Raw genomic sequence first — 57,671 nt, forward strand, 5'->3', positions numbered from 1 at the left:
TATTACTGCCTGCCCGAGCGGTGTTGCAAATAGCATCCTTGCGGCAGGGTTACTAGAACAAGCAGCCGCAAAATTAACCTGGAATGCAAAAATCGAATGTCAATCAAATGTGGTTGAACCTACACTGCTGACGGAAGCTGACGTTGAACAAGCAGAAGTCATTATCATTGCGGCAAATACTAGCGTGGATACTTCTCGTTTCGTAGGGAAAAAGGTTTACCAAGCGGAAATCAGCGAAGTAACAAAAGACGCAACTGCGTTTCTTCAGCAAGCGGTTGAAAACGCCACTTTACTTGAAAAAACAACCACACTTGCAGCCCCTATCACTCCTGAAGCAACATCAGCAGCGAAGAAAATTGTCGCAATCACCGCTTGTCCTACTGGCGTTGCGCATACCTTTATGGCAGCAGAAGCGTTAGAAGAAGAAGGCAAACGCCGTGGACACCAAATCAAGGTGGAAACTCGTGGTTCAGTTGGTGCGAAAAACCAACTGACTGACCAAGACATCGCAGACGCTGATCTAGTGATCATTGCTGCAGATATAGAAGTTCCACTTGACCGCTTCAACGGCAAAAAGATGTACCGCACGAAAACAGGCCCAGCTCTGAAGAAAACAGCCGAAGAGATGGACAAAGCATTCGAGCAAGCCACGATTTACCAACATTCAGGTTCTGCAAATTCTGCTTCGGCAGCAGACGAGAAGAAAGGCGCTTACAAACACTTGATGACAGGGGTATCGCACATGCTGCCTGTGGTTGTCGCTGGTGGTTTGATCATCGCCCTATCGTTCGTGTTCGGTATTGAAGCATTTAAAGAAGAAGGCACGCTAGCAGCAGCCTTGATGAACATTGGTGGTGGCTCTGCATTCGCATTGATGATTCCTGTGCTTGCGGGTTACATCGCGTTCTCGATTGCTGACCGTCCGGGTCTGGCTCCTGGTCTTGTTGGCGGTATGCTGGCAAGCTCAACGGGTGCTGGTTTCCTAGGTGGTATCGCAGCTGGCTTCATTGCCGGTTATGCAGCGAAGCTCCTTGCGGACAAAGTAAAACTCCCACAATCGATGGAAGCGCTTAAACCAATTCTGATCATTCCATTTGTAGCAACACTGTTCACTGGCCTTGTGATGATATACATCGTAGGTGGCCCAGTTTCAGGCATCATGAACGGCCTGACTGACTTCCTAAACAACATGGGATCTGACAGTGCAGTTCTGCTAGGTATTATCCTTGGTGCGATGATGTGTTTCGACCTAGGTGGCCCGGTCAACAAAGCCGCTTACGCATTTGGCGTCGGTCTATTGGCTTCGCAAACTTACGCGCCAATGGCAGCAATCATGGCTGCTGGTATGGTTCCTGCGCTAGGTATGGGTTTAGCGACCTTCATTGCGAAGAACAAATTTGAACAAAATGAACGTGAGGCTGGTAAAGCATCATTTGTATTGGGCCTGTGTTTCATCTCTGAAGGTGCTATTCCATTTGCCGCGAAAGATCCAATGCGTGTGATTCCATCTTGTATGGCAGGTGGCGCGCTTACTGGTGCCCTATCAATGCTGTTCGGTGCAAAATTAATGGCACCACACGGCGGTCTGTTCGTACTGTTAATCCCTAACGCCATTTCACCAGTGTTAATGTACTTAGTGGCTATCGCAGCTGGTACAGCAGTAACTGGCTTTACTTACGCTTTCTTAAAAAGCAAAGCAGAAGCCAAACAAGAAGTCGCGGCATAAACAGAATTACACCGCTTAACAATGCCACCCTCGAATTTGGCATTCAGCACCTCCCTTTAATTCCGGTTAAGGGAGGTGTTTTTTATTCCGCAGCCGGAACGGCAACAATGTCTACTTCCCCACTGTTCATATCCACGGTAGCTTTATAAGTACTATGCGGATCACCGTAATGTTTAAAGGTGAAGTGGTATACATTGGCCGGCGTCCACAAAGTTTTCGAATCAGCGGGCATAATGTCATAGCCATCTTGCTGATAAAGCTCTGTCGCCATTACATTCGCAATTGCCGCCTGCTGGTTTGAGTCACGATCCACCTTTGGCTCCAAAGAAGGGTTACTCGGGTAAGATTCACCGTTGTAACTCATGAGTCGATATGAGCCATTACTCCAAACGATGAAATCTTGCCAGCCATTGCTGTAACTATCTGCAAGTACAATAGGCGTGCGAGTGACAGACATTCGATTGATAACGTTCCCCTCGTTATCAAACATATAAGCTGCACAACCACCGCTGCCACAGAAATAACGGTCCTGTAGCAATACAATGTGTTCTGCATTGCCATCGCTGTTTAAGTCGGCGCTACCCGATATATAACGTAGATTGTCTTGTTCGAGTGAAAGCCCTTCAGGCGCTAAAACCTTGCTATCAATCCAGTTGGAGATGACTTCAGTGCTAACGCTGTTGATTTTAGGAACGGCTTGCTTAGCCTCTTCTGTAGTCATACTGTCTGTCGTAGTACAGCCGACCAAGGTGAAAGAACCGACGAAGAAGAGTCCGTGTAATACGCGCTTGTTCATGTTATCTCGCTCTTTGATGTATCGTTCCATCAGTATACGCATGATTTGCATTGCATTCGTAAGAAAATCATTAGAATCATGTAAATGAATGGGTTGGTGTACATTGGTAAGATCAAAAAAGCCCTGAAGAAGACCTTCAGGGCTAGGCAGGAAGCTGGCAAACAGCCAGGAGTCCCTATGCAGTGGTCGGTTTTACCCTAAACAGAATCGCAAACATTACTGGCACTACAATCAGTGTCAGTACTGTAGCAAAACCAAGACCTGCCATAATCGTTATTGCCATCGATCCAAAGAAGGCATCGAAGACGAGTGGAATCATCCCCAAGATGGTCGTCAGAGCAGCCATACTTACCGGACGAACACGACTGATCGCACTATCGACAATCGCGAGGTAAGGCTCTTTCCCTGACTCCAACTCAAGGTTAATTTGATCAAGCAACACAATACCGTTTTTCAAAATCATGCCACTTAGGCTCAGCAAACCAAGGAATGCTGTAAAGCTGAACGGCATATTCGTGGTAAGCAAACCAAAAGCAACACCAATGATCGCCAACGGCACGGTGAACCAAATGACCAACGGCTTTTTAATTGAGTTAAACAGCAAAATAGTAATGATGAACATCAACAAGTAACCCATCGGCAACGAACCAAACAGACCTTCTTGCGCATCTTTCGATGATTCATACTCACCACCCCATGTGATTTCGTAACCTTCTGGAATATGCAGTGCCATCACTTTAGGCTGCACACGCGCAAACAAGCTTGCCGCCGTGTCGTCGCTCAACACATCGTGGTCAGCGAGCACAGTTAACGTGCGCTTGCGGTCACGACGCTGAATTAGCGGCTCGCTCCAATCCAATTTAACGCCATCAATCACTTGGTCGACCGGAATATACGTTTGCAGTGATGGGCTCCAAATGGTCACGTTTTGTAGTGATTCAAAGTCCACGCGTTCTTCTTCAGGAAGGCGCGTCATAATTGGCAAAGTGTGTGTACCATCGCGTAAGTAACCCAACGTGCTACCACCAAACGCCATTTGTAGTGTGCTTGAAAGATCTTCTTTCGAAATGCCTAAGCGGCGAGCTTTAGACTCATTGAAAACAGGCACCAGCTCCTTAGTACGCTCTCGCCAATCGTGACGAATGTTTCGGGCACCAGGGTCGGTATGAAGGATGTCTTCAACTTGCACCGCTAAATCACGTAAAACTTGCGGATCGGGGCCAGTAATACGCGCTTCGATCTTAGACGCTGGTGAAGGGCCAAATTCCATCAATTTAAATTGAAATGTCGGTGCATCAAACGTCTTCGCAAGGTTAGCGTCTAACTTGTGCAACAAACCGAACATGCTCTCACGATCAGTGGCGCGAACTTGGAACTGGGCGTACGCTTCGTAGCTTTTCTCTGGCTGGTAAGTCAGAGCGAAACGCTGCAAACCCTGCCCAATTGAAGCAGAAACAAAGTCAATATCATCTTGCTGACGAATGTAGCTTTCTACCTCTTCAGCTTTTTTGATCGTTTCGCGGATGTCCGTACCTTCTGGCATCCACATATCAACGTAAAACATCGGCGTGTTCGATGGTGGGAAGAACTGCTGTTTTACATTACCAAATGCCACGACAGCACCCACTAATAGCGCGACCATGCCAGCAACCGTGAGCCAACGGAATCGCAGTGCGAATTTCAGCGATGCGCCAAATACAACAAACAGCCAACCTTTATAGGGATCTTCTTCGTTGGTATCTTGGCCCTTGTCCTCTTCTTTCAACAATAGATCTGCGAGGAATGGCGTCAGCGTAATAGCGGTAATCCAGCTCAAAAATAGTGAGAAACACAGCACCCAGAATAGAGAGCCCATGAACTCACCCGTTGCATCTTGCGACAAACCGATAGGTGCAAAAGCCGTAATCGCAATGATGGTTGCGCCAAGCAAAGGCCACTGTGTTTGCTTTACAATATCGACGGCCGCTTGAACTTTAGTGCGCCCTTTTTTTAGGCCAACCAAGATGCCTTCCACGACCACAATCGCGTTATCAACCAGCATACCCAGAGCAATAATTAACGCGCCAAGAGAAATACGGTGCAGCTCGATATTGTTGTAGTTCATCAAGATGAAGGTACCGAACACCGTCAATAACAGCACGACGCCAATGATGACACCACTGCGTAATCCCATCGTAAACAGCAGAACGATGATAACGATCGCCACAGCCTCTGCTAGGCTAATCACAAACGCTTTAACGGACTCATCCACTTCATTGGCTTGGTTGTAAAAGTAGTTCATATCGATGCCAGCAGGCTTGATAGACTCAAGGCTCGCAAGCTCCGCATCCAAACGTTCGCCAACCTCAACCACGTTCACACCTGACGCAAACGAGATACCGATATTAATTGCTTTTTGACCGTTAAAGAGTACGACGTTGCTTGGCTTCTCTTGGATACCACGAGAAATCGTTGCTACATCTTTTAGACGAATTAGGTTCCCAGTGTCACGACCATGAATGATCAAGTTTTCTAGCGCTTCTACGGTGTTTAAGGTACCACTTGGACGAATGACAAGGCTTTCGCCATTGACCATCACTTCCCCTGCTGAAACCACATTATTTTGTTGGTTCAACAAGCTCGCAACCACGTTCATGTCTAAGTTCAATGCCGCAAGGCGGTCAAGAGAGATCTCAACAAACAGCATTTCTTGTTGATCGCCCGTGATATCCACCTTTCCTACGCCATCAACCAGCTCGATTTCACGAGTCAGGTAATCAGCATAGCGTTTTAGCTCGACATAATCGTAGTCATCGCCAGTGAGCATCAGCATCACGCCATAAACGTCACCGAAATCATCAATGATCTGCAAAGATTGTACGCCCTGAGGCAAAGTTGGTCGCAAGTCATTAATTTTACGGCGCATTTCATCCCAAATTTGCGGCAGTTCATCAGGACCATAGTCCATTTCCATACTGACCGTGATTTGAGACATACCATCAGAAGACGTAGAGGTAATTTTGTCTATGTAAGGGAGTTTTCGAATCTCTTTTTCTAAAGGATACGTCAGCTCTTCTTCAACCTCTTTCGACGTCGCGCCAGGGTATGTTGAAATGATCATGGCATCTTTAATCGTAAATGCCGGGTCTTCTAGTCGTCCAAGCTCCAAAAACGACGTTAGACCACCAACAGCAAGGATAATAATGAACAACCAGCTGATGACTTTATTTTTTATTGAGTACTCAGCAATGTTCATTATTGTTTATTCTCCACAACATCCACATGTTTACCTTCACGTAATTTACGTAGGTTTGAATTAATCAGAACGTCGCCTTGCTTAACTCCTGACGACACAATGGCTCCGTTGCCATTCACTTGAGAAATCATCACAGGCACCCGAGTGACAACGTCACCCTCTTTTTTCCATACAAAGAACTCATTCTCTTCGCTGCCCGCTTGAAGCGCCGTTACTGGAATACTGTAACCATCGATGGAGGTAATCCCCGCCTTAACCATATCGACCAGAACACTGACGCTGGTTCCCGGTAGAATCTCTGCTTTTGGCTGTGGCATCGTCAAATACATTTCGTAAGTTTGAGTTTCGGAGTTAGGCTCACTTGTGTGCTCTAAATAGTCCAAAGCAAATGTGTCACTAATGCCGGAGAAGGTTGCTCTAGGCTTGTAACGCATGTTGTCTGAATTTGGGTCCACCATAGCGAGAACATTGTCGGAAAGCTCAATACGCACGTACACCAAATCGTTTTGGTATAGGTTCAACACTGGCTCTCCAACTGCCACACGTTCAAAACGCTCTTTGAAAACGTCAGACACTTTACCGGCGAACGGGGCAAATAAACGGGTGTAGTTCAATTGATTGGTGGCGTTATAGAAATTAGCCTCTGCCAACTCTTTATTAGCCGTTAGCTCATCAAGCTCGGCCTTTGAGATCATCTGACGTGCGTGTAGGTCTTCGCCGCGTTTGAGCTGACGTATCGCCAGTGTATATTGCGCTTCTGCGTCATTTACGGCTTGCTTTTCTTTACTGTCATCCAGCTTTGCGATCATTTGGCCTTGCTTAACAACGTCGCCCGCTTTCACCAACACGTGTTGAATTTCTCCCGCGCGGCGGAATGCCATAGGTGTTTGCTCTGCTGGTACAACTATTCCTTTAAAAGCTCGATATTGGCTTTGTACCGGCGCATCCACAGAAATAGTCGACACAAAAAGCGGCTGCTCGACGACAGCTTGGTTTTCATTTTTGCAACCCGTTAAAACTGCAAGCGCAATTGCAGAGATCGTAAATAGAGATCGTTTCATTAAATGCCTCCTTCACGAACCCAAGCTTTCACGACTTGTCCTTCGACCAGTAGCTCAACGCCAGCAACAACAACGTAATCATTGTTATCAAGCCCTGCTTTCACACCTCCAGAGGCATCAAGAGACACAGTGACTTTATTAACTTGCTGTGTGTTTCTGTCCATTACCCACACTTCGCCTTGCGTCTCTTTTTTGTTTACCCAAGCGGATTGAGGCAACGTCATCGCGTCCGATAGATGTTGTTTAGCTATGTGTACCTGCCCCGTCATACCTGTTAGCAAATTGCGATCTTCTGGTCGAGTTATAGTTACGATCGCCTCATAACTGTTGGTATCGACATTTGGCTGAGTCGAAATTTCTTTAAATTTTCCAGGGATACGTTTTCCTGGCTCGCTATCCATCGTCACCCACATATCGGAGTTTTGCAGTGACTCAAGTGATACGGATTCCGCATAACTGACTGGCAGTGTGAACGACACATCTAAGGTCGTGTTATCGATAAGATTCAGGATCTCTTGCTTCTCTGCGACCACTTGAAACGGGTTGACATAGGTGTATGACACGATGCCATCAAAAGGTGCGTGAATCTTGGTATAACTCAAATCTGTTTTGGCTTGTTCGTAGTTTGCCAATGCCGCTTTATATTGAGTTTCTTTCTGGTCGTACTCATCTGTACTAATCAGCTTTTTTCCATAAAGGTTTTTCGCGCGCTCCCATTGCGTTTTTGCTAACGCAAACTGAGCTTGAGAGGCGTCTAACGCAAGCTGAAGATCTTTAGGGTCTAACGTTGCAAGCACTTCACCTTTTTTTACCTCTTGGCCCATGCGAACAAGTAATTCATCGACCTCACCACCCACCTGAAAAGAAAGCTGTGCGCGATGTGTCGCATCAATACGCGCTAAAAAGGCATGCGAGTCTTCAACTTCTAGATCTTTCACCGCCAGTAATTTTACAGGTTTGATTAAAGGTTCAGACGGCTCGGAAATGGCTTTGTTACACCCAGTTAGCATGCCAGAGAGACTTAATGTCACCACAGCACCAACTAAAGTGCGCTTTAAATATTGTTTTCGCACCCGCTTTCTCCGTAGGTTTTATATATTACACAGTCGTGCAGTATATGCAGAATTTGAAATTGATCAAGATATTTTCCAGGTGGAAAGCAAATTAATTAGTCAAAGCGTCCGGTTTCTGGTAAAAGTAAGCGCGTTGATTAATATTCGGGAAAATTCGAACTATGAATGAAAGAAAGCAGGGGCGTAGAAGTGCTGAAGCCGCAGAACAAACTAAGTGTCTGATCCTTAAGGTGGCAGCAGATATGTTTTGTGAACTTGGTTACGAGCGTGTCTCGCTGCGCAATATCAGTGAAAAGGCTGGTGTTTCACATAGTTTGATCCGTCACCACTTCGGCAGCAAAGAGAAGATTTGGCAAGCGGTTAGTGACGCGATGGATGAATTCATGCAGTGCTATATGGCTGAATTAATCAATGAGATGCCTGAGAACACACCTTCGAATAGAAAAATTTATCTGTTCATGGTTCGCATGCTGGCATTTGCGCTCGTTAATCCTCACCCAGTACAGATGATCGCTGATGCTATTCGCCAAGGCGATGATGGTGCCCTGCTGCAGTATTTCTTAAAGTCAAAAGATGAGTTTGCTGCGATATTTACCGGAATTTTTGAGCAGTACAACAGTGAAAACCCTAACGCCCAATTTGATCAGTGGGAATCAAAGTGGCAGATGTTGATTTTTGCACATGGTGCAATCAGTCTTACTCCGATGATGCAAGAGACATGGCCTGACATCGCTGATAATCGCGAAAAAATGCTGATCAAACATTGGGAGCTGTTCAATACGATCATGGCGTCTCAGTTTGGGATTGCAAAAGAAGACATGATTCATCCGGAAAAACTTGAAGATATCGTTATCGACATGTGTTGTACAATCGACAAAGCGGTCGGATAAGGCTGCAGAAACTACGATAACTTCCAAGCGTATATATAAAGCCGATATACATAAAAATGCCGAGCTAGAAAGCTCGGCATTTTTGCTTGTTTCTTACCTCGCGAATACGCGAAGAATGACAATAATGAGTAACCTAACCGCGGTAATAACGTTGCGGTACAAACGGCATTTTCTCAACCGTCATTGGTAGCATTTTTCCGCGTACTTCAGCGAACAATTCGGTACCAATCGCAGCAAGATCAGCACGCACATAACCCATTGAGACAGGCTTACCTGCATTTGGACCCGCAGTGCCGCTGGTTACAACGCCAATTTTAACGCCATCAGCATCAAACAATTCCGCGCCTTCACGTACTGGTGCTTTAGTTTGGCCAACTAAACCGACACGCTTGCGCGCCACATCTTTGGTCTCGATCTGCTTAAGAATAATATCCGCACCTGGGAAACCACCTTCACGTTCACCGCCGATACGGCGAACCTTTTGGATGCCCCATAACAAGCTTGCTTCTACAGGTGTAGTTGTTGTGTCTAGGTCATGACCGTATAGGCAAAGACCACACTCGAGACGAAGTGAATCACGAGCACCAAGGCCAATCCATTCAACTTCCTCTTCCGCGGTCAGTTTACGTGCGAGATCTTCTGCCTTGTCAGCAGGAACCGAGATCTCGTAACCATCTTCGCCAGTGTAGCCACTACGAGAAACAATGCATTCGGCGCCTAAAATATCGACTTTACGAATATCCATGAACAGCATGTCAGAAACTTCTGGTGCAAAACGCGCCAATACAGCCGCCGCTTTAGGGCCTTGGATTGCAAGTAGAGCTCGGTCTTCGATAATTTCTAGCTCAACACCAGATGGCAAATGCGCTTGTAGGTGTGCAATATCTTGTTCTTTGCATGCCGCGTTCACAACCACAAAAAGATGATCGCCTAGATTAGCTACCATCAAGTCATCCATGATGCCGCCCTCTTCATTAGTGAAGAACGCATAACGCTGTTTACCAGACTCAAGATCCACAATATCTACTGGCACTAATGTTTCTAGGAACGCAGTTGCACCGTCACCAAGTAGGCGAAGTTGTCCCATATGAGAAACATCAAACAGACCTGCCGCATCACGAGTGTGTAAGTGTTCCTTTTTTACGCCTAGAGGATACTGAACAGGCATATCGTAACCCGCGAACGGGACCATTTTGGCACCAACTTCAACGTGAAGTGCGTGTAGTGGTGTTTTCAGTAGTTCTTGAGTCATTTTCGTCTCCATTTAGATAGACCCGAGAATGCTATCGGCATTCGATGTGTTTCCAATAATAAACACGGCTCATTCTATTTTGCACGAACAAGACGTAGATCGACTTGCAAAAGTGTGACTCTTAACATTTTAATCACAACAAATCGTACAAAAAAAGCGCTTTAATGAGTGTGTTCTCATCAAAAAAGCGCCTTTTCATCATAACGACCACCGACAGCAATCGTTTGCTTTCACTATAGGAAATTTACAATTATTTATCACTATTTGGCTGTCACCCACAAAATGTGCGCATCTTCCTCGCTAACACTGGTCAACATATGTCCCATGTTCGCATCGTAATAGACGCTGTCGCCCTCGCTTAGAACGACAGGTTCGTAGAACTCAGAATAGAACATGACCTCACCAGATAGGATAAGCAAAAATACTTCGCCATCATGACGAACCCAGTCTTTGTATTCATCAAAACTACGAGCACGAATTTGGCTCTTAAACGGCATCATTTTCTTATTGGAAAGTTGAGTAGCGAGCAGCTCATGTTCATAAGTTTGCGTTGGGTGTGGTTTGCCTTCATTCTTCTTGGTAACATCCCTACGCCCTGTCGCAACCTTTTTTCTAGGTGGCTCAAAGAGTTGCGGCATATCAATTTGTAAGCCAAGCGCCAATTTTTGCATTGCTTGAAATGTCGGAGAAATCTGCTCATTTTCTATTTTACTCAGCGTAGAACGAGCAAGCCCTGTTCGCTGACTGGCTTCTTCTAGTGTAATACCAAGTTTTGAGCGGATATCCTTGATACGCTGACCCAGCTTTAATGGCTCGATATTTTGATCATTTTGCTCTTTCGCTAACGTCATCGATGGGTATTCATCGTAAATACTTTCTGCCATAAATCCCTCTATAGATATCCTTATTTTTGTCCTACTAGCATTGTGCATGAAGCACATAGTGGATAAAAGTCCACCAAGTGAATTAAACCGTGCTCTTGTTAACAATTTTTGAAATCTTGTTTCCTATAGGAAATTTTTGGTTGATTGTTCCCGCCGCAGGCGCTATGTTACCAACTTGTTAGATGTAGAGATGCATATTTCCGTAAGAGATTGGTAAAAGAAACACGCAATCCGACGGAGTTTTTGCCCACATTTAGGGCCGGATGTTCACTCTGTTCTGCTATGCAGTTCAGCTGTTTTGAGGACAAATGAACCACAACCGCAAATCATAATTCATCTATTGCGGGTTCATTTTAAGATTTGGAAGGTCAACTACCATGAATAAGAGTTACCCTAACCACAGCTTGGAAAACTTTTTCTCTACCAACCTCTCTGCGAAAGATGATGCTGTCTTTGCTGGAATTCAGGCGGAATCCGCTCGCCAAAACGAACAAATCGAACTTATCGCTTCTGAGAACATTGTTTCTAAAGCGGTAATGCAAGCTCAAGGCACATGCCTAACTAACAAATACGCTGAAGGTTATCCAGGTCGTCGTTACTACGGTGGTTGTGAGCACGTAGATACAGTGGAAGCCATTGCTATCGAACGCGCGAAAAAACTTTTTAGTTGCGAATACGCAAACGTTCAACCTCACTCAGGCGCTCAAGCAAATGGTGCGGTGAAGCTGGCTCTTCTTCAACCAGGTGACACCATTCTTGGCATGTCTTTGGACGCTGGTGGCCACCTAACACACGGTGCACGCCCAGCACTTTCTGGTAAATGGTTTAACGCAGTTCAATACGGCGTTGATCGCGAAACACTGGAAATCAACTACGACGACGTTCGTGCACTTGCAGTAGAACACAAACCAAAGATGATCATCGCGGGTGGCAGTGCTATTCCACGCGTTATCGATTTTGCTAAGTTCCGTGAAATCGCTGACGAAGTTGGCGCAATTCTTATGGTCGATATGGCGCACATTGCTGGCCTTATCGCAACAGGTGCACACCCTAGCCCATTGCCACATGCGCATGTTGTGACAACCACAACACACAAAACATTGCGTGGCCCTCGCGGCGGTATGATCCTGACTAACCACGAAGACATCATTAAGAAAATCAACTCCGCCGTATTCCCTGGCCTACAAGGCGGCCCACTGATGCACGTTATCGCAGCAAAAGCGGTTGCATTTGGAGAAGCACTTGGCCCTGAATTTAAAACTTATATTGATTCGGTGATCAATAACGCAAAAGTCCTAACGGAAGTATTGCAAACTCGCGGTTGCGACATCGTAACTGGTGGCACAGACACGCACCTAATGCTGGTTGACCTTCGCCCTAAAGGCTTGAAAGGCAACAAAGCAGAAGAAGCTCTAGAACGTGCTGGGATCACATGTAATAAAAATGGCATCCCATTCGATACAGAGAAGCCTATGATTACATCGGGCATCCGTTTAGGAACGCCTGCGGGTACAAGCCGCGGCTTTGGCGCTGAAGAATTCAAACTCATCGGTAATTGGATTGGTGACGTACTGGATGGTTTGGTGAACAACCCAGAAGGTGACGCAGACGTTGAAAAACGCGTTCGCAAAGAAGTAAAAGAACTTTGCAGTCGCTTCCCTCTTTACTAATAAACGATTTTTTAAAAATCACAATAATTCCTGACAAGTTATTTGGAGATTAAGCAATGGACAAAACACTGAAGTTTACAGATAGCCACGAGTGGGTACGTGACAACGGTGACGGCACAGTAACACTTGGTATTTCTGAGCATGCGCAAGAAATGTTGGGTGACGTAGTATTCGTTGACCTACCAGACGTAGAAGACGAAGTAGAAGCAGGAGAAAGCTTCTCTTTGGTTGAGTCTGTAAAAGCAGCATCAGATATCTACTCTCCTGTTACCGGTGAAATCGTAGAAATCAACGAAGAACTAGAAGACAGCCCAGAGCTAATCAACGAAGAACCGTACGAAGGTGGTTGGATTGTGAAAGTGAAGCTTTCAAACCCATCTGAGTTGGATGACTTAAAAGACGCGGAAGAATACCTAAACTCTATCGAAGAAGAGTAATTAGGATGTGACGAAAGCTGTTCCCTAGCCTGTTTAGAGAGCAGCTTTTTTTCTAGGTTCGGACGTATAATTAAATGTGTCACTAACGACCATTTCCGTTACCCGAGCCAAGGAGTAGGTAAAGGACAATGACTGAATTACTTCAAAGCCTCAGCACACAAAATGAGTTCGTTGGACGCCACAACGGACCAAGCAAATCAGACCAACAAAAAATGTTGGATGCCATCAACGCGGTAAGCCTTGACGCCCTCATCGAAGAAACTGTGCCTGCACAAATTCGCCTAGAGCAACCAATGACGTTGGCAGAAGCGAAAAGCGAAGCAGACATGCTAGTGACGATGAAGCAGTTTGCTAAACAAAACCAAATTAAACGTACATTCATTGGCCAGGGCTACTACAACACGTTTACTCCAAACGTCATTCTACGTAACGTGCTAGAAAACCCTGGCTGGTATACCGCTTACACACCTTACCAACCTGAAATTTCTCAAGGTCGCTTGGAAGCCCTTTTAAACTTCCAACAAATGATCATCGACCTAACTGGTATGGAAATCGCGAACGCCTCATTGCTAGACGAAGCAACAGCGGCAGCAGAAGCAATGACTCTGTGTAAGCGCGCAGGTAAGAGCAAGAGTAACGTATTCTTTGTGGCTGACGATGTTCACCCACAAACGCTAGAAGTAGTAAAAACTCGTGCAAAATTCATCGGCTTTGAAGTTCTGGTTGGTTCGCTAGAATCCCTACCAGAGCAAGACGTGTTCGGCGCTTTAGTTCAATACCCAAGCACAACAGGTGAAGTTCGTGACCTAACGGACATTATCGCAAAAGCGCAAGCAAACAAAACGCTTGTCACTGTTGCGACTGACCTGCTTGCTTCTACCTTATTGAAGCCTGCTGGTGAAATGGGCGCAGACGTAGCAATCGGTTCTGCACAACGTTTTGGCGTTCCTATGGGTTACGGCGGTCCACACGCAGCATTCATGGCAACGCGTGACAAACACAAGCGTACCATGCCAGGTCGTGTTATCGGTGTTTCTATCGATACCAACGGTAACCAAGCACTGCGCATGGCAATGCAAACTCGTGAGCAGCATATCCGCCGCGAAAAAGCGACATCGAACATCTGTACCGCTCAAGCATTGCTAGCGAACATGGCGTCTTTCTACGCGGTTTACCACGGCGCAGAAGGTCTACGCACTATTGCTCGCCGTACACACCATATGACTGCGATTATCGCCGCTGGCCTAACCAAAGGCGGCTTTGAACTTGCTCATAACAGCTTCTTCGATACCATCACCATCAACACAGGTTCAAAAACAGAAGAGCTTTACGCAAAAGCACTTTCAGCAGACATCAACCTACGTCTACTACCTGGCAAGCTAGGTATTAGCTGTGACGAAACAACCACGGTCGCTGATGTAGAAGCACTATTTGCAGTCTTTGGTGTAAAAGAAGACGTAGCAGCACTATCGACGGAAATCGCAGGCAACGAGTTTGCGGCAATTCCAGAAGCGCTACGCCGCACAACAGAATACCTGACTCACCCTGTATTCAATACGCATCACAGCGAAACGCAAATGATGCGTTACCTGAAACAGTTAGAGAACAAAGACTTCTCGCTAACGCACGGCATGATCCCACTAGGCAGCTGTACGATGAAGCTGAATGCCGCGGCAGAGATGATTCCAATCACTTGGCCAGAGTTTGGTTCTATCCACCCATTCGCGCCAGCAGAACAAGCGGCGGGCTATGCAGCACTAGCGAAAGATCTAAAAGAGAAGCTTTGTGAGATCACAGGCTACGACGCATTCTCACTTCAGCCAAACTCTGGTGCATCTGGTGAGTATGCAGGTCTTATCGCGATTCAACGCTACCACGAAAGCCGTGGCGAAGGTCACCGCAACGTATGTTTAATCCCAAGCTCTGCGCACGGTACTAACCCTGCGACAGCATCTATGGTGTCAATGAAAGTTGTCGTGGTTAAGTGTGATGAAGAAGGCAACATCGACATCGACGACCTAGCAGCGAAAATCGAGAAGCACAAAGACAACCTATCAAGCATTATGATCACTTACCCTTCTACGCACGGCGTTTACGAAGAGAAAGTGAAAGAAGTGTGTGAAATGGTTCATGCCGCTGGCGGTCAGGTTTACCTAGACGGCGCTAATATGAACGCGCAGGTTGGTCTAACATCACCAGGCTTTATTGGTTCAGACGTTTCTCACCTAAACCTACACAAAACCTTCTGTATCCCACATGGTGGTGGCGGTCCGGGTATGGGTCCTATTGGTGTGAAATCTCACCTAGCGCCTTTCCTACCAGGCCATATTGAAGACGGCGTAGAAGGCGAAGATTTTGCAGTATCAGCAGCAGATATGGGTAGCGCTTCTATCCTACCTATCTCTTGGGCTTACATCGCAATGATGGGCGAAGCAGGCCTAACAGATGCAACAAAAGTAGCAATTCTGAACGCAAACTACGTGATGGAAACACTTCGCCAACACTACCCTGTTCTTTACCGTGGCAAAAATGGTCGTGTAGCGCACGAATGTATTATCGACATTCGTCCACTGAAAGAAGAAACAGGCATCAGCGAAGAAGACATTGCGAAGCGTCTAATGGACTACGGTTTCCATGCACCAACTATGTCGTTCCCTGTGGCGGGCACGCTAATGGTTGAGCCAACGGAATCGGAGGATCTAGAAGAGCTAGACCGCTTCTGTGATGCGATGATCGCTATCCGCGAAGAAATGGAAAAAGTGAAAAACGGTGAATGGCCACTAGAGAACAACCCTCTCGTTAATGCGCCACACACGCAAGTTGACCTTTCTGCTGAAGAGTGGGACCGTCCTTACTCTCGCGAGCTTGGCTGCTTCCCTTCTAAAGCGACCAAGTCTTGGAAGTACTGGCCAACAGTAAACCGCGTAGATAACGTATACGGCGACCGTAACCTAATCTGCTCGTGCCCAAGCATCGATAACTACGAAGACTAATTTTTGTAGAATCTAAATAGACAAAGGCGAACCGTTTGGTTCGCCTTTTTGTTATTTAATCTCACAGAAACCGTCCTCACAGTTAACCACATTAATACCCACCCCATTACAAGAAACAAAATACGCTCATTTACCTTTAAATATCAACACGCAAAACAATAACACAACCAAAATTAAAGCAAATCGCTTATTCCCATTAGATTTTATTAATCAACACTGTGTAATCTGAAGCTATAATTTGTTTTCAAATACAAGTTTTTAGGTAAAATATACTCATCACAACAAATAGCATGCAAGTGGATAAAAATGTCTGGAGAAGACTCCAAATCATCAGGTGAAACTGGCGAGAATATTGTCAGTAAATTTTTCAAAAAAGTCGGATGGCCGAACTCTAACCCAAACATTAGTTTTCCGTGCCATTTTGGAACAACGCATCCATCTGATGCTGATGGACCAAGAACCAAGCATGGTGTAGATGAACACTTTTCTTACTTATCTAGCTTAGAAACTGAGACACTTGTACATATACTTGCTTCGGTAAAACACACAACTGGTGATTACCCAAAAAGCTTTACTAACAAGATAAAAGGTTATGTAGACGATATTATTTATTCAAGTGTTTGTTTTCGAGTATCAGATCATAATGCAGACACAAACGCAATCTTCTCTGGGAATACGATAAAAAACATAAAATACGTACCTGTACTTTTCTATTTGTCTAGTAAGGAAGATAAACATAAAGATTACTTCGCTAATATTTCAAACACCCAGTACTTCAAAAAGTTTGAGAATGAAGGAATCGAGGAATTTTATGTTGTCGATAACAGCAAATTTACCTTTATGCTTAACGCTATTGACCATGTTACTAATCACTATTCAGACTACGAAATCTTCTTTGGTCACACTAGCACAAGTTTAAATCGAATGTCGTTCAATCAACGTTCATATAGTTCGGTTATGCCCGTAGAGTACTTGACCCTTCCATATCTCACTTTTGTTTTGAGAAAGAACATCGAGAATGAGGAAGTGTTTAAGTGTGTAGTTGTTGCCAACGAGCCTTTCTCACAAGATAGTTTATCAAGACACACATATAGTGCTCTCCAACATTCAGATAGAATTAGTTCAGTATCAATCTGTTTTCCAGACTTCTTTTTAGATGAGCACAAGGGTGATGTTAGTAAAGTTATGCAAGCCCATAATATTACAGAGCAAAAACTACGTGTCGAAAACTACATACCAAACTTTAGGAACTTAACAAATGAATAGTGACGCTTTCATTCCTGTTGGTGATGTTTTACGTCAGTTTCTTGCAAACCCAATGATAAAAGCTAGTGACTTAAAACAAATCTTACAGAGTAGAGGCTGCTTTAGTAGCTCAAACGACAAAAAAGTGTTGGGACCATTACTAATTAAAACAGGTTTAGCTCCTTACGAGTTCGAACAACTCAAAGAAGCTGTAAAGGAAAAGGAAGACAATCCAAAAATTCAAACTAAGCAGTTACAGTGGGATGCAACCCAAGGGAAAACATTAGTTCAAGCTTTGGGTTTTAATTTTGATTTCAATAATTTAATTAACGACCCATTTGATGTCTTAACGATAGAAAACAGTCCACAATTTCGAGCTGCTGGAAACGCAAAAGATCCGAATCATGTTATCGCTGAAATCAAACTAAAACGCCGAGATAAAACAAAAAACTTTGGTGATGATGAAAGCTACTTTGAATGCCAAGTCGAACTGAAAGTTGATGCATCAAACAAGCTTGATTTGAACATAACGACTAAACATACTGCTAAAGAATCTTTGTACGTAGCAAACGAGGTTGTAAGGCGAGCTACTAAAGCTTTAAAAGATGCCAGCTTAATCAAATCAGATAATATTAAGAGAATACTTTTCACCGACTTCACCAATATAGGTAGAATTAACTTCTTAAAAGCACTGATACAATCTACAAAGGTAGAGGTATACCCTTCTAAAAAACATACGCGAAGAATACACATTCAACCCGATGACACAGTGACTAAAACTAGACCTAAGGAAATAGATTTTCTTGAAAAGAAAATCAATGACTTAACCTTAAAAGGCTCTAATCTGGATAGTAGTGTTTTTTTGAGTAAAAACGAATTAAAAGAGCACTTGAAACTATATAGTGTACAAGGTTCGTATGAGATAAAAACAACTAAGCATGAAGGGACATGTGACCTGGTTTTTGAGTTCCCAATCTATGACTCAATGAATACCAGTGAACTACAGATCTATATTGCCAATTTTAATGTACGTGGGAAGCTTTCTCAAAAAAACAAAAAGGAATTAAAAACTTTTGTACTAAAAACATTTGAAGAGAAGAAGTTTTCATTATTTTCTCAGCATAAAATTTAGCATTTAAGTGTAAGATCAAAAAAGGCGAACCCGTTGGCTCGCCTCTTCTGTTAATAGAGATTTGTTAGCTCGCTTTTGATGCCGCGTGCTGCTCTACCATAAACGCGATCACTTCTTGGTTTAAGCAAGATTTGCTGATGTATTGGCGTTGTTTACCAAGGTGAAGGATAAAGCCCAAATCAGTTTGTTCCAGTTGGTCGATTTCATTCCATGCGAGGCTGCGGTCAACTTTACCGCTTTTGTAGCGCACACCATCTGCGTTAACTTGAAATACTACTTTGCTGCCACGGCTTGAGCTTATGGTTTGACGCCAAAGCCACCAAGTTCTTTTGAAGTAAACGCTACACGCTTCAATCACACTCAATACGATAAAGAACCAACCGACATAACCGTTAGGTAGCAGTTCAAACTCTAATAAGACCACACCAAAGATAAGAAACAGTATCCCTTTTAAGTACGCTTGTGGGAACTTCGTTGGCCGGCTAGTTTGATCATAACACTCGGCAAAGAAAGGTTTGTCGAGTATGTATTCTGTAGTGAATTCGAAATCTTTAGACATGTATGGTTACTTCAAGGCTTCTGTAAATGAGTATTCTTGGTTGCACTCTCGCAACGCGTGCATTGTAGCGCTTCTTGGGACTTATCTTTAGTCCTTTTGATGCTGTTTTGTAAATCAATGATACCGAAACTCGAGGAGATCTTTTTGCACTCGCCAAGATCAAACAAGGCGAACCATTTGGCTCGCCTTGTTAATTAATGGCCTGTGTTAAGTAATGACCTATGTGACTTCTTGAGTTTTCTACTTTAGAGGGTCGTTGTCTGGCAATGCACTGTGTATCCAGACTGCCAGTCGGTGTTTGATGCTTGCGCCGTCTAGCTTGCTTTCCGGTAGTGGCGTGATCTGTTTGGCATCGACCAAGAATAGGTAAATCGCTTTTACTCTCAGAGGTTGCGGTGACTGAGGAAGGTCAAAACCTTGTAGCTTCGCCATCTTCCCACCAATCTCTAGTGCCTTCTTAACCAGTTTGTCTTCATTGTGAAGCTTGGAGCTTTTTGACATTGATAAATCCTCTTCTTCGCTTCGGCTAAGAATACATGAAGTGTCACGTATGGCGTGTTAGTAAGCTCGCATATTGATAAGTTTATGCCTTACTACCGAGTGGTCGATTAAAAAACAACCTTTTCGCGGCATGTTTTCTGTGTATGCTTCCGTGCAGAACATCCGAATGGGCTTGGGCGCAGACTCCGAATGATTTATTTAGAACAAAGATCATGCTCACCGTAAACAAGCCATTTCGGTAAATATGCAGTTTCTGGAATTGTCCAGCCATACTTATCGTAGGCCAATGCAGCAAGACCAATCAGTTTCAAAGAAACATTCCCTTTTGGCGAATAACGAACATCTTCATTCATGTAGAACTGGTAATGCGTCTCTAACGCATCTCTCAGTGCTTCTTGATAATGTGCCTCATCGCCATCGATAATGGCAACAAACACATTCACAAATGGAATAAACAAAGAGTGTACATATGGCACCCTGGTTGATTCTAAATATTGCGGGGAGGATTTCTCCATCACAGTTTGCAATAACTCAGGTAACGCTGATGAATTGCTAAATACACCGCTAACGAACTCGACCAGCGCAACATCGAAAGGATCTTTTAAACGCACTAACGACTCATCCATGATGGTCATCAGCTCTACGCAGCGCCAATCTCTCGCGGCCATCGCTAAACAGATTTCATCTAACCATGCATCCATTGTTCCTCCTGCAACAGAACGGTTACCCACTTCCGAAAAGTGTCGGTGCCCAACGGAGAATTCAACAACTTGGTCTGAATGATTGGCCAGTAAGTATACGTTATTCAGTAACTCAAGCGCTCTTTTTATATAAGCTGGCGAGGCCTGATGTTGTCCATATTTTGAAGCAGTAAAAAATGCCTGAAGCGAATCCCAAGCATCGCCTTTCATTCTTTTAAGAGGTTGCTGATAAAAAGATTGTTTTTCATCAAGCATTCTTTCCCAGAAGCTGTAGAAATCTTCATCTTCTTCACGAAAAATACGCAATTTTCTTTCTTCAGGTATCTCTAAATAGTGATTTTTCATTTGTTCCATCGTTCCCTAGCCTCGCATTATAAGTTGTTCTAATTTTTTGCCGTGATGATATTCATCTTCAAAATCAAGCCGCGAATGATGCCGAAGTTGATTTATAAAATCAATTTATAATCAGTATGCTGCATCGAAAGTTAATGCTTAATTGAAATGAATCGAAAAGCCGAAAAACATTTGAAATATAAGGCTACCGCACAAGCTGCGATGGGTAAGCCAGAAAGTACCTGTCCATAAACAGTTGACGACGAACACTGACTTTGTGGAGTAAAGATAGACAGATATTCACCATTGTGTTCGCCTTTCTTTTTCTGTCGCTTTCGATAATACTCTTGCGCAATATTACTCAGCTGGAAAATTTTATGCCTCAAGCAAACTCTGTGGTCGTACTCGACTTTGAAACCACAGGTCTCTCTCCTACTTTAGGTGATCGCGCAATAGAAATTGGTGCGGTAAAGTTAGTCGATGGCGAGGTTGTTGATAGTTTTCAGCAACTCATGAATCCCGGTTTCAGAGTGAGCTCCTTCATTGAGAACTACACCGGCATTACCAATAACATGTTGCGAACGGCACCAAGCTGCGAAGAGGTCATGGCATCATTTAGTGAATTCATTGCAGGCGAAAACCTTATCGCTCACAACGCGTCCTTCGATAAACGATTTTTAGATGCAGAGCTTGAACGAATCAACTGTAGTTATTCGGGTGAGTTTGCTTGCTCCTTACTGGTGGCAAGACGGCTCATTCAAGAAGCTCCATCACATAAGCTAGGTGAACTTGTTCGCTATAAAAATATCGACAACGACGGTGTTTTCCACCGTGCACTAGCCGATGCGCAAATGACAGCCAAGCTTTGGCTCTTAATGGTCGAAGGGATAGAAAACTCAGGTATCGTTAAGCCAAGTTTTCAGTTGATGCAAACGGTTAGTAAAACAGCAAAAGGAAAAGTCGACCTGCTACTCGCCAAAAGCCGTGCTTAACCCCCTCCTAGCTAAAAGCTGATTCTCGTATCTTAGACGTTTAAGTGATTTTCGATGCGATATTGGCTATCCCAGTGAACTTCCTAATCTGAATGCGGCAGTTCGCTGGTCTCCCCTACAAAACTGGCTTACTATGCCAGTTACCTAAAACGCTTTGTGAGCCACTCATGAGCAGAAAAAATAACAAAAATCTCAGCATTCTTCTTAAACTCAACACCTTTATTGCACCTTATAAATGGCGGGTTGCGGCGGCTTTGGTTGCCCTTGTCGCGACAGCAAGTTTGACGTTATCCGTTGGCTATGGAGTACGTATTCTTATCGACCAAGGCTTTGCTCAGCAATCATTGCAAGAGCTTACCAATGCGATTCAGTTTATTGTCGGTGTCACATTGTGTATTGCCATTGGGACCTTCTTTCGCTTTTACCTTGTCTCTTCCGTAGGTGAGCGCGTCAGTGCGGATATTCGCCTTTCAGTGTTTAACCATGTGATTACGCTGCATCCGAGCTATTTTGAGACCAACAGTAGCGGCGATATTATGTCGCGCCTAACTACCGATACCACGTTGCTGCAAAGCATTATCGGTTCATCGTTCTCAATGGCGATGCGTAGCGCTTTGATGTGCTTTGGTGCCATCATTATGTTATTCGCCACCAACGTTAAGCTCACGCTGATTGTGCTTGCTTCTGTGCCTTTGGTTTTGGTTCCGATTTTGTTTTATGGACGACGCGTGCGTGCGCTCTCTCGCCAAAGTCAAGACTCAATGGCCGATGTCGGCAGCTACGCAGGTGAAGCGATAGAACATATTAAAACCGTGCAAAGTTTTAGCTCAGAGCCGTACGAACGAGCGGCTTTCGCTGTCGAGGTGGAAAAAGCGTATGAAGTGGGCAGACAGAGAGTAAAACAACGCGCAATCCTGATATCAGGCGTTATTGTAATTGTATTCAGCGCGATTGCAGGCATGCTTTGGGTTGGCGGCAGCGATGTGATTCACGGAAAGATGTCTGCGGGAGACCTAGCAGCGTTTGTGTTTTATGCCATTATGGTTGCCTCATCGACTGCAACCATTTCTGAAGTGATGGGTGAACTGCAAAGGGCCGCAGGCGCTACCGAGCGACTGATTGAGATCCTTCAAGTAGACAGCGATATTAAAGCGCCAAGCAACTATTTGCCTGTCCGTCCCGACATGCCTGCTGAGGTTAACTTTAATTCGGTGAGTTTCAACTACCCTTCTCGCCCAAATCAACCAGCTATCAAAGAATTAAATCTAACCGCTGAACAAGGCAAAGTATTGGCGTTGGTCGGCCCTTCTGGTGCAGGTAAAACGACACTATTCGAATTGCTGCAACGCTTTTATGACCCGCAGCAAGGGCAAGTGTTGTTTGGTGGTGAAGATATTCGACAGTTCGACCCAAACGAGCTTCGGCGCCAAATGGCACTCGTACCACAACAACCCGCGCTGTTTAGCCATGATGTGTTCCATAATATTCGCTACGGCAATCCTGAAGCAACGGATGAACAAGTCGTCGAGGCTGCGAAAAAAGCCCATGCCCATGAGTTTATTGAGAAGCTTCCCGAAGGCTATCACAGCTTTTTAGGCGAGCGCGGCGTTAGGCTATCGGGTGGACAAAAACAGCGCATTGCGATTGCTCGTGCGATTCTAAAAGATCCAAAAATCTTACTGCTAGACGAAGCTACCAGCGCTCTTGATAGTGAAAGTGAACATCACGTTCAGCAAGCACTTGAAGCACTGATGAAAGGACGCACAACGCTTATCATTGCTCATCGCCTTTCGACTATCCAACATGCGGATAAAATTGCGGTGCTCGACAATGGCGAGTTAGTCGATGTTGGTAACCACCAATCATTAATGCAAAGCTGTGAGTTGTATCAGCGACTTGTGGCGTTGCAATTTAAGCACTTAGAGTAGCGCCTAGTTAAGCCCCCAAAACAAGCAAAGGCGAACCAAACGGTTCGCCTTTTTCTGTTCATTCACTTCCGTGAACTTTGTGCAATCCAAACATCCTTTCGCTCATCTAAAAAACCTCACTCCACTATTTCACCACTCCACTTAGAAGACGAACAATTTCATTCATAACCAATCTGTTTTCAAAAATAGGAAATCACCACTGTAAAAGTTCACCGTATTTTATCTTGCTGCCTATGGTTACAATGTTTTTGAAATCAAAGCCTTTAAACCAAGTTATAAGTAAGCGGCACCGAGATGAACAGTGAAGCGAAACAACTTTTTTATCATTTATGTCAGCAATACGATGCGCTTTCTCAAGAACTAGAGTCTCGCGCGTTTCCTGAGTTTTCCGAGACCATCACTCATCCACTTGGACACTGCTTTGTCCGTTGCCCTGTAGGCAGTCAGCGCTTTTCCATTGTTGCAGTCAACTTTGCGCCCTCCGTTCGTGGGCAAGGCGTGCTTACTGCATTTATCAACTACATTAAAAGCCATCCATATCATTACCAAGGCGTTGAAGTCGCTATCATTGAAAACAAAAGCTTAGCAAAACGACTGTTGTCCCTTGGATGGAAGTACAAGTCTCTGTTTGGCAAAGTTTTCTTCGCCAGCAAGCCGACCCTAGTGAAGGACTTTCAGTCGGCGTAATAGTTATTACGACACCACATCGGCATCCAAAGCAAAACCATCACTCAAAATCCGTAAGCATATTTAGAAAAGTTTGGCGGTCTTCCGTTGTACTACCTCGATGAGCAGTGTATTCGACGTGCACATTCGGGCTGGCGTTGGGTGATAAATTGATGCCCCACAGCGCGTTAATTTGGTTTGGAACGATGGAGTAACGCACGTCAACAATTCGCATTTCGTTATTCGGGTCTTGCGCTACAAAACCATTTGAAAACCAACGGAAACGTTCGATGTCTTTCGCTTGCTGCGATTGCGGATCGAGCCATGGAAATTGTGTTTTCACATTGAGCTTTGGTGTGGATTCGCCAGGGTAAATTTTTATTGAGCGCCCCACTCTTACCGCATCCACATAGTAGTTATCTTCGGTTTCATAAATCACTTTCCAGACCAAAAGATTCCCGAAGGTTGGTTTTGCTTTTAGCTGCACAGCGCTGTGATGTCGCTCTTGGACGATTTTCCATCCGGCCGCTTCTGCTCTATCTCGTTGAGTCACCCCAAGTGTCAGATAAGCCAGAGACCATAGAAATGCGATACGCGCATAACTTCGATTTCGCTTCAGTGCGGCAAACAAAAGCAGGATCAAAATAGGAAATGTGAAAGCGGGGTCGATAACCGAGATTGTGTTCCAAGCATAGCGTGTGTTGCTTATCGGCCAAAAAAGCTGAGTCCCATAGCTGGTGCAAGCATCTAACAGCGCATGGGTGCTATAACCAAGGGCACAATAAAACCAACTCTGCCGGAAGCTTAGTCCTCGCTTTTTTGCTAACAACGGATACAACACTAAAGCACAGAGAAAGCTGCCAAAAGGGATAAACAACAATGAATGGGTAAAGTGTCGGTGATATTCCAAAAACAGCAATGGGTCAGTTGATGAACGGATAAGTACATCCAAATCCGGTGCCATCCCTGAAACCACACCTAACACGCCAGCAGCCACAATGTGCCGCTTGTTACTTGCAGACTGTGGCAAAGCAGCGCCAAGTAAACCTTGCGTTAACGGGTCCATTATTTACGCCCGCAACGAAAATGTAGCCGAGATAGAAGGCATATACGCTTCAAAATAGGCTCAAATTTAAAAACCAGAACGTTCTCCGACATAAATTATCCGTATTTAAGTGGATTGGAAGACACACCTTAATGACGCATTAAAGTGTTCGAAAACAAACACTTTGATTTTAGTGTAAGAAGGAATCGCCCTATTCGCTAGTGAGAAGCGAACCTAAAGCGAGGCTTGTGGTGTACGTCAAAAGTACAAAACTGCGGATTTTACAGATGCAAAAATAAAACAAGGCGAACCGGATGGCTCGCCTTGTTTACTGAAGGATTAACGACAAAAACCTTAGTCTTGAGGGTTTTCTTTCGCGTTGATTTCAGCGTAAGTGTGCAGAAGTTCCGTCAATGTTTTTACCCAATCAAAAACATCCGAAGGTGTATTTTCGAGTAGCTTTTCCACTAGTGCACAGTGTGTTTCTAACGTGATCGCCTCTTCCAAATGGAATGAAATCGCATAGAAATGCCAAAGAACCAGTCGCGTCATTCGCTCGCTATTTTGCTTCGCATTGTCTGAGTCATCAAACGCTTGTTGAATTTCACTCAGTGCGATTGCTGTCATGCGTAACATGGCATCAAGACGTGCAGACAACATACGGTCTTCGCTATCCACTTCTTCTTGATCGAAAGTAAATAGCTCATTCATCACGTCTTCAGGCACCATTTTACTGATCATGCGAGCACTAAACTCTTCCAGTTCATGACGAGGCATGGTTACAAGACAATCGAAGGTGTAATCACGAAGCATAAAATCACTCTAGGTTGGAAATCAATTTCAGCCACGCATTCTAAATACTGAAATCTCAATTGCCAGCGTTTATTTCTATTGGGCTACCGAAAAACTACAGAACACCGTTGATCGCAATACCAACACCAATACGCTGCTGATTATGATCATAGTCAATCAAGCTCTTACCATACCCCGTCGAGTACTGTGCGTATCCCTGAAGTTTGCCCCAGATCGGAAATGACACCCCTAATTCGGCAAAGCCTTTATGCGTTTGGAAGTTCTGGCGGCCTAAGAAGGTAAACTCATAACCATTCCATTTGTACGCACTCGATAGCTCAAAGTGCCCCATGTAATCTTCGATATCCGGGTTATCATCACCTTTAGGATCATTCGGAGATGTTTTTTCATCCTCAGGTATACGCCACCACGGTTGAAGAGAAACCGCAAAATTGTCTTTCGCAAAGGTTAAGTTGGCGTAAACACGATTCCAACTGCGCGATAACTCTTGTCTCTGCCCATTCGACTCATGCTCAATACCAAAACCTAACCAAGTCGAACCATCAAGTGGCTTCCAGTCTGTCGGGGTATAATAAAAAAGCTCAGGACGATAATTGGTTTCACGAAATGGACGCGATGCGGCTCCTGTATACACTTGCCAAAATGACTTGAGCGTCATACCAAAGAACAAACCATCCCCATCAAACAACAAATCGTCGTAGTTCATTGGCACTTTAAAACTAATTTGGAACTCCGCTTCTTCCTCACGCAGCTCATCCCCGTACTTAGTGTCCGCATAAGCACGCTTATTTACGCGATCACTGTAAGTGAACGGCAAGATGTAGTTAACACGATGCGCCACCAAACTAAATGGTTCAAAGGCGTTTTCTCGTTCTGACTCCAAACGCTTGTCGACCAAGCTTTCCTGAAGCTCCTCAGGTTCTTCAATTTCTGGATCAGCGGGCACTGTGCTTGTTACTGCATCAAGCTCACACTGCGCGCGAATGCTCTTTATGGTTTCCTCACCTTTGCTTTGCTTAATTTTGTCTAGCAAACATAAATCATAAGCACTGGCTGTTTCTCCCATCGCAACTGGCGCTGCCAATAAGCTCAGTATTGATATCCCTGCCACTTTTGAAGCCATCTGAAACCCTTAATATTCTTTATGTCAAACCAGATAATTTTAATTTTTCTTGGTAAACCGCTTGCCATTCTGGCGTTAAGGCAATGTTAAATGTTCGCTGACTTTACGTCTTGGATAAATACGACAGACCTCAAACATATCCGCCCACTATGAGCAACGCGCCAAAAACGACCAAGAGTTGAGCATCATAAATAAAAACAAAAAAGACTCGTTTGCATGATGCTCATATTCCCTATGCAAAATACTGGCTCGCCACTTTGATTGCAAACGCGGCTATGAATAAACCCAAACCATAAGCCAAATGCGCCAATGTGCTAAGAAAACGGGCTTTCCAAGGTGTTGGGGTTTTACTGGCAGCAAAACCAAATCCTAGACAAGGTAGAATGACAAAAAATGGGAAGACCAACGTGACCACACCAGTGGCTAAGCCGGGCACTAGACTAGGCTCTACCAACCAATGATGCCCAAAAGCAGCAATGTGAGCCAAAGCGAAAAAAACACCAATGGCATAGTGCAAAAACCAACCGAGTGCTTTTTCTCCAGACATCGGGTCTGTTGCCATAATTGGCGCATGCATAAGCTTTCCTTTGGGCATGTACAAAACCCAGCGCGCGACCAATGCATAGTTTAGTGAGGGAATACCAAACACTCTCCTTTGTAGCCAAGCCCATAAATCCATTATCAAAGTCGCACCAATCCCTATTAGCGCCGCTTGTAATCCTATTAAAAACAGCATTTTTTCACTCCTCAAGTTTTTGATTTGTTAAGGTCTTAGTTGCATGCTACAACTTAAAGCCGACTTGAAGTCAATGAGGAATAGTATGGATATTGCAGAAGTGGTTAAAAAGTCAGGATTGCCGACCTCAACGCTCAGATACTACGAACAGTTGGGGTTAATTCGCTCGATAGGAAGGAATGGATTGAGACGTCAATATTCACCAGAGGTACTCAATAAACTCAACATCATTAGTTTGGGGCGTATCGCTGGAATATCACTTAACGAAATGGCAGAAATGTTGAATCACTCAGAAGGTTCAAAACCATACATTGATCGTGACTTACTGGCGAAAAAGGCGCTTGAAATTGATGAGCAAATAAAACGTTTGAAAGCGGTGCGAGACAGCCTAAACCATGTTGTCACCTGCCCTCATGAGTCACATATGGACTGTTCTTCATTTCAGAGGCTTATGAAGGTCGTAAAGCGTTATGTCCCCCAAAAAACGAGATAAACCACTCTACTTATTCTTGATTTAAAAGGAAGCAACTCGCGGTTGTGAGTTACTTCCTTTCATATTACTTAGCTTGCGCTTTTACGTACTTCTTCACTTTTTTCATCGCCATTTTTTGCTTTAGCGGTGAAAGATAATCAATGAACAAGTTACCAGACAAGTGGTCGATTTCGTGCTGCATCACAATCGCTAAAAACTCATCGCTCTCGATTGTCATCGGGTTACCATCACGGTCCAATGCAGACACAACAACTGATGTGTAACGCTCTACATCGGCGTAGTATTCGGGAACAGATAGGCACCCTTCTTGACCAAGCGCTTTGTTTTCTCCGCTCACAACTTCTGGGTTGACTAAGATTAAAGGATCATTGCGTTCGTCAGAGATATCGATGACAACAACCGCCTCTTTTCTGCCCACTTGGGTTGAAGCTAAACCGATGCCATTGCCCGTTGCGTAAAGTGTTTCTAGCATATCGTCGATCAACGTTTGTACTGTCGATACATCAGTGACTTTTTCTGCTTTTACTTTAAGCCTTGGGTCTGGAATGGAGAGAATTTCGAGGACTGCCATACTTACCTTTCGTTATCTGTAAATCGTAATTTCCGGAGAATTATACACACGTTTGGGCAGACATAAACATGTTGAGTTTTCGTGGAAAGACCGTTTCGTCCAGAACATTCAATTTTGCTAGAGACCAAAGAGGCACAAAGAAAGAGAAAACAATAACGCCAGCACGATATGGCTGGCGTCTTTTTTACGTATCTATCTTTAAGCGTTCGTTATATGTGAGTTACGCACTCTTTTGCGCTTTTAGCAAAACCTTAATCGCCATTTTTTCACCACTCTTGAAAACAAAGTACCCGAGACAAACCGTTATTAACGTTAATACAACGATAATAATACTGAACCAGCCTAATTCCGCTATCAGTTCAAATATAGAAATGCCCAAAAACATTAAGATGAGAGAAAACACCACTAAGCTCGATAAATTCCAAAGCAGCACTGAATACCATCTCGTTGTCGAAGGCATTATATTCCCTGTTTTATAGCCAAAATAATATCCTACACTCATCGCTGGTATTAACGTCCCAAGAAAGCCGACACCGTTCATTTCCATGCCAGAAATGTACTCAATAATAAATAGCAGTATGGCCAAACAAACTGATGCCAAACACAAAAGCGACGTTACAAAGAGCACCGAGGGAGCGTTGTTTTCTGTTGAGTAATTATTTTTCGATTCCACTTTCATTTCCTTCCATTTATTTGAATAAAATAAGCGTGTTAGATCATGCTTCCGCTTGGACAACCTAGAGAAACAACACCGCCATAACTCGTTGTGGGTGTAGCTACCATGACTAAATCAACAGGAAGAAACACAACGTCCGTTGCTAACGACAAAGGGATGTCAATCAATGAAAGTGGGTATAACGCGATGGAAGTAATATCAGATCTTAAATAGCAAGGTTGTCGTGCGACTGATAACGCTGTGCCTGAAAACGGCTTTCCGTATCCGCCACCAGCATGCGCATCTATAGACGAACACCCCACCATTAAAGATGCTGACACCACAAGAAATACAACTTGTAGCTTTTTAAATATATTTATTTTCATTTAACCTAGATTCCAACTAACTATTATTTTTTAAAACTAAACCCTCTCTCAAATTGTATATTCAATGAATTTACTCATATGGGCCTAGTGCAACCATGTTAATACGTTCTATGTATTAGAAACAATTCATTTATTTCCAATAGCACCCGTGAGTTCATGCGACGTGACTAGAATCGCACTTGATTTTTTATACAAGCACCAAGTTAAGCTCAACCTATTCGCTTTCCCGTTGGAGTCGCGTACCTTTCATCTGATGTAAAAAAGCCGCCAGAACCATTTGGCTCTGGCGGCTTTTGTTTTATCGAAAACTCGATTACTGCTGTAGCTTCGCTTTGGCTTCTACTACTTTGGAGAAGTCTAGGCCCAGCTCTTCCACTGCTTCTTTAATCAGTACAGGGTTTTGCATTACCTGCGCCATTAACGCTTGAAGCTGATCTTGTGGCAGACCTAGTTGGCTGATAGTTGCCATTGCAGCCAGAGGGTTTTGAGTTAACGCCTGAAATAGCTCGTTGATTTGCTCGTCGCTAATATTGTTTTCTTTCAACATCGCAAGAATCGGGTTCATCAAATTACCTTTAAATACTATGTAAAACAGACCCGCAGTTTACCATTGGGTTTTGTTAGTTTGCACGCAGACTTTAACCACCACACCACCATCGACCAAGTTATGGTCGAATATTGGTGAACGTTGCGGTAGTGACTCCATCACTTTGCGATGAAAGCGCTTTTATATCCGAGTTAAAGTAATATGGATTAAGTGGTATTTTACTCTCGGCTGGTCGCGCGTAGTAAAGCTTAGCGGGCTGTTTTGCCATTTGTTGCGCGTACAAATACCCGACCAACGCATGTTCAAACTGGTGGTAACCATTTCCCCAATGGAACGCTTTGGTTGATTTAGGATTCAGACCAACACCTCCGTATTGATGATCCACCCACACGTCCATAAAGGTGGGTAACGTGTATTGCAACGTTTCTTTCATCGAATCATCGACAAGAGAAACCGTCATCGCCGCTTGATCGAGTTCTGCCCATTCCCAAGACGAGCTATAGTGTTTGTGCGGTCTTGATTGCCAAGCAGGAATGCTCTCTTGCGTCCATTTACTCTGCCATTCTGGCGAGAAGAACGCTTTGACTTGCTCAAAGTTTTGCTGGTATTGCGCTTGTTTAAGCGTATGTTTCATTCCTTTGAAACCAAACTCTGTCCAATTGGAATTCTCCAACAACTGACCAGTGAGATACGTCATCCAATACGCTTTGATGGTGTGTCCAAAATCATTGTGCTTCGCATCTGGCATCATTACCGCTTTGTGGTGTATCGCGCCATAAAAGCGCTGCTCTTTGTCGGAGTGGTAGTTATCCAGCATCACTTGCGTCAGCCACTCCAGATCTTGTTTCCACTTGGCTTGCGCTGGTTCTGGTAAAAGTGGCGCCGTTAACAACAGGTAGCCATTGATTTGGTCAAGTTGAGCGACTAACTCTTGCTGCTTCTCACTTTCTCCATCACCATCTTTCAAAACCCACGCCAGACCGCGATCATCGCTTCGTCGGTATTGTTTAAATATAAACGCTTGCTGGTCGATAAGTGCTTGTTCACCCTTTGGATCTTGCGTTAAGTAGTAGTACATCGCTAAACCCACCAAGGCGTAAGCTTGGTCTTGAGAAGTTCGCTGTTGCCACTCCATCCCCGGTTTTCCACTACGCGTAAAGCTCACAAAGCCGCCGTTTTTCTCATCTTGTAGATGATCAATCAGGTAATAAGCCCCTTTCTTTGCCAGCTCTAATGCTTGTTTGTCACCCGTAAGATGAAAAAGCACGCCATAAGCGTAAGTTTGGCGCGATTTCATGCGTGTGTATTCGCGATCGAAGTGCGGGATAATCCACCCTTTGTTTAATTCTTCACACGGCTTTTGTGGGTCGAGAATGACACCGTTATCACAACGAAATGTCGGAAAATTCCCCGCAGGTTGCCCATGCGCACTTTCCATCATCCAATATGGGGCTAGGCCATTCGTCACATGGTTTAACCAATCATCCCCCGAAGGCAGCTCCACATCAGCAAAGCTGTTCATGCTCGTCGTTGCGAGCAATAAGGTAAGATATTTAAAAGACATAATACTCAATTAAGTTATTGAATTTTATCCAGTATAAATAACTCCCATTACACATATTGTCGTCGTGGTCACAATCGCCTTACGCATTTGTTTGCATTGTTCATCTGTCTGCCTTATTCGATGACTGAGTCGAGAATAAACGCCACTCTGTCTTCGACTGACATTTTGGGCACTTCGATCAATTGATAACCAAATTTGTGATAAGCGTTGACCATCTGTTGATACGTGGCGACCGCTTCAGAAAAATCTTGCTTTCGCTCTTCATCGTTGCTGAATATCGACGACCACGGTGGAAAAATGAACACTTGAGAATGATAACGAAGCGTCTGGCAATGCGTGATGAGCTCATGCGAGATTGGCAATTGTTCCAACTTGCTGTAGCCATATACGTCCACAATACTGCGATCAAAAAACACGTCCCCCTGGCGGACATTGAAAGCTCGGTAATTGCTCACTTCTGCCTTCATCATTTCGTCTCGAAAGGCTTGTTTGTCATTCCAAGGTAATGCTGAACCGTGATTCGTAACCTGCCTTTGTATTACGTGACGACCTGTTTCTGGCGAGCAGATAAAGCCTTGTGTTTTTAGTTGTTCGATTACCGAGGTTTTTCCTGCACCGGGACCACCAGTGAATACGATGAGTTTATTCAAAATCTTTTCCTTATTTTTTGTTTGAGTGAAGTAATGCGTGTACAGCCAAGAAAATTGGCATGATCGGGCCTTTGAAATTGTAATTTGGCACGCCAGCGTTAAGCGAGCTCGGCAGTGGAAAGTTTTGGGATAGAAATGAGCAGTGAAAAATATTGATGAAATGAAAGCTTAAACGGCGTGTTCAGCGTTTATGAAAAACGGAGGAATTTTGAGCGAACCAAGCTTGCCCAAAAAATTGGGTTGGAAAATGGAGAGATTGGTTCAGCGGGTTAGCGCGTCAATTGGCTTTCTATATCAAGAAGATTGCACCTAAGCCTAAGAACGCAAAGAAACCGACGACATCGGTAACGGTTGTTAATACTACCGAGCCAGCCACGGCGGGGTCAATGTTAAACTTCTTCAACGTGAATGGTATCAACGTCCCCGATGCCGCGGCCGCCAAACTATTGAGGAAAATTGCACAACAGATAATAAGCGCCAATGGCCAAGAGTCAAACACCATGTAGACGACACCCGCGATGACTAATCCCATGATCAAGCCATTAATGGTGGCGATTTTTAACTCCTTATTCACCAATAGCTTCAAGTTACTTTGGTGCAAGTGGTTCAATGCGATACCCCGAATGGCCACCGCTAAGGTTTGGCTACCTGCGATGCCGCCCATACTCGCCACAACGGGCATTAAGATAGCAAGCGCTACAACTTGCTCGACCACATTATCAAAAATACCAATGATGGCAGAGGCAACAAAAGCGGTCAGCAAGTTAATCACCAACCAAAGTGCTCTTAGCCTTGTCGCCACAGTTAATGGTGTGAACAAATCTTCTTCACTTCGTACGTTTTCTGCCACTACAGCTTGTAGGCTGAGTTCACGCAAGGTAATCGCGATGGTCGCCATCGACAAAACGCCCATAATTTTGCCACCAGCCATGATAGGAAACCAATGCGCTCCACCATCAATCGAGACCTGTTTACTGACGCTTTGAATCGTTTGGATATCTTCCAGAATTGGCGTGACTACGGTCAAGTCTGTGAGTTTGGTATGGTTCTCATGCAGCAACAGGGTTTGAGGTTCTATCGTCCCAATAACGCCTCCGACATCGCGCACGATGATCAATCGCACCGGGCTTTGTCCACGTTTTAACAACTCGGTTTTGATGCCTCCTACGCTGTTTTTAGGATTTGCGACTAAAAAATGCGGCTCGGCATATCTCCCCACTTTGTTATCTTCATACGACAGCGCTTGTTGAATGTGCGCGACCGACTCTTCACTTTGGTCGATAAGGTACTCATCCACAAACTCGGTCGGTAGAAAGTCTGCAAAGATGATCAGTTCCGAATCCGTGATGTACGCTAAGCGTTCATGTTGCAGCTCTTTGTTGAGTGATTGATGAATGTGCTTGGCGGTGTCGTATCGCAGCAAATTTAATACCGTCCAGTACTTCTCTGGCGGCACCGCCTCTATCACGCGTTTACGATAAGCAATGTTGACCGACTCCAAAATGTTCGCGATTTGTGCTTCCTGATAGTCTTTCAAAAAACTGAGGTCTTCGGTCGACTCTATCGCTTTAATGATCTCGGCAAGCAAATGAGGCACTTTGCGATTAATTTGTAATTGGCTGGAATCTATCATCATTGTCACCGATTTCCTTGGGCATCACGTTAGTGTCAACACGATGTCTATTACCTAAAGGCATGAGATCCTGATGTTAAAATTCTAGGCAATGGCGCGCACAATTGCGGAATTTATATTTTGCTCGCAGAAACAGAACGTCTTTGCATAAGGGGATGGTATAAACTTTTAGTGTGCATTAGGCGCATTTGCCTCGTTTGATAATGGAGTAATCAATGGCACCAGTATTTTTTCTGACTCAGCAAGCCGCCTTACCAAGTCGTAAGGTGCTTCGTAAAGTGATTCAGTTTGCGACAGCGCTGGCTCAACCCATCGTAGTATTGGTGGAAGATCACCGCCGGAGTGAAGATCACGCATTCGCGCATTTCCTTAGTTTCAACTCTGACCATATAGAAAAGAGACAAGCTGAGTTTGAAGCTTGGGCATCAAAATTTAAAGACTTCGTTATCGAACTTTGTGAAGAAGAGGAAGTTGAAACGCCAGCACTCTCTTACGAGCATTTCAAAGGGAGTCATTGGATTGTTCAAGTCGCGAAACGGCTTGTCGACCACACAGATTTACTGCTCGTGGGGCATTTTAACAAGCACGACATTCAAACCTTACTCACCGAGCTAGCAAAAAACGATTGCGATTTATTGCTATTAAGTGAGCGTTCATGGCCTTCTCACGCCAACATGCTTTGCGCGATAGATCCGCTTCATCGCGGAGATGCAAAATCGGTCGTAGATAAAGCCATTGTATCGCGAGGCTCAAAACTAGAAAAAACCTTGAGCGGAAAAATGACGTTAGTTTACTGCCGCTACGTTGCGCCTTATCTATCTCGCTATCGTACAGAGATTTTGAGCAACCAAAAAGCAGGCATTACGGACTTTATTACTGCGCAAAAGCTAACTCGCGTACCACTACTGCTGCCAGAAGGAAACCCTGAAACAGCGTTACCAAAAGCAGTTAAACAATCGCAAGCAGCAATTCTGGTTATGGGCGCGTGTAAACGAAGCATGTCATCCCAATTTTGGTCTGGCAGCACTGTAGACACGTTACTTGATCAACCGCCTTGTGACCTGCTGTTGGTCAATAGCACGAAGGATTGATCAGGCTTCCCCATTCCGCCGCATCTTAAATATTATCACGCGCAGTTATTGGCTCTTCATGGTCTCTAACTGCGCGGCTTCATGTTCCGCGTTCAAGGCTTGTTTCTGCTGCTGTTTAACCTCATCCCAACTGCGTCCCGACTCAATCGCAGATACACGCTGATCGTATTTGTTGCAGGCTCTTTCGAGTACTTTCTCAGGATCTATACCCTTTTCTCTTTCCAACGCTTTTAATACGTTAAGATAGTTCCACAACACATCGCCTAACTCGTCTTCCAAATGACAAAGGCGATCCTCACGAATCTCTTCGCGGACTTCATCAACTTCTTTGCCAATGGCCTCCAGATAAGTCTCTACGCCTTTAAACCAAGTGTTGGTTTGGTCATATTGAGATTTTCTCGTCGCAATTGCATACAGTTCATCAAATTTCTTCATTGCCTCTCCGTAGAACACGTTTTTATTTACGCCTCTTTAGGACGAATAAACTTCCCTTTTGCCGTCACTCTAACTTCATTATTGACCAGTAATTGAGCCACCAGTTGATATATACCGCGGCGTTCACCTTCACAGTGTGCAGTAATCGTGACGTGCTCATCTAGCTCAATAGGTGCATGGTAGCGCACATCCAACTGCGCGGTAAGGGCTTGAATGTCTCTAAATAACAAACAGTGCGTCATTGCACCATCGAGCAGCGAACTCGCAATGCCACCATGCAACAGGTCTGTGTAACCTTGATGACGCGGTAAAACGTGAAACTCTCCGACAACAGAACCATCGGCTAGGCACTGGTAGTTCACAGCCAAAGAGTTCGGATTCGCATCGATTGAAGAACAAACCGCACATTGATAATGAGATTCGTGAGTGGAATGAAAGTGGCTGTTTGCGGACATGTTAAGTACTCAGCTTGTAAAAAGAGTAATTAGCATATGCCAATTATTAAAAAGAAACGGCGAGTAATCTTTGTTTGCACGTTGTAGGGCCAACAACCTCATTGCCCATAACGTTAAATAATCATTTTCATAATTAACGATAATTTCCAGTTTATTTAGAGTGGCGATAAGGTTTGCATCGTGATTACGCAACGTTATGAAAGGCGACTTATGAAGTTTCTCCACACGATGATCCGTGTTGTTGACCTAGACAAATCTATCGAATTTTATACAAAAGTTCTGGGTATGAGCGTTTTGGATCGTTTTGAAAACCAAGAATACCGTTACTCACTGGTGTTTGTTGGTAGCCCTGATCAACCACATGGCGCGAACATCGAGCTAACTTATAACTGGGATACCGGCAGTTACGACTTAGGTAACGCATTCGGGCACATAGCGCTTGGGTGTGAAGACATTTACGCAGCTTGCGAAAAAATCAAAGCGCTTGGTGGTAACGTCACTCGCGAACCCGGACCAATGAAAGGAGGAAAAACGCACATCGCCTTCATTAAAGATCCCGACGGCTACCCAATCGAACTGATTCAAACTAAACAATAACGAGTTTTCCTATGACAGATGCATTATTTCAACCGATTCAACTTGGCTCTCTCTCATTAAAAAACCGCATCGTTATGCCTCCGATGACGCGCTCTCGAGCCTCTCAACCGGGTAATGTCGCTAACGACATGATGGCGACCTACTACGCTCAACGCGCCGAAGCGGGATTAATCGTTGCAGAAGGCACACAAATTTCACCAATGGGTCAAGGCTATGCGTGGACACCGGGCATTTATAGCCCAGAGCAAATTGCTGGCTGGAAAAAAGTAACTGATGCAGTGCACGAGAAAGGCGGCGTTATCTTCGCGCAATTATGGCACGTTGGTCGTGTGACTCATCCTGACAACATCGGCGGCAAGCAACCTATTTCTTCTTCTGCGCTCAAAGCAGAAAACGTGAAAGTATTTATCGACAATGGCACAGAGGAACCTGGCTTTGTCGACGTGGTTGAGCCACGTGAAATGACCAAACAAGACATCAAGAATGTTATTGAAGAATACCGCCAAGCCGCATTAAACGCGATAGAAGCTGGGTTTGATGGTGTCGAACTTCACGCAGCAAATGGCTACTTGGTTAACCAGTTTATCGATTCTGAAGCGAACAACCGCACCGATGAATACGGCGGCTCAATTGAAAACCGTCTGCGTTTTCTTGGTGAAGTGGTCGAAGCAATGACGCAAGCCATTGGCGCAGAGCGTGTTGGTGTTCGCCTTGCACCATTCACTTCGTTAAACGGCACCGTTGATAGCACACCTGTCAATACCTACACCGCTGCTGCTGCGCTGCTTGATAAACTCAATGTGGTTTACATTCACATTGCAGAAGTGGATTGGGACGACGCGCCAGACACTCCGCACGACTTTAAAACCGCAGTTCGTGAGGCGTATAAAGGCACACTGATCTATGCCGGTCGTTACAACGCAGAAAAGGCGCAACACGCGATTGAAAGTGGTTTAGCCGACATGATCGGTTTTGGTCGTCCGTTTGTTGCAAACCCAGACTTACCAAGCCGCATCAAGCATGGCTATCCGCTGGCAGAACATGACCCTACGACATTGTTCGGCGGCAATGAAAAAGGTTTAGTGGACTACCCTACGTATCACGCGGGTTAATTCATCTACGTAAAGCTGATTCGCAACTCGCGACAAACTAATAGCTAACCCAAAAGAACCTTGCTCTTTCCCCTGTTACGCCAAGATGCAGGGTTCTTTTTTAGGCTAAGCCACCAAGGGTTAACGTCTTTGACAAGATGTACAACCTCGACATGCAGAGCGCGTCGTTTTACTTAGTAAACTGCGTTGTACTTTACAGTAGGCATTTTTCAGAGCGCGGCGACCTGAAAACCAATCATCCGGTTTAGTGAGGATTAAGTAGCCATTAAATCTCTTAACCAACTCGGTTCGGTGGTTTTCGATAAATCGGCTATCAAACTCGATTTCGAAGTAATCCAACGCTTCTTCGATACAAGTAAAGCTGGCAATTTTTTCCTGAATCGTATTCTCTGTCATCGTTTCTTTAGCGTTATCGTTTTCAATGAAGTTTATGTGTCTCGCGCTTTACGTTCTTTGATTTAGCGCTTCTAACATCACTCTTTCTGGGATTTCCATATTGAAATTCAATTTGGGAATTCGTTATTTCCCCAACCTTTTTATTTTGATAATCACCTTAAGACACTGATTTAAATAAACATTATTTTTGGTTCATATTTTGCTCTACTTCGTTAAACGGAATGTTGGAGGGACACGATATGACTTACAGAGCGGAAGTAGACGGATTAAGGGCGATTGCTGTCACGTTGGTGATTTTGTTTCATGCAGGAGTTGAGCAGTTCGCTGGTGGCTTTATTGGCGTCGACGTATTTTTTGTTATCAGCGGCTATTTGATCACCACCATCGTGATTAACGATTTGGAAAACCAGAAGTTCAGCCTCGGTGATTTTTATGAGCGACGCATTCGCCGCATACTTCCCCTGCTACTGGTGGTGATTGCCGTCAGCTACTTGATGTCTTGGTGGCTGTTTTTGCCACAAGCACACAAAGACGTTGGTCAGTTCGCAGTCTCTTCTATTCTTTCTTCATCCAACATTCTTCTGTATTTAAAAGGCCACAATTACTTCGGTTTAGAAGATCAAGCCAATCCGCTGTTTCACACTTGGAGCTTGGGCGTTGAAGAACAATACTACATTGTCATTCCTTTGCTACTCATGCTACTCGCTCGTGGCAAAAACGCGTTTTTCCTGACTTTTTTTGTCGCGGTATTTGCGCTGAGTTTGATGACTATTGTCTATGCGAGCAACGATCCTGATTTCGCCTTCTACATGATCTTCTCTCGTGCTTGGGAACTGGCAACCGGTTCATTACTCGCATTAGTAATGAGAAAAGTTCAAGTTCAATCCAACGATACGCTGGCAACCATTGGCATCGTTTTGATATTGGCTTCCGCGCTTTTGTTTGAAAAATCGCAAGATGGCGCGGGTATCACTTTGCTGGTGCCGGTCATCGGTAGCGCGTTGGTGATTTTGTTTGCCTCTAAAGACAATGTCTGCGGTAAATTACTGAGCCTAAAATGGGTCGTGTTCGTCGGCTTAATCAGCTACAGCTTGTATTTGTGGCATATTCCGCTATTTGTCTTCTACCGCTACGTGTTGGACGCAACACAAGACGTCAATATCCCACTTTACGTTGTCACTCTGTTTGTACTGTCTTACTTCACTTGGCGCTTTGTTGAAAAGCCGTTCCGCAGCCGAAAAGCCATGAGCATGCGCACTGTGTCTGCGGTTATTGCGGTTTTGACGTTGCCCTTGCTGACGTTCGGCGTTATTGGTCATAAAAACGGTGGTTTTCCAGAAAGAAGCGCATTTTTCGAAGCCATGCGCGTTAATAACGGTTACGGTTTAGATTGCAACGGCAACACCGACGTTAACGATGTGTGCTCGTCTGCGCCGCGGCCCACCATCGCAGTGCTAGGCAATAGTCACAGCATGGTTTACGTAAAGCGTCTATCCGAAGTAACACCAACTGGCGTAGTGCAACTTACTCAAGATTCCTGTGCAGTCGGTTATGTCGACATCATCAAAGATGCTGGATCAATTTCTTGCCGACAGTTCTTCAAACAGGCAGTCGATACCATTTTGCGTACCCCTTCTATTCGTCGCGTCGTTATCTCTTCCAACTTCAATAAAGAGCTTTCACAAGCCGATTATGAGGCATCATTAACTGGATTGTTGAATGAACTGGAAGGGAAAGAAGTGGTCGTTTTCGGCCCAACCCCTTCCGCACCTTTTGCGGTAGGAGAATGCCTTTGGAAAGCGCGTTTGTTTGGCGAGACAGAAGAGTCCGCATGCGATTTCTCTCCCAAGCGACATCATCCAAAAAACGTGGCGAAGTTAGTGAACTACTTTGAGCAATTTGAGCACGTTGAGTTTGTCGACTTGACCGATGCCATTTGCAGAAATGGCGTATGTCGAATGAGAGTTGGAGCAAACAATGCGATGTATACGGATGACAGCCATTTATCTTACAAAGGTGCTGAGTTGGTGCTTGGGCATTACCACAACAGTACAAATGAAGCGCAACAGTTCACTTACGACCGACAATAACCAAGGGAATAAACTTTTATGTTTCAGCGCTTATCTCAGGTAAGCGCTGAATGCTTTAAAGCAAGACAAAGCCAGCGCGTCTATTTGAAAATGCGCGGATCAAACGCGAAATCGAGCTTTTCGGCTTTCTTGATGATCTCTTTCATTTTGGGATGATTTGGATTCACCACGTAGTTTTTATCACGAGGTGAAATCGTTGAAGGCACTTGCAGCGCGGCAAACTCTGGATGAGGATCATTGAGAAACTGGTCACCAATGTATTGCGTAGACTCGCTCGCCGGTATTGCTCGCCACGTCACAGGGAGATCTTCTTCATCTAAGGTGGCGATGAGATATTCGGGCATTTCAATACGATATAAATCGTACAGTTTGGTGATAGCTGGATCGTTATTTACGTGAACAAACACTTCCAACGAGCAAAGGGATTCCGATTCAGAGAAGTAGAGGGCTTCGGTTCCTTTTGAGTTCCATCGCCCTCCAAACAACTTTGCGCCAACGGGGCTGAATGGCGTGTCAGCGAATTTCTTTTGTGTGAGACGATAGAGCTTCATATTACGAGAACACCCCGTGCTCTAAACGGCCGATCAAATCTTTGACGATTTCAAAATCCACCGTGGTCGAGACCATGTCTAGCGGCCTTTTTCCACCTAAGCCGTACACATTCTCTCTCATCCATTTTAACGCGCGCTCTTCGTCGTCAAACAACTCTGTCGCGAGTTTCAATAACATCGCTAATCGATAGATTGCATCACTCTCTTGAGTATTAAAACGCTCATCATTTTTAAGACGACGCTTAATTGTACTAACAGGAATCAGTGTCACATGTTGGAATTCACTTTGAGAAAGCTTTACTCGATCAACAATGTTCCGGTATACCTTGGGCTCAAAGCCTTTGTGAACCGCATCAATACGACCCGTTTCAGCATCTTCAATACCTAACATAAGCCAGAAATTGGCTTTATGAGATTGTTTCGGCTTAAAGCTTTTTAATGCTGCAGTTGCCATATCAAGCTCCTATGGTTCATATGGTCTAGTCATTATGGTTCAAATGAGCTCAATTTTCAATCAAAGTAACAATCAAAGTAAAAAGACAGGTAAAGAAAAAGGCGAGCTTTGCGCCCGCCTCTCTTACTTATTCATCAACTTTGTTTACGCATCTACCGATGTGCATCGTTTCACTTATTACAAGTCAAAACGGTCGGCGTTCATGACTTTCGTCCATGCAGTGATGAAGTCGTGGATGAATTTTTCCTGATTATCATCTTGCGCATACACTTCTGCGTATGAACGTAGAATCGAGTTTGAACCAAAGACAAGATCCACACGGGTTGCCGTCCACTTCACAGCGTCGGTTTTACGATCACGGATTTCATATTGATTAGCACTCACTGGTTTCCACGTATATGCCATGTCAGTAAGGTTCACGAAGAAATCATTCGACAAAGTGCCTACTCGGTCAGTAAATACGCCCTCTTTTCCACCACCGTAGTTACTGCCTAGAACGCGCATACCACCGATGAGTACCGTCATTTCTGGTGCTGTCAAACCCATAAGCTGAGCACGATCTAATAAAAGCTCTTCCGGCTTAACCGCGTAGTCTTTCTTCAACCAATTTCGGAAACCGTCAGCCACAGGCTCAAGAACTTCGAATGATTCAACATCCGTCATCTCTTGGGTGGCATCACCTCGGCCTGGCGCGAATGGCACAGATACATCATGACCTGCGGCACGCGCAGCCAGTTCAATACCTACGTTACCAGCAAGCACGATAGCGTCCGCAACACTACAGCCCTCTTCTGCTGCTATTTTTTCTAGCACAGCAAGAACACGACTTAGACGCTCTGGCTCGTTTCCTTGCCAATCTTTTTGCGGAGACAAACGAATTCTCGCACCATTTGCGCCACCTCGGCGGTCAGAGCCACGGTAAGTACGCGCACTATCCCAAGCCGTGCTTACTAGCTCACTAATGGATAGGCCACTTGCTTCGATTTTTGTTTTCACTAAATCGACATCGTAGTCTGTCTTACCTGCAGGCGTTGGGTCTTGCCAAATAAGATCTTCGCTTGGCACATCAGGTCCGAAATAACATGATTTTGGTCCTAGATCGCGGTGTGTCAACTTAAACCAGGCACGAGCAAAAACATCATCAAAGTACGCTGGGTCATTTTGGAACTTTTCTGCAATCTTGCGATATTCAGGGTCCATTTTGAGCGCCATATCGGCGTCAGTCATGATTGGATTGTAGCGCTTAGAGCCGTCTTCAACATCGACAGGCTTGTCTTCTTCTTCAATGTCGATTGGCTCCCACTGCCACGCACCTGCTGGGCTCTTCTTCAGTTCCCAATCGTACTTAAATAGTAAGTGGAAGTATCCGTAGTCCCATTGTGTAGGGTGTGTCGTCCAAGCACCTTCAATACCGCTCGTTACCGCGTCACGGCCAATGCCACGTGTTTTGTGGTTAATCCAGCCAAGACCTTGTTCATGAACGTCTGCGGCTTCGGGCTCTGGACCAAGGTTTGCGGCATCACCATTACCATGACACTTACCGACCGTGTGACCACCCGCAGTGAGCGCGACAGTTTCTTCATCGTTCATTGCCATTCGCGCAAAGGTCACACGCATGTCATGTGCTGTTTTGAGGGGATCTGGGTTACCGTCCACCCCTTCTGGGTTGACGTAGATAAGCCCCATCATTACTGCGGCAAGTGGATTTTCTAAATCTCGCTCACCAGAGTAGCGGCTGTTATCAGCGTCACTTGTGGCTAACCATTCTTGCTCGGACCCCCAGTAAGTGTCTTTTTCTGGGTGCCAAATGTCTTCTCGCCCAAAGCCAAAACCAAAGGTCTTAAAGCCCATGGATTCATACGCCATGTTACCGGCAAGGACAATCAGATCGGCCCAACTTAATTTGTTGCCATATTTTTTCTTGATGGGCCATAAAAGGCGGCGAGCCTTATCGAGGTTTGCGTTATCTGGCCAAGAGTTGAGGGGAGCAAAACGCTGGTTGCCTGTCGCAGCGCCGCCACGTCCATCCGCGATACGATAACTACCTGCTGCGTGCCATGCCATTCGGATCATTAAACCGCCGTAATGTCCCCAGTCGGCAGGCCACCAGTCTTGGCTATCAGTCATTAAGTCTTTTAAGTCTTTTTTAAGTGCTTCGACATCTAGCTTTTTCAGTTCTTCTTTGTAATTAAAGTCCTGGCCAAATGGGTTGGTTTTGGAGTCGTGTTGATGCAGGATGTCTAAGTTTAAGGCATTCGGCCACCAATCCATCACCGACTTATCTGTAGATGTTTGCCCACCATGCATAACTGGACATTTACCTACCGAACCGCCGTTTGTGTTGCTCATATAATGCTCCTTCGTATCGTGGTTGTGGTAACCACTCTTTGTTATTCAATAAATCGAATATCCACCTCAAACAGCGTAGTTCATACACTGAATTTTTAGTTAACGCCAAGTCAAAATTTCCATATCTCTGCCAATAAATAATTGTTATCAAACATGTACCTATATGCAGAAAATATGGATAGAGATCAGTTTAAGTCCATACCTGAATACTTGATTCCAGACAGCCTCGCCATGTTGTGATCCCAGGTCGCTAAATCATGGCGACTAAATTCATTCAGAGCGTGGTGACCACATGCCCTTGCCATAACTTGCATGAGCTCGACCGAGGATTCGAAGAAATTTTTCAGTTGCTGAGATGATTTTTCGATATCGAGACGCTGCCTCAAATCGGCATTTTGCGTTGCGATCCCCGCAGGGCAATTATTGGTGTTACAAATCCGGGCCGCGACGCAACCGATCGATTGCATCGCACTGTTTGCTATCGCCACGCCGTCTGCCCCAAGTGCCAACGCTTTGACAAAATCCATAGGAACTCGCAACCCACCAGTGATGATTAATGTGACGCGGTCACTTGCACCTTTTTCATCTAAGTACTTACGCGCACGAGCTAACGCAGGAATGGTTGGCACGCTAATATGATCACGGAACATAGTTGGCGCCGCGCCCGTGCCACCACCGCGACCATCTAAGATGATGTAATCGGCACCCGCATCGAGCGCAAATTGTATGTCTTGCTCAATATGGTTTGCACTGAGTTTAAAGCCAATTGGAATGCCGCCAGTGATGCCACGGACTCTGTCAGCAAACTTTCTGAAATCGTGAGTAGTATGAAGATCTTTAAATGTTGGCGGTGAGATCGCTGGTTGCCCTTCGGGGATACCTCTCACCTGAGAGATCTTACCCACATTTTTATTTGCTGGAAGATGACCTCCCGTGCCTGTTTTGGCGCCCTGCCCACCTTTAAAATGAAAAGCCTGAACATTAAGAAGCTTAGATTCATCGTAACCAAACTTAGCACTGGCAAGCTCATAGAAATACCGCGAATTTGCAGCTTGTTCTTCAGGTAACATCCCCCCTTCACCGGAGCAAATCCCAGTCCCTGCCAACTCAGCACCTTTTGCTAGCGCAATTTTCGCCTCTTCCGAAAGTGCGCCAAAACTCATGTCCGATACCAATAAAGGGATAGCAAGTTTGAGCGGCTTACGCGCGTTTGGCCCCACAATCAACTCAGTTGATACGGGAACGTCTTCCAACAACGGTTGTGTCGCCATTTGCGCCACCATGATTTGTATAGCATCCCAATGTGGTAGCAAATGCCTAGGAACCCCCATTGCAGCCATCGGACCATGATGACCGAGTTTAGAGAGCTCTTCTCTCGCTAATTGGTGGATAAACTCTAGGGTTGGTTCTTCTTGAGTAGCGGACGCAGTCGGTTTGTCACTTTTCTCTCGTTTTTTCTCAGGGCCTTCTTTGCCGACTTGCTCAGAAGAAAAACGCTTATGTGTTCCATCACAAAATGGGGCATTAGAGGTATGCTTGCACTGGCAGAGATACGCCTCTTCATCTTTTTCCGCAGTAAAGCTCATTGGCTTTAAGCCTGTTCCCGAATGCGACCCATCGCAATAAGGTTGATTTTTAGAACGTCCACATCGGCAAAAGTAATATTCTTGCCCTTCGGTTAGATTCACTTTAATCGGCTTATTATCGGCGATGATTGGCTTGCTCATGTTGCCCCCTGTTTATTATTGTTAACCACGCTTTCTCGCTGGCTTGCAATAAGCGTAGAACAGGAGCGGAAAGAGCGTCAGCGAAACCAGAGTAAAATACGCGATTGTCGCTTGCCTCACCTATACTCTTTATGGGTCTCATACACGTGGAGGCTATATGACGATTGCAACCCGATTAGATGAATATTTGACTGAGCATAACATTCACTTTCAAACCGTGAATCACAGCCACAGTCATAGCTCGCTACAAAGTGGTGTTGCCGCAGGTGTGCCTTTAATGAATATCGCAAAAGGCGTCATTCTTGAGGATCATGAAGGGCATCATATGATGGCAGTCTTACCTGCCAACAACAAAATCAGTTTGTCGAGATTAAACGATGAATTTAACGCTACTTTCCACTTGGTGAAAGAGCGTATGGTTTACCGACTCTTCACTGATTGTGAGCACGGCGCGATTCCACCGATTGGTAGTCCTTACCACATGTCGACCGTTTGTGATGAAAGATTAGCAAACTTGGAACATGTCTATCTTGAAGCCGGCGATCATGAAACTCTGATTAAGCTAGATAGAAAGGCATTTAAAGAGCTAATGAACGACTGCAAATACTTAAGATTCAGCAGTGAAGTTCTGCATTAAACTTCCAAAAATCTGTCGACATTTCGTGAAAAAGGCTCTTTCAAAAAGAGCCTTTCTTTCTCTATTGGCAGCACGTGGTGGAAACTTCCCGACCTTAGGTAATCCGCAATTCAGAACACATAGAAGCAAAAACGCCCGTTTGAGCGGTTTTAACAATCCAACCACTATCGAACAAAAATCTTTTGAATCGCTTTTATCGCCATAGCTCTGCGACGCATTAATGCCCCCGTCCTTGGTAGCCATTTCGGCGTGTGGAGTAAGGTTTTCGCGTGGCTAAAGGTTCTGAATCCTTCCACTCCGTGATAATGACCAATGCCTGATTCACCAACGCCACCGAAAGGCGCATCTTCAGCGCCAACGTGTAATACCGTGTCGTTAATGCCGACGCCGCCACTGTGTGTGTTGCGTACAATATGTCTGATGGTCGATTTGTTGTCCGACATAACATACAGCGCAAGTGGTCTTTGGTGTTGATTAATGTAGTCAATCGCTTCATCTACCGCTTTGTAGGGCTTGATGGGTAGAAATGGCCCAAATATTTCCTCTTGCATGATGCGCATATCTGTCGACACGTCTGTGATCAAATGAGGATACAAAAGCCTTTCCTGTTGAGGTGAGGCTTCAACGGTACGGATGCTTGCGCCCTGAGCTTTGGCATCCTCAAGCAGCGCAGTCAAACGATCATACTGTCGTTGATTGATAATATGGGTCAGCTTTTGATTCTTGTTGGATTTCAAATAGAGTTTTTCAAAACGTTTTAAGAACAGCGTGATGAACTCTTCGACGCGTTCTTGTGGTACAAACGCGTAATCAGGCGCGACACAAATCTGACCGGCATTGATGCATTTACCAAACAAAATCGCATCAACGGTTTTCTTCATGTCTGCATCTTCTGCAATGATCACCGGAGATTTTCCACCCAGTTCTAACGTCACTGGAGTCAGGTTATCTGCCGCTGCTTTTGCCACAGCGCGACCAACATTTGTCGAGCCAGTAAACAAAAGATGATCGAATGGCAGTTGGCTGAATGATCGTGCAACGTCCGCTTCACCTTCAAATACTTCGACATATTCAGACAACTCGCGACAAATATTGACGATGACTTTATTGGTTTTGGGCGTAAATTCGCTGAGCTTCATCATCACACGGTTACCTGCGGCCAAAGCAGTAACTAAAGGCGCAAGGCTCAAAATGACAGGAAAATTCCACGGCGAAATGATCCCGACCACGCCGAGTGGCTGATACTGAACAGTCACTTTCGACGGAGCAAGCAACAGACCGGATTCACGCTTACTTGGTTTGCACCACTTTTTTAGCTGCTTGATGGTGTAATTGATGTGCGAGACCGTCGGCAAAACGTCGGTCATGGCGGTATCAAATTCGGAACGATAACCAAAATCGTCACTCAGCGCTTCCACCAATGCTTGTTTATTCGCAATCAGAGCTTGTTTTAGCAAGACAAGGCGCTGCTTACGCTCATCCAAACTAGGATAAGGTTCGGCGGCATACGCCGCTTTTAAGCGATCAAGGCTTTGTTGTAACAGGTTGTCCACTTCAACCTCTGCGATTGCGTTCATGATGCTTCTCCTAACCTAGTTTCAACCAATGACGCTCCAAATTAACACGAGCGCAACAATGTTACTATTGTAGCGCTCGCGAAATTAGAGTTCGAACTCTGATTAAAATATCAGTGGGTTTGGAGCTAAGTCAGACGCAACTCATAAATGCCGAGCCGTTGAGAGCGGTCAAGCGTCTCGAACTCGTGATCAACGTATTCTTTTAATGTAGCACCAGCACGCTCAGCAATATTGATGCTGGCAATGTTGTCTTCCATACAGTGGAATTGGATGAATTGCGCGTGCCCTTTCTGCTTCAAAAAAGGAATCAACACCGCGAGTACTTGGTCGATCACTCGGTGTCCTCGCCCATTGTTGGCAAGCCAATAGCCAATCTCAGTGACGCGTGTGTGCGAATCCACACCTTTTATGCCAATAACACCCGTAAACTGCTCATCAAAATAAATCGCGCACCAGTGGGCATCTAACGCTTTGCTGTTCACGCGCTGAGAGATGTAGTTCACCGCTTCTCTGCGGTTGGTCACAAAGTCCGTCCAAGGCAAATAGCCAGAGAGGCTGTTTCGATACGTGTTCACCACTTCCAGTAAAACAGTCGCGTGTTTGGTGGTGAGAGGCTCAATTGAGACCCTTTCTGAAACAGAAAAACTGGCCTGCATGCTATTTCCTTGATACGCCTTTTGGCACATGACCTCATCCATCCACATTATCCCTTTTTCAGTAAACACTACTCACGAATCCTACCGCCTCATTGCGTTGAGAACAAACTTCCATATTCGTTATGTCAAACGTGCTTAAAAGGATGGCTATCTCGTCTAGTCTGTTTGTTCAATTAACGTAAATGGCGTCAACGACTCCACATCCACGTAATGCCTCCACACATGTTCGTAAAGGTGGTGTTGATTTGCAAACGGGGCTAGTCGCTTTGCTTCTTCAAGCGTACACCAACAATACTCTGTGTGTTCTTCGTTAAGTACAACCGATTGGTTAGGTGGACAAAATAATACGAAGCATGGAATAACCATGATGCGGTTATTTTTTGCTTCGTAGAACTGTTCTAGAAAGTCTGCAGTATGTAACTCAACATCGTCAATTTGCGTCTCTTCTTTCAGTTCTCTGAGAATAGTTTGCCATCCGGTTTCACCGGCCTCTACACCACCAGCAACATGGCACCAATAACCACCTTTAACACGTTTGAGCAACAGCATTTTATCGACGCCATCAATTTTAGAAATGACAACGCCAGAAGTATGCGTTGCTTGTACTGGGATCATGTATGCTCCTTAAATATCTAGATATTTCCTAGATGCGCTCCATGCGCGAATGAAAGATAGGGTTGCTTGAGAACCCATAGTCTACTGCTTATTCTCACTCTCGGCAGATGTGTTTGAATATCACGGATCATTTTGTGAGCTGAGTATGCTAAAGTGCGATCTGTCGCAACAAATGAGCAGTAAAATGTCTAATTCATTCAACACTCTGGTTCCCATTGGTGTGCGCTTTATGGTGCTCTCCGCATTCGGTTTCGCGCTAATGTCTGCCACAGTAAAGCATGTCAGTCTTCATGGTATCCCTGTATTTGAGATTGTTGCAGCGAGGGCACTCGTCTCACTTGTTATCAGCTATTTAGATGTTAAGCGAAAACGAATTTCTGTATGGGGCAATAATAAGCCATTACTGTTTGCGCGTGGCGCAGTGGGTACCATGGCATTGATGTGCGTATATTATTCGGTGACTACCTTACCTTTGGCAGAAGCGACCATCTTCCAATACATTCACCCAGTATTTACTGCGCTCCTAGCCGTCTTTTTCTTGAAGGAACGCATTCAACCATCGACGTTCCTTTGTATTGCTTTGTGCTTACTCGGCATCTATATAATGGTAAGTCCAGAAACAGGGCAAGAAGCAGAGCGCACTTTACCTATGTTTAGCGTAATGATTGCAATCTTGGGCGCATTTGGTAGCTCAATTGCTTATGTCATTGTTAGAAAACTTAGCCAAACTGAAGATAGTTCAGTGATCATTTTCTATTTCCCTCTAGTTGCTCTGCCCGCTTCACTCTTACTGATTGGCGATGATTTTGTTATGCCCGACCTGTATCTGACGTTCATGTTGGTTTTGGTTGGTGTATTCACCCAGGTTGGGCAATTGGGATTAACCAAAGCAATGCAAACTCAGCAAGCGGGCAAAGCGTCTGCTTACTCGTATATTCAGATCGTATTTTCTGTGTTGTTAGGCATCATTTTCTTCGGCGAAATCCCGCTCATCTGGACGTACATCGGTGGTGCGCTAATTGTAGCGGGCGCACTCATTAACGTATTTGGTCACCATTTGCGCTTGCCATTCGTTAAGCACAGCGCTTAATCCTTCAGGCCCAAAGCGAAATAACACTAAAACGTAAAAAGCCAGAGTCGACTCTGGCTTTCTTTTTATGTTTAACCTGACGTTAAGCGGATAATTTTAATCCAGCGATACCGGCAACAATAAGCAGTAAACTCAGCAATTTTATCAGCGTCGTGGGCTCGTTAAATATGTAGATACTGACGATTGCCGTTCCAATCGCTCCTATACCTACCCAAACGCCGTAAGCGATACCGAGTGGCAGCGTCCTTAATGCAATTCCAAGTAGCCAAAAGCTCAACACCATAAACGTAACGGTAAAGCCAGATGCCGCCAATTTGGTAAAACCTTGTGAGTATTTTAGTCCGACAGCCCATGCCACTTCGCATAAGCCAGCAATGAAGAGAATTCCCCAAGCCATGTCATATTTCCCAACGAGATGGGGTCGTCCCCGAGAAAAGATAGAGCGGTGAGGTCGTCCTCACTTCTTTGTGACTCGCTATTATATACAGAAAATTGAACGTAAAAAAATAAGGCCCTGATATTTCAGGGCCTCTTTACATAAAAATCGCTAGGGCTTAGCGATGATGAACACGGTACCATCCGTCAACGTAAAGCTAACCTCACTGGTTTTCTTTCCGATACCGGATAAACTGCACTCGTTATCGTTATCACACGGCGTATTTGAAATAACGTTCCACACGCCATTCATCAAGCCAGAACCAGTAATAATCGCCGTCCATGTTTTACCATTGTTGATTGATTGTGTAGTAACTTCATCAGATGGTGGTGGCGCTTCTTGTCCCACATAACTTGCTTCCACATTCAAGTTACTGTAACTGCTGTAAGCGTACACACCAATGTGCCACGTTCCTTCATTCGGAGAAGTAATACTACATGCTTCATTACTGTTGCTACTGTATGAGCGACAATCGTAGCTAGTTAAACTTGGTTCACTTCCCAGCTTAACGTAAAGATCCGCATCGCCGTTTGCTCCCGATGTGGTAACAGTAAAATCTGAACTGTTGGTAGGCACATCAATCGTAAAACAATGCCACTCACCAGTAGATGAAGAGTCTATGTTGCTGGAAACACTATTGTTTAGGGCAATAGCCTCACACGTGCTAGATGGTGGCTCGACGACTCCGCCATCAACTGAAACACCGACCTGAGCAAAAGCATCGGCTACATCATTCGCCGCCACGTTTAAGCTTTGGGCGGCCGCCAATACACCCGCAGCTGCAGAGTCAAACGTTTCGCTTGGCGTCCAGTAGTTCTGGTTAGCGTACGCAAAAACCTCAAACGCTTGTCGCGTTCCCCAATTGTACTCAACCGCCAATAGATAAAACGCTTTGTTAAACACACCACTTGAATAATGCACATCCATGCCACTCACATACTGAGACGCGTGATCAATTGAACGACCGTTAAGGGGCGGATTATCCATATAGCGCAACGCCGCATTGGCAGCCTTTCTAATATCGTACCCAACTTTCCAATCGTTAGAACCACGTGAATAGAATTCAGCCGCCTCACCTGCCATATCGGAGAAAGCCTCATTGATTCCGCCTGATTGCTCTGAATAAATCAGATCAGAGTTTTGTTCTGTAAATCCATGGCTAACCTCGTGCGCTGAGACATCTAAACTCACTAAAGGATAGAAATAACTCGCACCGTCGCCAAAAGTCATACTCGAGCCATTCCAAAAGGCGTTTTCATAGCGTTTGCGGTAATGCACTCGCATTTGAAGCTGAAACGTTAAGGGAGCGGTATTTAGCCAATCTTTGTACATGTCGTATACCACTTTGCCAAAGTAATGCGCATCGTTTAACGGGCTGTACGCTCCATTAATTTCTTTAACACTATTGGTTGGACAAACGAACGTATGTGTATTGCCAGACGTCCTACCATTCAAATTGATGGTTTTGACCACGCCAGGAATGTCCATCAAACACGTATCACCAGATTGCTGGACTAATAGAGACTCAAAGTCCACACCATAGTGATAACGACCAATTTTTTGGTTTCCTCCCGGACCATTCGCTTCTACGTGCGCTAACCCCTCATATTGCAGCAAAATGTTTCCTGTTTTAGCATCAACAAGAAAGGTGGGACGCGTAGGCTTACCACCATGCTCATTATCAGCAAAAAACTGGACAATATAAGCTAAGTGCGCCACGTCACTTTTATCGACATAAATACGTAAACCTTGGCGCTGATTCTCTATTTGGTATCCGTTTTCTCGGTACGGCTTTTGCGTTGAAGACATTGCTTGAGAAAGCGACAATTTAGGCACCATATCATTGATGTCTCGGGCAATATCCTTTACGAGAGTGCCGTTGATATGCTTGATTTTGCTCTTTTTATCACGATGTACGACAATTTGCTTGCCCCAAATCGGGACGCCTTTAAACATCTGCTGATAACGACTATGCGTACCGCCGTTTTTACCTTGGTTGGTTTTCAGCTCTTGTAAACGATTTCCATTTTGTAAACCTAACACACGATCTATATTTTGTGTGGCTGCAAGGTTGCGTTTTTCTAAAGCAACAACAAGACCATGGTTTTGCTCTAACCGTTCGGACTGAGCGGCGGATAAAGGTGTTGAAAAAAGAAGTGGTGAAGCAAGCATTGCCGTGACAAATAACCTGCTCTGATAGTTTGATACTGAACCCATCGGTTAGCCCCCTATTTTGCATCAATAGCAAAGCCAAACTGACCAGTTCTTATTTGTTTGTTTCTCACCCAAAAGTGAAGTCAAACTTATCGTAATTATCCCGCTCATTGATTTTAGCACACACAATCATACAGCTTATGTTTTAGTGCCATTTCATCTATTAAAAACGACACCGTTTTTTAACAATTTGCATATAACCTTTTGGTGTTGAAAGTGTTGCGTTTATTGCACAAATCACACAAAAACTAATTGAACATGTAAATATGAAAACGTTTGTGTGATTGATATCGCTTAAAACAATTACTGATGACTTTAATATTCAGCCGAATCAATTATAAGGTATGACGTACCCATGAAAACAATCAAAACCTCTATCGCTCTCCTTGTTGGCGCCGCTCTATTATCTGGATGTAATGACGACACTGAATACGTCAATGTTCAGCCTAAAGAAGTAAAAATAGCGACTTACAACCTCTCTTTTGACCGTGCAACTTTTGAAGCTTTAGTGAGTGAAATGCAAATTGAACCAGCGCAGCAAACTGTATTGGTTACTGCCTATTTAGACGGTTCTATCGCCGCTGAAGACAAAACCACTGCGGAAAAAGTCATTCAAATTCGGAACGTTGCTGCGATTATTCAGAAGAATCGCCCTGACGTTCTTATGATGGCGGAATACAACAACGACGGAACAGGCGAAAACAAAGCTGCCCTTGAAGGCTTCCAGAAGAACTACCTGTCTGTCGCGCAAAGCATCAATGGTGCAGGCGGTGAAGCGAACCTTGAACCTATCGAATATCCTTACGCGGAGTCTTACTCTACCAACACAGGTTTGCTAAGCGAGTTTGACCTCGACAACAATGGAACAGCAGGTCAAATGCCGGGCGATGCATGGGGCTTTGGCATGTACCACGGTCAATATGCCTTTGCCCTAATGTCTAAATACAAGATTGATACGGCAAATACGCGTACGTTCCAAGCGTTTAAATGGAAAGATATGGAAGGTGCGAAGATTCCAACCATTACTATCTGTGACGGCTCACAAAAGATTCCAGATGGCATGAAGTGTGGTGATGAGTGGTACTCTGCAGAAGAATGGGATCAAGTACGCCTATCTTCTAAAAACCACGTAGATGCACCAATTATCATTCCGACTCGCAATGGCGAGGAAGTTGTGCATCTACTGATGTCGCACCCTACTCCACCAGTATTCGACCCAGGTAAAAACAAAGCGCAAAACGCAGCCGAAGTAGAGTTCTGGCATCACTATATTCAAGGTAAAGACTATTTCTACGACGATGCAGGTAAGAAAGGCGGCTTATCGAGCGGGGCTAAATTCGTAATGATGGGCGATCAAAACCTTGATCCCGTGGCCGGTGACGGTATTAGCTCTGTAATGCAAGAACTGCATAATGATCCATTGGTTAACCAAACCGTGATGAATGGCGAGCTTTATCCGACAAGCTTTGGGGCAGCCGAACACGCTGTTGACCGCAGCTCCACTCACCCATATCCAAATCGCATCACTTCGACGTTTGGCTTGGGTGTAGATTATGCCTTGCCTTCTGCAAACCTAAATGTGGTGGACTCTGGCGTATACTGGTCAGCTTCTTATGAAGAAGGTCGTAAGCTATTTAACGATGCGCGTATTGGTAAGTATGGTGATGGCAAAGATGTGTCTTCCGACCATCGCATGATCTGGATTAAAGCACAGTTCTAAACTGTGTCATTTAAATAAAAAAAAGCCAACCACAAGGATTCGTGATTGGCTGTATATATTTGTGAACAAAGTGGTTCACTAACAACGTCAGTTGGCTAGGTGACCCTCGGCTTAGAAAGGGTCACTCATACTAAAGCATGAGACGTGCCAACTTTGTAGTGCACAAAAACAGGTTGTTATTTAACCACTTTCATTAAAACTTCACCAATAGCCACTGTTTGCTCACGCAATGAATTGCAATTTGCAAATTATAATTAGCATTTCGCAATAAACCCTACCGTTAACTTTTGTTCTATGGCTTTCTAGCCAAATCACGTGCGAGGATTAATGCGAGTCCGAATACTTGTAAGAAGAGCCCGATATTCTTGTACCAAGCGATCTTTTCATCTTGCTTTGCCATTACCTCATTGAGCTCTACATTCTCAATGTAATAGTCATCAATGCGATCTCTATACGAAGCTTGTGCTTGGTTTATCTTTGACATTAGCTGAGGGAGTTTATCTATTTGTATTTCATCCGATTCGTGATGAGTCCAAGAGGATAAGTGCCCTTCCAATATCTGTTCTATCTCCGAAGGTATCGCTGCGCTCTGACCTATGTGCAAGTGAAGCAGCAACGCCTCTCTTTTTCTTTCTAGAGTTTCAACGCTATTCCACGCGAGTTGGATGGAATACAAGTTTTCCGCCTTTTGCTCTGCGAGTTGCGAATACTGTTTGCCAAGCCTATCAAGGACCAAGCTAGTAAGAACGATCGCGCCAATATTCAGTACTAACCCAATCAGAACGAGTACCCATGGCGGCGGGATATAGCTACGAAGACTTACCATAGCTTATCGTACGGAAGATAAATCATATTCAGCACAACCAGAGAAAGTATCACTAGGAATGTCACCTGCATGCCCCTAACACGCCTTTTTAAGTCCTCTTTCAATATACCTCGAGCATGGATAATTCGACCGATCACGAAAATAATGCCTGTGAGATGTATCCAGGTTGGGTAAGCACTATTGGATTCTAATAGTGCCATTAGAATCAGAGTAATGGGGATATATTCTGTCGCGTTACTCTGTGCACTACGAGCGATTTGGAGAGCCTCTACTCCTCCGTCAGCATAAGCAACCTGATTTAAGCGACGCTGCTTAATCACTTGAACGGCCAACCAAATAATCAGTATTGCAAGAATGCTAGCGTATAGAGCTGTGATCATATGTCGTCCTTTTTGATCCGGTTTTCATTATATAACGTGTCACTTGGCTATAAATATAGCGGTATCCTAATGATAATGCGTCAATTAACCTCAAATTATGCTTATAAGAAAACGAGTAAGAGAATACTTTATGGAACTAAAAACGCCCTCGAATAGAGGGCGTGAGAGTGAAATCGTGAATATTCAAGAATGGTGCACTATAAAGGATGATTGGCCAGCTTTTTACGCTTATGCCCTTTGACAATACTTTCAAAGATTGTAAATAACAGCCCCACCCAAATAAAGGCAAAGGTCACTGCTTTAACTTCATCAAACAGTTCACCGAAAAACATGACAGCCAAAACAAACTGCAAGCTTGGTTCAATGTATTGCATTAAACCAACTGTCGATAAGTTTGTTATACGTATCGCGATAGAATAAAAAATCAGTGGTAAAAGCGTGATCGGTGCGCTGCCAATGTACAAAAGCAATGTTGTGATATCTACACCTGAAGCCAACTCACCCACTGTCCATTGTTTGTAAAACAAATACGCCACGGCAACTGGAGTCAATAGCAGCGCCTCAACAAATAAGGTGGTGCTCCAGTCGTATGTTATCTTCTTCTTGTACACCCCATACAAAGCAAAGAACAACCCCATCGTTAGTGCGATAACAGGTAACTGGCCATAATGAATCACTTGATACATCACGCCAATTGTTGCTAGCACAATTGCGATGAGTTTGCCTTTTGAAAGCTTATCTCCAAGAATAAACACGCCTAGCGCCACTGACACTAACGGTCCAATAAAAAAGCCTAAGCTTGCATCAATGACTCGATGGTGAGTCAAAGCCCAAGTGAACGCACTCCATGAAATACACATCAAACTGCTCGCGACAAACGTGTACCACAAAGATTTTTTGTCACACCAGATTTCTTTCCAATTCGGTCCTCGACGGGTTATACCAAGCACAATTAAAAAACCGACCGGAACCGAGCCGATGATTCGCCATGCCAGCAACTCATCCATTGAAGCATTCGGTAAATAACGATAATAAATGGGTAGCAGCCCCCAAATTACAAAGGAGAATGCTGCCATAAAAGTGCCATAACGAGTGTTATTCATAAAACTATCGCTCATCTAAACGAATAAGTCAGCGCAAACAAATCGCGCTATGCATAATAAAAGGAACGCGATATCCCTGTGAGTTTAAGATGCTGAGGGCATTACTGGTTCAACGCTTGTACTACTGCTGTAAACCCACTCACAAAACACAACATAAGTGCTCCAAACCGAATTTTTTCTTTTGGTAACGATTGGGTGGTTTTCATCGCGAGCCAATACCCAAGTGCTGCCGCAGGTAATAGCGGAATAGTAATCACCAAATGGTGTAATGCGAAGAAACCAGCGGGAATTTGAACAACGAGCGAAATGATGGAACTGAAAACAAAAAATGCCGATAGGTTACCACGTAACTGATTCGCTTCTTGATGTTGCAACAACAGCGCCATCGGTGGGCCTCCAATCGCCGAACTGGTACCAAACAATCCAGAAAAGAATCCTGCTAATGTCATACGCGCTGGTGTGGGTTCAACCCGAAACGGTAAAACACTCACCACAACCGCGAATAACACCAAAAAACCAATCCAAAGTGTAAGAGCTTGAGTCGAGACAAAAAACAGTAGCAAGCCGCCAGCGACCGATCCGGGCACACGCCCAATCAATGCCATTTTTAAACCGCCGATTTCAACACTACTTCGGTGCTTCATCGCATTCATCAACGAAATAAATAACGCGACTAAACAGATTGGTGCAGGCACATACTCCGGCGCCCAAAGAATCAGTAAAGGTGCGGCAACAATTGCCAAGCCAAAGCCTATTGCGGTTTGTACATAAGAGCCAAGAAATATTAGCCCTATCGCAAGCAAGTTTATCGAATCGAATTCCATTTAGATTATTCTTATATTTGAAAGCCAAACACGAAACCAAAGCACA

At 44.6% G+C, this 57,671-nt stretch carries 54 protein-coding genes (1 of these 54 only partly in view); 18 read left to right on the plus strand and 36 right to left on the minus strand.

What is annotated here, in order from left to right:
• Window positions 1–1,726, plus strand: the 3' portion of a protein-coding gene (gene fruA / locus B7360_RS13155; protein ID WP_085343698.1) for a PTS fructose transporter subunit IIBC. 14 nt of this gene lie to the left of the window's left edge; 1,726 of the gene's 1,740 nt are visible here — the last part of the coding sequence; its start codon lies off the left edge, out of view; it ends in the stop codon at window positions 1,724–1,726.
• Window positions 1,727–1,808: 82 nt separating this feature from the next.
• Here the strand turns inward: fruA and B7360_RS13160 are convergent, their stop codons facing one another.
• From B7360_RS13160 to B7360_RS13175, 4 genes are all read right to left on the minus strand, one after another.
• Window positions 1,809–2,522: a hypothetical protein gene (locus B7360_RS13160; protein WP_085343740.1), complete on the minus strand. Its 714-nt coding sequence runs from the start codon at window positions 2,520–2,522 to the stop codon at window positions 1,809–1,811.
• 175 nt (window positions 2,523–2,697) lie between these two features.
• Window positions 2,698–5,757, minus strand: coding sequence for an efflux RND transporter permease subunit (locus B7360_RS13165; protein WP_074190632.1), 3,060 nt, complete (start codon window positions 5,755–5,757; stop codon window positions 2,698–2,700).
• Window positions 5,757–6,818 carry an efflux RND transporter periplasmic adaptor subunit gene (locus B7360_RS13170; RefSeq protein ID WP_085343699.1) on the minus strand — a complete coding sequence of 354 codons (1,062 nt, stop codon included), beginning with the start codon at window positions 6,816–6,818 and terminating at the stop codon, window positions 5,757–5,759. Before B7360_RS13170 ends, B7360_RS13165 begins: the two co-directional genes overlap by 1 nt.
• On the minus strand, window positions 6,818–7,891 hold the full coding sequence (locus B7360_RS13175) for an efflux RND transporter periplasmic adaptor subunit (protein ID WP_085343700.1): 1,074 nt from the start codon (window positions 7,889–7,891) through the stop codon (window positions 6,818–6,820). Before B7360_RS13175 ends, B7360_RS13170 begins: the two co-directional genes overlap by 1 nt.
• Before the next feature lie 161 nt (window positions 7,892–8,052).
• On the opposite strand from B7360_RS13175, the gene vdeR reads away from it, so the two are divergent.
• Window positions 8,053–8,781, plus strand: coding sequence for an efflux transporter transcriptional repressor VdeR (gene vdeR, locus B7360_RS13180; protein WP_006742273.1), 729 nt, complete (start codon window positions 8,053–8,055; stop codon window positions 8,779–8,781).
• Window positions 8,782–8,914: 133 nt separating this feature from the next.
• Here the strand turns inward: vdeR and gcvT are convergent, their stop codons facing one another.
• Both gcvT and B7360_RS13190 read right to left on the minus strand, forming a co-directional pair.
• Window positions 8,915–10,033 (minus strand): glycine cleavage system aminomethyltransferase GcvT, encoded by a 1,119-nt coding sequence (gene gcvT / locus B7360_RS13185; protein ID WP_085343701.1) that lies wholly within the window; start codon window positions 10,031–10,033, stop codon window positions 8,915–8,917.
• 260 nt (window positions 10,034–10,293) lie between these two features.
• On the minus strand, window positions 10,294–10,917 hold the full coding sequence (locus B7360_RS13190) for a helix-turn-helix domain-containing protein (RefSeq protein ID WP_085343702.1): 624 nt from the start codon (window positions 10,915–10,917) through the stop codon (window positions 10,294–10,296).
• Between the two features lie 377 nt (window positions 10,918–11,294).
• On the opposite strand from B7360_RS13190, the gene B7360_RS13195 reads away from it, so the two are divergent.
• The 5 genes from B7360_RS13195 (at window position 11,295) to B7360_RS13215 (ending at window position 18,394) form a co-directional block, all read left to right on the plus strand.
• Window positions 11,295–12,587 (plus strand): serine hydroxymethyltransferase, encoded by a 1,293-nt coding sequence (locus B7360_RS13195; RefSeq protein WP_085343703.1) that lies wholly within the window; start codon window positions 11,295–11,297, stop codon window positions 12,585–12,587.
• A gap of 56 nt (window positions 12,588–12,643) precedes the next feature.
• A complete protein-coding gene (gcvH, locus tag B7360_RS13200) occupies window positions 12,644–13,024 on the plus strand; it encodes a glycine cleavage system protein GcvH (RefSeq protein ID WP_046876056.1) in 381 nt (126 codons plus the stop codon).
• Between the two features lie 128 nt (window positions 13,025–13,152).
• Entirely contained in the window at window positions 13,153–16,017 is a 2,865-nt protein-coding gene (gcvP, locus tag B7360_RS13205; RefSeq protein ID WP_046876055.1) for an aminomethyl-transferring glycine dehydrogenase, read from the plus strand.
• A 306-nt stretch (window positions 16,018–16,323) separates the two neighbouring features.
• Window positions 16,324–17,283: a hypothetical protein gene (locus B7360_RS13210; RefSeq protein ID WP_021485267.1), complete on the plus strand. Its 960-nt coding sequence runs from the start codon at window positions 16,324–16,326 to the stop codon at window positions 17,281–17,283.
• A complete protein-coding gene (locus tag B7360_RS13215; RefSeq protein WP_085343704.1) occupies window positions 17,276–18,394 on the plus strand; it encodes a hypothetical protein in 1,119 nt (372 codons plus the stop codon). The genes B7360_RS13210 and B7360_RS13215 overlap by 8 nt, the downstream gene beginning before the upstream one ends.
• A 64-nt stretch (window positions 18,395–18,458) precedes the next feature.
• Here B7360_RS13215 and B7360_RS13220 read toward each other — a convergent pair whose 3' ends face one another.
• The 3 genes from B7360_RS13220 to B7360_RS13230 form a co-directional block, all read right to left on the minus strand.
• Window positions 18,459–18,953: a YcxB family protein gene (locus tag B7360_RS13220; RefSeq protein WP_085343705.1), complete on the minus strand. Its 495-nt coding sequence runs from the start codon at window positions 18,951–18,953 to the stop codon at window positions 18,459–18,461.
• A 240-nt stretch (window positions 18,954–19,193) separates the two neighbouring features.
• Window positions 19,194–19,454: a DUF5062 family protein gene (locus B7360_RS13225; protein ID WP_005376453.1), complete on the minus strand. Its 261-nt coding sequence runs from the start codon at window positions 19,452–19,454 to the stop codon at window positions 19,194–19,196.
• A gap of 194 nt (window positions 19,455–19,648) precedes the next feature.
• Window positions 19,649–20,509 (minus strand): immunity 49 family protein, encoded by an 861-nt coding sequence (locus B7360_RS13230; protein ID WP_085343706.1) that lies wholly within the window; start codon window positions 20,507–20,509, stop codon window positions 19,649–19,651.
• 356 nt (window positions 20,510–20,865) lie between these two features.
• Here B7360_RS13230 and B7360_RS13235 point away from each other — a divergent pair, with 356 nt between their 5' ends.
• From B7360_RS13235 to B7360_RS13245, 3 genes are all read left to right on the plus strand, one after another.
• The gene (locus tag B7360_RS13235; protein WP_085343707.1) at window positions 20,866–21,480 is read left to right on the plus strand and encodes a PolC-type DNA polymerase III; all 615 of its coding nucleotides are present in this window, start codon (window positions 20,866–20,868) and stop codon (window positions 21,478–21,480) included.
• 167 nt (window positions 21,481–21,647) lie between these two features.
• Entirely contained in the window at window positions 21,648–23,408 is a 1,761-nt protein-coding gene (locus B7360_RS13240; RefSeq protein ID WP_085343708.1) for an ABC transporter ATP-binding protein/permease, read from the plus strand.
• 294 nt (window positions 23,409–23,702) lie between these two features.
• The gene (locus B7360_RS13245) at window positions 23,703–24,095 is read left to right on the plus strand and encodes a hypothetical protein (RefSeq protein ID WP_085343709.1); all 393 of its coding nucleotides are present in this window, start codon (window positions 23,703–23,705) and stop codon (window positions 24,093–24,095) included.
• 40 nt (window positions 24,096–24,135) lie between these two features.
• Here the strand turns inward: B7360_RS13245 and B7360_RS13250 are convergent, their stop codons facing one another.
• From B7360_RS13250 to B7360_RS13265, 4 genes are all read right to left on the minus strand, one after another.
• Entirely contained in the window at window positions 24,136–25,140 is a 1,005-nt protein-coding gene (locus tag B7360_RS13250) for a metal-dependent hydrolase (RefSeq protein ID WP_085343710.1), read from the minus strand.
• 333 nt (window positions 25,141–25,473) lie between these two features.
• Window positions 25,474–25,932, minus strand: a complete 459-nt coding sequence (locus B7360_RS13255; protein WP_005395188.1) for a hypothetical protein — start codon at window positions 25,930–25,932, stop codon at window positions 25,474–25,476.
• A 94-nt stretch (window positions 25,933–26,026) separates the two neighbouring features.
• Window positions 26,027–27,055 (minus strand): phospholipase A, encoded by a 1,029-nt coding sequence (locus B7360_RS13260; RefSeq protein ID WP_085343711.1) that lies wholly within the window; start codon window positions 27,053–27,055, stop codon window positions 26,027–26,029.
• A gap of 232 nt (window positions 27,056–27,287) precedes the next feature.
• Window positions 27,288–27,791: a DUF2938 domain-containing protein gene (locus B7360_RS13265; RefSeq protein WP_085343712.1), complete on the minus strand. Its 504-nt coding sequence runs from the start codon at window positions 27,789–27,791 to the stop codon at window positions 27,288–27,290.
• Between the two features lie 85 nt (window positions 27,792–27,876).
• Between B7360_RS13265 and B7360_RS13270 the strand changes: the two genes are divergently transcribed.
• Complete coding sequence (locus B7360_RS13270; RefSeq protein WP_085343741.1) at window positions 27,877–28,284, plus strand: helix-turn-helix domain-containing protein; 408 nt, start codon at window positions 27,877–27,879, stop codon at window positions 28,282–28,284.
• Window positions 28,285–28,348: 64 nt separating this feature from the next.
• On the opposite strand, the gene def is transcribed toward B7360_RS13270, so the two are convergent.
• The 7 genes from def to B7360_RS13310 form a co-directional block, all read right to left on the minus strand.
• Complete coding sequence (def, locus tag B7360_RS13275) at window positions 28,349–28,855, minus strand: peptide deformylase (protein WP_006742287.1); 507 nt, start codon at window positions 28,853–28,855, stop codon at window positions 28,349–28,351.
• Between the two features lie 220 nt (window positions 28,856–29,075).
• Window positions 29,076–29,534, minus strand: coding sequence for an ABZJ_00895 family protein (locus B7360_RS25115; RefSeq protein WP_173670000.1), 459 nt, complete (start codon window positions 29,532–29,534; stop codon window positions 29,076–29,078).
• Between the two features lie 32 nt (window positions 29,535–29,566).
• The gene (locus tag B7360_RS13285; protein WP_080253353.1) at window positions 29,567–29,896 is read right to left on the minus strand and encodes a YceK/YidQ family lipoprotein; all 330 of its coding nucleotides are present in this window, start codon (window positions 29,894–29,896) and stop codon (window positions 29,567–29,569) included.
• Window positions 29,897–30,209: 313 nt separating this feature from the next.
• Window positions 30,210–30,461, minus strand: coding sequence for a DUF2999 family protein (locus B7360_RS13290; RefSeq protein ID WP_005395194.1), 252 nt, complete (start codon window positions 30,459–30,461; stop codon window positions 30,210–30,212).
• A gap of 100 nt (window positions 30,462–30,561) precedes the next feature.
• Window positions 30,562–32,007 carry an AGE family epimerase/isomerase gene (locus B7360_RS13295; protein ID WP_085343713.1) on the minus strand — a complete coding sequence of 482 codons (1,446 nt, stop codon included), beginning with the start codon at window positions 32,005–32,007 and terminating at the stop codon, window positions 30,562–30,564.
• A gap of 113 nt (window positions 32,008–32,120) precedes the next feature.
• Window positions 32,121–32,657, minus strand: a complete 537-nt coding sequence (locus B7360_RS13300) for an AAA family ATPase (RefSeq protein WP_085343714.1) — start codon at window positions 32,655–32,657, stop codon at window positions 32,121–32,123.
• A 289-nt stretch (window positions 32,658–32,946) separates the two neighbouring features.
• Window positions 32,947–34,293 carry a magnesium transporter gene (locus B7360_RS13310; RefSeq protein WP_006742292.1) on the minus strand — a complete coding sequence of 449 codons (1,347 nt, stop codon included), beginning with the start codon at window positions 34,291–34,293 and terminating at the stop codon, window positions 32,947–32,949.
• A 212-nt stretch (window positions 34,294–34,505) separates the two neighbouring features.
• Here B7360_RS13310 and B7360_RS13315 point away from each other — a divergent pair, with 212 nt between their 5' ends.
• Window positions 34,506–35,381 (plus strand): universal stress protein, encoded by an 876-nt coding sequence (locus B7360_RS13315; RefSeq protein ID WP_047008305.1) that lies wholly within the window; start codon window positions 34,506–34,508, stop codon window positions 35,379–35,381.
• A 45-nt stretch (window positions 35,382–35,426) separates the two neighbouring features.
• Here the strand turns inward: B7360_RS13315 and B7360_RS13320 are convergent, their stop codons facing one another.
• Window positions 35,427–35,816: a MazG nucleotide pyrophosphohydrolase domain-containing protein gene (locus B7360_RS13320; RefSeq protein WP_085343715.1), complete on the minus strand. Its 390-nt coding sequence runs from the start codon at window positions 35,814–35,816 to the stop codon at window positions 35,427–35,429.
• A gap of 26 nt (window positions 35,817–35,842) precedes the next feature.
• A complete protein-coding gene (locus B7360_RS13325; protein WP_024701304.1) occupies window positions 35,843–36,271 on the minus strand; it encodes a PaaI family thioesterase in 429 nt (142 codons plus the stop codon).
• 210 nt (window positions 36,272–36,481) lie between these two features.
• On the opposite strand from B7360_RS13325, the gene gloA reads away from it, so the two are divergent.
• Both gloA and B7360_RS13340 read left to right on the plus strand, forming a co-directional pair.
• A complete protein-coding gene (gene gloA, locus B7360_RS13335) occupies window positions 36,482–36,868 on the plus strand; it encodes a lactoylglutathione lyase (protein ID WP_085343717.1) in 387 nt (128 codons plus the stop codon).
• An 11-nt stretch (window positions 36,869–36,879) separates the two neighbouring features.
• Window positions 36,880–37,980 carry an alkene reductase gene (locus B7360_RS13340; protein WP_085343718.1) on the plus strand — a complete coding sequence of 367 codons (1,101 nt, stop codon included), beginning with the start codon at window positions 36,880–36,882 and terminating at the stop codon, window positions 37,978–37,980.
• A gap of 120 nt (window positions 37,981–38,100) precedes the next feature.
• On the opposite strand, the gene B7360_RS13345 is transcribed toward B7360_RS13340, so the two are convergent.
• Window positions 38,101–38,376, minus strand: a complete 276-nt coding sequence (locus B7360_RS13345; protein WP_085343719.1) for a nitrogenase-stabilizing/protective protein NifW — start codon at window positions 38,374–38,376, stop codon at window positions 38,101–38,103.
• A 239-nt stretch (window positions 38,377–38,615) separates the two neighbouring features.
• On the opposite strand from B7360_RS13345, the gene B7360_RS13350 reads away from it, so the two are divergent.
• Entirely contained in the window at window positions 38,616–40,466 is a 1,851-nt protein-coding gene (locus B7360_RS13350; protein ID WP_085343720.1) for an acyltransferase family protein, read from the plus strand.
• 80 nt (window positions 40,467–40,546) lie between these two features.
• Here B7360_RS13350 and B7360_RS13355 read toward each other — a convergent pair whose 3' ends face one another.
• From B7360_RS13355 to B7360_RS13370, 4 genes are all read right to left on the minus strand, one after another.
• Window positions 40,547–41,017 carry an RES family NAD+ phosphorylase gene (locus B7360_RS13355; RefSeq protein WP_005376497.1) on the minus strand — a complete coding sequence of 157 codons (471 nt, stop codon included), beginning with the start codon at window positions 41,015–41,017 and terminating at the stop codon, window positions 40,547–40,549.
• A gap of 1 nt (window position 41,018) precedes the next feature.
• The gene (locus tag B7360_RS13360; RefSeq protein WP_006742299.1) at window positions 41,019–41,471 is read right to left on the minus strand and encodes an antitoxin Xre/MbcA/ParS toxin-binding domain-containing protein; all 453 of its coding nucleotides are present in this window, start codon (window positions 41,469–41,471) and stop codon (window positions 41,019–41,021) included.
• Between the two features lie 177 nt (window positions 41,472–41,648).
• Window positions 41,649–43,820 (minus strand): catalase/peroxidase HPI, encoded by a 2,172-nt coding sequence (gene katG, locus B7360_RS13365; RefSeq protein WP_085343721.1) that lies wholly within the window; start codon window positions 43,818–43,820, stop codon window positions 41,649–41,651.
• A gap of 185 nt (window positions 43,821–44,005) precedes the next feature.
• Complete coding sequence (locus B7360_RS13370; RefSeq protein ID WP_085343722.1) at window positions 44,006–45,547, minus strand: glutamate synthase-related protein; 1,542 nt, start codon at window positions 45,545–45,547, stop codon at window positions 44,006–44,008.
• 157 nt (window positions 45,548–45,704) lie between these two features.
• On the opposite strand from B7360_RS13370, the gene B7360_RS13375 reads away from it, so the two are divergent.
• On the plus strand, window positions 45,705–46,184 hold the full coding sequence (locus tag B7360_RS13375) for an aminoacyl-tRNA deacylase (RefSeq protein WP_006742302.1): 480 nt from the start codon (window positions 45,705–45,707) through the stop codon (window positions 46,182–46,184).
• A gap of 164 nt (window positions 46,185–46,348) precedes the next feature.
• On the opposite strand, the gene B7360_RS13380 is transcribed toward B7360_RS13375, so the two are convergent.
• From B7360_RS13380 to B7360_RS13390, 3 genes are all read right to left on the minus strand, one after another.
• Window positions 46,349–47,761, minus strand: a complete 1,413-nt coding sequence (locus tag B7360_RS13380; protein ID WP_085343723.1) for a coniferyl aldehyde dehydrogenase — start codon at window positions 47,759–47,761, stop codon at window positions 46,349–46,351.
• Window positions 47,762–47,886: 125 nt separating this feature from the next.
• Window positions 47,887–48,459 (minus strand): GNAT family N-acetyltransferase, encoded by a 573-nt coding sequence (locus tag B7360_RS13385; RefSeq protein WP_085343724.1) that lies wholly within the window; start codon window positions 48,457–48,459, stop codon window positions 47,887–47,889.
• A 114-nt stretch (window positions 48,460–48,573) separates the two neighbouring features.
• Window positions 48,574–49,032 carry an NUDIX pyrophosphatase gene (locus tag B7360_RS13390; protein WP_006742305.1) on the minus strand — a complete coding sequence of 153 codons (459 nt, stop codon included), beginning with the start codon at window positions 49,030–49,032 and terminating at the stop codon, window positions 48,574–48,576.
• Between the two features lie 184 nt (window positions 49,033–49,216).
• Here B7360_RS13390 and B7360_RS13395 point away from each other — a divergent pair, with 184 nt between their 5' ends.
• Window positions 49,217–50,122: a DMT family transporter gene (locus B7360_RS13395; protein WP_006742306.1), complete on the plus strand. Its 906-nt coding sequence runs from the start codon at window positions 49,217–49,219 to the stop codon at window positions 50,120–50,122.
• 82 nt (window positions 50,123–50,204) lie between these two features.
• On the opposite strand, the gene B7360_RS13400 is transcribed toward B7360_RS13395, so the two are convergent.
• Complete coding sequence (locus B7360_RS13400; RefSeq protein ID WP_085343725.1) at window positions 50,205–50,519, minus strand: multidrug efflux SMR transporter; 315 nt, start codon at window positions 50,517–50,519, stop codon at window positions 50,205–50,207.
• Between the two features lie 150 nt (window positions 50,520–50,669).
• The gene (locus B7360_RS13405) at window positions 50,670–52,775 is read right to left on the minus strand and encodes a M4 family metallopeptidase (RefSeq protein WP_085343726.1); all 2,106 of its coding nucleotides are present in this window, start codon (window positions 52,773–52,775) and stop codon (window positions 50,670–50,672) included.
• Between the two features lie 352 nt (window positions 52,776–53,127).
• On the opposite strand from B7360_RS13405, the gene B7360_RS13410 reads away from it, so the two are divergent.
• Window positions 53,128–54,492, plus strand: a complete 1,365-nt coding sequence (locus B7360_RS13410) for an endonuclease/exonuclease/phosphatase family protein (RefSeq protein ID WP_085343727.1) — start codon at window positions 53,128–53,130, stop codon at window positions 54,490–54,492.
• A 292-nt stretch (window positions 54,493–54,784) separates the two neighbouring features.
• On the opposite strand, the gene B7360_RS13415 is transcribed toward B7360_RS13410, so the two are convergent.
• The 4 genes from B7360_RS13415 to B7360_RS13430 form a co-directional block, all read right to left on the minus strand.
• Window positions 54,785–55,318 (minus strand): hypothetical protein, encoded by a 534-nt coding sequence (locus B7360_RS13415; protein ID WP_047008291.1) that lies wholly within the window; start codon window positions 55,316–55,318, stop codon window positions 54,785–54,787.
• Window positions 55,312–55,698: an MAPEG family protein gene (locus tag B7360_RS13420; protein WP_005395243.1), complete on the minus strand. Its 387-nt coding sequence runs from the start codon at window positions 55,696–55,698 to the stop codon at window positions 55,312–55,314. Before B7360_RS13420 ends, B7360_RS13415 begins: the two co-directional genes overlap by 7 nt.
• Before the next feature lie 197 nt (window positions 55,699–55,895).
• Window positions 55,896–56,801: an EamA family transporter RarD gene (rarD, locus tag B7360_RS13425; RefSeq protein ID WP_085343728.1), complete on the minus strand. Its 906-nt coding sequence runs from the start codon at window positions 56,799–56,801 to the stop codon at window positions 55,896–55,898.
• Between the two features lie 101 nt (window positions 56,802–56,902).
• Entirely contained in the window at window positions 56,903–57,625 is a 723-nt protein-coding gene (locus B7360_RS13430) for a sulfite exporter TauE/SafE family protein (protein ID WP_085343729.1), read from the minus strand.
• Between the last annotated feature and the right edge of the window lie 46 nt (window positions 57,626–57,671).

It is taken from the genome of Vibrio sp. ArtGut-C1, from assembly GCF_002105475.1.
Classification (GTDB): Bacteria; Pseudomonadota; Gammaproteobacteria; order Enterobacterales; family Vibrionaceae; genus Vibrio; species Vibrio diabolicus.

Excerpts from the sequence above, each read along its gene's own strand:
- B7360_RS13160 (WP_085343740.1), bottom strand. The coding sequence starts at position 2,522 with ATGAACAAGCGCGTATTACACGGACTCTTCTTCGTCGGTTCTTTCACC.
- B7360_RS13165 (WP_074190632.1), bottom strand. The coding sequence starts at position 5,757 with ATGAACATTGCTGAGTACTCAATAAAAAATAAAGTCATCAGCTGGTTG.
- B7360_RS13170 (WP_085343699.1), bottom strand. The coding sequence starts at position 6,818 with ATGAAACGATCTCTATTTACGATCTCTGCAATTGCGCTTGCAGTTTTA.
- vdeR (WP_006742273.1), top strand. The coding sequence starts at position 8,053 with ATGAATGAAAGAAAGCAGGGGCGTAGAAGTGCTGAAGCCGCAGAACAA.
- gcvT (WP_085343701.1), bottom strand. The coding sequence starts at position 10,033 with ATGACTCAAGAACTACTGAAAACACCACTACACGCACTTCACGTTGAA.
- B7360_RS13190 (WP_085343702.1), bottom strand. The coding sequence starts at position 10,917 with ATGGCAGAAAGTATTTACGATGAATACCCATCGATGACGTTAGCGAAA.
- B7360_RS13195 (WP_085343703.1), top strand. The coding sequence starts at position 11,295 with ATGAATAAGAGTTACCCTAACCACAGCTTGGAAAACTTTTTCTCTACC.
- gcvH (WP_046876056.1), top strand. The coding sequence starts at position 12,644 with ATGGACAAAACACTGAAGTTTACAGATAGCCACGAGTGGGTACGTGAC.
- gcvP (WP_046876055.1), top strand. The coding sequence starts at position 13,153 with ATGACTGAATTACTTCAAAGCCTCAGCACACAAAATGAGTTCGTTGGA.
- B7360_RS13210 (WP_021485267.1), top strand. The coding sequence starts at position 16,324 with ATGTCTGGAGAAGACTCCAAATCATCAGGTGAAACTGGCGAGAATATT.
- B7360_RS13215 (WP_085343704.1), top strand. The coding sequence starts at position 17,276 with ATGAATAGTGACGCTTTCATTCCTGTTGGTGATGTTTTACGTCAGTTT.
- B7360_RS13220 (WP_085343705.1), bottom strand. The coding sequence starts at position 18,953 with ATGTCTAAAGATTTCGAATTCACTACAGAATACATACTCGACAAACCT.
- B7360_RS13225 (WP_005376453.1), bottom strand. The coding sequence starts at position 19,454 with ATGTCAAAAAGCTCCAAGCTTCACAATGAAGACAAACTGGTTAAGAAG.
- B7360_RS13230 (WP_085343706.1), bottom strand. The coding sequence starts at position 20,509 with ATGGAACAAATGAAAAATCACTATTTAGAGATACCTGAAGAAAGAAAA.
- B7360_RS13235 (WP_085343707.1), top strand. The coding sequence starts at position 20,866 with ATGCCTCAAGCAAACTCTGTGGTCGTACTCGACTTTGAAACCACAGGT.
- B7360_RS13240 (WP_085343708.1), top strand. The coding sequence starts at position 21,648 with ATGAGCAGAAAAAATAACAAAAATCTCAGCATTCTTCTTAAACTCAAC.
- B7360_RS13245 (WP_085343709.1), top strand. The coding sequence starts at position 23,703 with ATGAACAGTGAAGCGAAACAACTTTTTTATCATTTATGTCAGCAATAC.
- B7360_RS13250 (WP_085343710.1), bottom strand. The coding sequence starts at position 25,140 with ATGGACCCGTTAACGCAAGGTTTACTTGGCGCTGCTTTGCCACAGTCT.
- B7360_RS13255 (WP_005395188.1), bottom strand. The coding sequence starts at position 25,932 with ATGCTTCGTGATTACACCTTCGATTGTCTTGTAACCATGCCTCGTCAT.
- B7360_RS13260 (WP_085343711.1), bottom strand. The coding sequence starts at position 27,055 with ATGGCTTCAAAAGTGGCAGGGATATCAATACTGAGCTTATTGGCAGCG.
- B7360_RS13265 (WP_085343712.1), bottom strand. The coding sequence starts at position 27,791 with ATGCTGTTTTTAATAGGATTACAAGCGGCGCTAATAGGGATTGGTGCG.
- B7360_RS13270 (WP_085343741.1), top strand. The coding sequence starts at position 27,877 with ATGGATATTGCAGAAGTGGTTAAAAAGTCAGGATTGCCGACCTCAACG.
- def (WP_006742287.1), bottom strand. The coding sequence starts at position 28,855 with ATGGCAGTCCTCGAAATTCTCTCCATTCCAGACCCAAGGCTTAAAGTA.
- B7360_RS25115 (WP_173670000.1), bottom strand. The coding sequence starts at position 29,534 with ATGAAAGTGGAATCGAAAAATAATTACTCAACAGAAAACAACGCTCCC.
- B7360_RS13285 (WP_080253353.1), bottom strand. The coding sequence starts at position 29,896 with ATGAAAATAAATATATTTAAAAAGCTACAAGTTGTATTTCTTGTGGTG.
- B7360_RS13290 (WP_005395194.1), bottom strand. The coding sequence starts at position 30,461 with ATGAACCCGATTCTTGCGATGTTGAAAGAAAACAATATTAGCGACGAG.
- B7360_RS13295 (WP_085343713.1), bottom strand. The coding sequence starts at position 32,007 with ATGTCTTTTAAATATCTTACCTTATTGCTCGCAACGACGAGCATGAAC.
- B7360_RS13310 (WP_006742292.1), bottom strand. The coding sequence starts at position 34,293 with ATGATGATAGATTCCAGCCAATTACAAATTAATCGCAAAGTGCCTCAT.
- B7360_RS13315 (WP_047008305.1), top strand. The coding sequence starts at position 34,506 with ATGGCACCAGTATTTTTTCTGACTCAGCAAGCCGCCTTACCAAGTCGT.
- B7360_RS13320 (WP_085343715.1), bottom strand. The coding sequence starts at position 35,816 with ATGAAGAAATTTGATGAACTGTATGCAATTGCGACGAGAAAATCTCAA.
- B7360_RS13325 (WP_024701304.1), bottom strand. The coding sequence starts at position 36,271 with ATGTCCGCAAACAGCCACTTTCATTCCACTCACGAATCTCATTATCAA.
- gloA (WP_085343717.1), top strand. The coding sequence starts at position 36,482 with ATGAAGTTTCTCCACACGATGATCCGTGTTGTTGACCTAGACAAATCT.
- B7360_RS13340 (WP_085343718.1), top strand. The coding sequence starts at position 36,880 with ATGACAGATGCATTATTTCAACCGATTCAACTTGGCTCTCTCTCATTA.
- B7360_RS13345 (WP_085343719.1), bottom strand. The coding sequence starts at position 38,376 with ATGACAGAGAATACGATTCAGGAAAAAATTGCCAGCTTTACTTGTATC.
- B7360_RS13350 (WP_085343720.1), top strand. The coding sequence starts at position 38,616 with ATGACTTACAGAGCGGAAGTAGACGGATTAAGGGCGATTGCTGTCACG.
- B7360_RS13355 (WP_005376497.1), bottom strand. The coding sequence starts at position 41,017 with ATGAAGCTCTATCGTCTCACACAAAAGAAATTCGCTGACACGCCATTC.
- B7360_RS13360 (WP_006742299.1), bottom strand. The coding sequence starts at position 41,471 with ATGGCAACTGCAGCATTAAAAAGCTTTAAGCCGAAACAATCTCATAAA.
- katG (WP_085343721.1), bottom strand. The coding sequence starts at position 43,820 with ATGAGCAACACAAACGGCGGTTCGGTAGGTAAATGTCCAGTTATGCAT.
- B7360_RS13370 (WP_085343722.1), bottom strand. The coding sequence starts at position 45,547 with ATGAGCAAGCCAATCATCGCCGATAATAAGCCGATTAAAGTGAATCTA.
- B7360_RS13375 (WP_006742302.1), top strand. The coding sequence starts at position 45,705 with ATGACGATTGCAACCCGATTAGATGAATATTTGACTGAGCATAACATT.
- B7360_RS13380 (WP_085343723.1), bottom strand. The coding sequence starts at position 47,761 with ATGAACGCAATCGCAGAGGTTGAAGTGGACAACCTGTTACAACAAAGC.
- B7360_RS13385 (WP_085343724.1), bottom strand. The coding sequence starts at position 48,459 with ATGGATGAGGTCATGTGCCAAAAGGCGTATCAAGGAAATAGCATGCAG.
- B7360_RS13390 (WP_006742305.1), bottom strand. The coding sequence starts at position 49,032 with ATGATCCCAGTACAAGCAACGCATACTTCTGGCGTTGTCATTTCTAAA.
- B7360_RS13395 (WP_006742306.1), top strand. The coding sequence starts at position 49,217 with ATGTCTAATTCATTCAACACTCTGGTTCCCATTGGTGTGCGCTTTATG.
- B7360_RS13400 (WP_085343725.1), bottom strand. The coding sequence starts at position 50,519 with ATGGCTTGGGGAATTCTCTTCATTGCTGGCTTATGCGAAGTGGCATGG.
- B7360_RS13405 (WP_085343726.1), bottom strand. The coding sequence starts at position 52,775 with ATGGGTTCAGTATCAAACTATCAGAGCAGGTTATTTGTCACGGCAATG.
- B7360_RS13410 (WP_085343727.1), top strand. The coding sequence starts at position 53,128 with ATGAAAACAATCAAAACCTCTATCGCTCTCCTTGTTGGCGCCGCTCTA.
- B7360_RS13415 (WP_047008291.1), bottom strand. The coding sequence starts at position 55,318 with ATGGTAAGTCTTCGTAGCTATATCCCGCCGCCATGGGTACTCGTTCTG.
- B7360_RS13420 (WP_005395243.1), bottom strand. The coding sequence starts at position 55,698 with ATGATCACAGCTCTATACGCTAGCATTCTTGCAATACTGATTATTTGG.
- rarD (WP_085343728.1), bottom strand. The coding sequence starts at position 56,801 with ATGAATAACACTCGTTATGGCACTTTTATGGCAGCATTCTCCTTTGTA.
- B7360_RS13430 (WP_085343729.1), bottom strand. The coding sequence starts at position 57,625 with ATGGAATTCGATTCGATAAACTTGCTTGCGATAGGGCTAATATTTCTT.